The sequence below is a fragment of the Colwellia sp. KS18-150 genome (assembly GCF_057551365.1).
In genome coordinates, this window is the sequence record NZ_BAAJMC010000024.1 from 1 (window position 1) to 57,671 (window position 57,671).

Genomic DNA, 57,671 nt, shown 5'->3' on the forward strand with positions numbered 1-57,671 from the left:
CGCTTACATTTTTGTGAGAGAATTAAAAAACACCATGTTTATACATGCTATATTGCAGCGTTATAATCATTTAAATAGAAATATAAATAACAATGAAATTAACAAGAATAATCATATTCATAAGGCGTTTATTGTGAACAGTAAACTATCACTAAAAGAAAAAGTAGCTTATGCCAGTGGCGATGTGGCATCAAACTTCTATTGGCGCGTCATTGACGTATTTCTATTTATTTTCTATACCGATGTTTTTGGTATTTCTGCAGCAGCAGTAGGTACTTTGATGCTGGTCACTCGCTTAATTGATGCCTTTTCTGACCCTTTAATGGGGGCGTTAGCTGATAGAACGACAACACGCTTTGGTAAATTCAGACCGTATTTATTATGGGGAATTATTCCTATCGCTGCTGCGGGTGTCTTAACCTTTACGGTGCCAGATGTTAGTGAAGGCGGAAAACTAGTATGGGCCTACTGTACCTATATATTCATGATGCTAGCGTACACCTTTATCAATGTCCCTTATGGCGCATTATTGGGGGTTATTACTGGCGATACACAGCAAAGAACAAGTCTTACTAGCTTTCGATTCATCGGTGCTTTTTCTGGCGGTAGTTTAGTAGCATACCTGACACCAGAGCTAGTGGTACTTTTAGGGCAAGGTAATGAAGCACTAGGATGGCAGCTCACCATGGCGTTATATGGCTGTATTGCTGGTGGACTATTTGCAATTACATTTTTTGCCACAAAAGAACGTATTGCCCCACCACCAGAACAAAAAACACCGATATGGCAGGACATAAAAGACCTAGGCCAAAACAAACCTTGGTTAGTACTGTTCGCTTTAGCGTTAATCATTATGGTTACTATCTCGTTACGAGCAAGCTCAGGGACGTTTTATTTTAAGTATTATGCCCAGCGACCGGATTTAATTGGCAGTTTTGCCATGGTGTATATGATTGCTTTAGCGATAGGTGCAGCCTCCACGCCGATTTTAACCCGTTTTGTTGATAAGCGTTCGTTGTTAATGATACTCATGAGCATAGTAACTGTGTTGTCGATACTTTTTTATTTTATTCCACATGACAATATAACCATGATGTTTGCGCTGCAAATCATGATCGGCTTAGCATTAGGGCCAAAATCACCTTTGGTATTTTCTATGTACGCTGATACTGCAGATTTTTCTCAGTGGCAAACGGGTAGGCGAGCAACAGCAATGATATTTTCAGCCGCTGCTTTTGCTCAAAAATTAGGTGGCGCATTAGCGGGGGCGATGATCGGATGGCTACTTGCTTCAATGGGCTATGTTGCTAATGCTGTGCAATCAGGTGCGTCTGAGCAAGGCATTGTATTATTAATCAGTCTTATTCCAGCTATTTTTGCAGGCTTAGCCGTTCCTCTGATCTGGTTTTACCCCTTAGATGATAATAAGTTAAAAAGTGTTCAAGATGATTTAAAACAAAGGCACAAAGAGCAAATAGTAAGTACTCCACAGGGGGCTTCGCTCAATGGTTAAGCAATTTAGTGTCAATGAACAAGAGCGTATAACAGCAAAGTTAAACAGCCCGTTAAGTATGCCAAATGCGAATGGTTTTCTTTGGAACCCCAAAATGGTGGTGCAAGTTAATTGCCGAGGATATGTCAATGGTCAATACATGCATCCAGAGCCAAGTAAATACTCTTATGCGCCTAATATAGAGGCAAAAACTTTTATTCAACCAGAGCATAGTTATTTTACTCATCATCCGGGACGCTTTTTTTATATTAAAGATGAAGATAATAAGCAGTGTTTTTCTGTACCTTATGAGCCCATGCGTGTTGAGTTAGATAGTTTTAATTTTGAACATGGCGCCAGTGATATTTGTTGGCAGATTAAACATTTGGATCTTGAAATCAAGATTAAAGTTAGTTTGAGTCATAATGATGTCGTTGAACGTTGGTCATTAGTGGTGAAGAACTTATCTGATAGTGCTCGGAACATCAGTATCTATCCTTATTTTTCTATTGGTTATATGTCATGGATGCACCAAAATGCTCAATATGATGAACAGCTGAATGCTATTGTTGCTAGTTCGGTAACTCCGTATCAAAAAGTTGAACAATATTTCCAACATCAAGACTTAAAAGAGAAAACTTTTTTTGTCGCCGATAAAAAACCACTCGCTTGGCAGGCTAAGCAATCATCATTTGAAGGGGAAGGTGGTCTACATAATCCTGATGCTTTAAAGACAACGCCCTTAGCTAATGAAGATGCTCGCTATGAAACTCCTGTAGCAGTTTTTCAATACCGAGAGACATTGTTAGCTGAAGAAACAGTCGATTATCAATTTTTATTTGGCCCAGCAAAAGATGAGAAAGAAATCGCTCAATTAAGCGAGCGCTACTTAGGTCAAACGCAAGTACAAAAGGCACAAGAAGAGTACGATGCATATATTGCTCAAAGCCAAGCGTGTTTAACGATTAATTCTGACAATAAAGATTTTGATGATTTTGTCAATCAATGGCTACCAAGACAAATGTTTTACCATGGTGATGTCAACCGCCTAAGTACAGACCCACAAACCAGAAATTATATTCAAGACAATATGGGTATGTGCTATATCAAACCAAGTGTCGCGCGTCAGGCATTTATTTTAGCCTTGTCACAGCAGCAAAGTAATGGTGCTATGCCAGATGGTATTTTATTGCATGAAGAGGCCGAGCTTAAATATATCAATCAAGTGCCCCATGCAGATCATTGTGTTTGGCTGCCGATCTGTATCGCAGTATATTTAAATGAAACCGGCGATGTAGGCTTACTTTCCGAAAAAATCTGCTTTGCTGATACTAGTGAAACAAAAACATTCGCGCAGCATATCGAATTAGCTTTAGAGTGGTTATTAAATGCAACAGATCATCGCGGCTTAAGCTTAATTGAGCAAGGTGATTGGTGTGACCCAATGAATATGGTTGGCTATAAGGGGAAAGGTGTTTCAAGTTGGCTATCCCTAGCAACGGCATATGCGTTAAACACTTGGTGTGATATATCTGAAGAGCACGGCATTCAGGTGACGGTAAATAAACTCAATGAATACCGCTTCGCAGCTACCGCAATAAATGATGCGGTAAATAAACACCTTTGGCACAACAAGTGGTTTGCCCGCGGAATTACTGATGACAATAGAGTTTTCGGTACAGAAATGGATGACGAAGGACAAATATACTTAAATCCGCAAAGCTGGGCCATGTTAAGCGGCGCTGCAACGCCTGAACAACAGCATTCGATGATAGCCGCTATTTCAGAGCAGTTAATGACACCTTATGGGGTGATGATGTTAGCACCAAGTTACACCTCTATGGTGGAAGATATTGGCCGATTGACGCAAAAGCATCCTGGGGTATCTGAAAATGGCTCAGTTTATAATCATGCCGCTATTTTTTATGTTTATAGTTTATATCAAGTCGGTGAGCACAACTTGGCGTATGAAGTTTTGAATAAAATTTTACCTATGGCAGATAGAGCAGATAAAACAGGGCAGCTGGCTGTCTTTGTTCCTAACTATTATCGAGGAGCTTACCATCAATTTCCAGAGCAAGCGGGGCGTTCTAGTCAATTATTTAATACTGGTACCTTAGCTTGGCTTTATCGCTGTTTAGTCGAGGAATTATGTGGTTTAAAGGGGGGCAATGGTGTTTTACATATTAACCCTAAGTTACCAAAACATTTGCATAAAATATCAGGACAAAGAATGTTTCGCGGTGCCATTATTGATTTTGTTATTCAAAAGTCTCCTGCGGTAATGAATGTGCAAACCTTTGTTAACTCTGAGCGAGTAGTGAATAATCAATTAGACAATTTAGTTGCAGATAAAAACTATCAAGTGCATGTGTTGGTACCTAATAATGAGTGAGCAAACAGAAAATAGTAGGTTACAACTATTTATTGTTATGGGTGTGAGTGGCTCAGGGAAAAGCGCAATTGGTCATCAATTAGCGAGCGAATTAAGCCATGAGGCTCGTATTGAATATCTTGATGCCGATGATTTTCATACGACTGAAGCTAAACAACGCATGGCAGCTAATTTACCTCTTGATGACACCATGAGAAAACCTTGGATTGCAGCAATAGTAAATAAGCTGAATGAACTGAGCGATCAAAAAACCAATGTGGTTTTAGCATACTCAGGTTTAAAGCAGCAACATAGAAAGTGTTTTACCGTGCTTGATTATCAATGCAATTTTTATTATTTAGCGGCATCTATTGATGTTATTCGCCAACGCTTGGAACAAAGGAAAGAGCATTTCTTTAATGTCAACTTACTGGAAAGTCAGTTTACTGCCATGGAGGAAATTACTGCAGAAGAGCAAGCTTATGTGACTAAGGTAGATGCCAGTACTTCATTTGAAGAGGTTTATCAAAGTGTTTTAGTGCTGGCCAAGGCATCATTTGGACAGGAATTATTATCATGAAAAAAGCGCTTTGTGTACTTATATTGGCTATTTTAGCTTCGGCGGTCAGTGCAGAGAACTCGTTAATTGCTCACCAAGCGACAGGTAAAATTACTATTGATGGCAGTATGGATGAACAAGATTGGCAAAAAGCCTCTTGGCAACCTTTAGACAAACTCATTTTAGGTGCTATGCCTTCAAAGGAAGATTTTAATGGTCAATTTAAGCTATTGTGGGATGAAGGGCGGATATATCTTTTAGTAGAAATTACCGATGATGTTTTATTCGACCAACATGCCAATCCATTACATTTTTATTGGGATGATGATTGTTTAGAGATCTTCATCGATGAGGATGCATCAGGTGGCAATCATCAATTTAGTTTTAATGCTTTTGCGTATCATATTGCCTTGGACAATCAGGCAGTAGATATTGGTCCGAACAATAAAGATGGCTCAACCAATTTTGTTTTACTCAATGACCACCTTGATAGTGTTTGGCAGCGCAGTGAAAATGAACCACACAAGATTATTTGGGAGGTTGCCTTAGCGGTTTATGACGATACATTTTCATTAGACAAAACTAATCAGCAACCGGTTAGATTACATCTAGATAAAACACTGGGTTTTATGTTGGCCTATTGTGATAACGATGGCTCAAAAGAGCGAGAGCATTTTATTGGCTCGACAGATATCAAAGCCGTTAATGGTAATAAAAACTTAGGCTACATTACTGCTGATGTTTTTCAGTCTTTACTGTTGATTCAATAGCGAGTCTTTTTCAAAAAAATAATATCAAGTAATACAATCTGTTGACTGCTTAACTGGGTTCAAATACCTGTTCAATTAAAGTTGAACGTTCAAATAGTAGCTATTTTGTATGCAAAGGCGAACCATTTAAGTGCTATTGCTAATGTAAAGCTAGTACTTTAAAGATAAATTGAAAGGTTAATTAATGAAAACACTATTTATAACAAGTAAATTAAACACCACTGTTCGAACTCTTGCGACATTAGTGTTATTAACGAGTATGAGTGCCTGTAATAATGATAAAACAGCCACAACAGCTAAAGTAGAAAACTCCTCAACAAAAGATCGCTTAGCAACTGTTGAACAGGATGTAGAGGCTTTGTTATCAAAAATGACTTTACCAGAGAAGGTGTCTTTGGCACATGCTAGCGGTAAGTTTCATATCAATGCTATTGAACGTTTAGGGATACCTGAGATGTGGCTTTCTGATGGTCCACACGGTGTTCGTCATCAGATAGAGAAGCACAGTTGGGCATCTGCCGGTTGGACAGATGATCATGCTACGTATTTGCCACACCTCACCTCGGTTGCGGCAAGCTGGGATGTTGAAATGGCGCGTTTACATGGCCAAGTACTTGGAGCGGAAGCAAGAGATCGTAAAAAAGATTTTATTCTTGGCCCAGGTGTTAATTTAGCCCGCTTGCCACTTTATGGTCGTAACTTTGAATATATGGGGGAAGACCCTATTCTTGCGGCTAAACTTGTGGTGCCACAAATAATAGCCATTCAAAAACATGATGTTGCGGCAACGGTTAAACATTATGCGCTTAATACCCAAGAGCTTAATCGTACCGGGGTAAATGCAAAGCCAACAGAGCGGACTTTAAGAGAAGTATATTTACCGGCTTTTGAAGCTTCGGTGAAAGAAGCTGGTGTGTTAGGAATCATGGGTGCATACAATGAGTATTACGGTACCAATGCGAACCAAAGCAAGCATTTAGTTATGGATATCCTAAAAGGAGAGTGGGGATTTCAAGGAGTATTATTAACCGATTGGAATGTTGATATTAATACCTATGATGCCGCAATGAATGGCTTAGATTTAGAAATGGGCACTAAAGTTGACTCGTATCAAGACTACTTTTTAGCTAAACCATTTCTTACTATGATTGAGGAAGGGAAGATACCTGAATCTGTTGCCGATGATAAAGCTCGTCGCATCTTAAGAGTACAACATGCTATTGGTATGTACGATGAAAATAGAAAGCCTGGTTCAAGAAATACTGCTGAACATCAAGCTGCAGCTCGTAAAATAGCGGCGGAAGGTGTGGTTTTATTAAAAAATGACGTGGTAGGTACAAAATCAGTTTTACCTCTTGAGCAAGCAAAAATTAAAAATATATTGGTGTTGGGTCCTAATGCGGATAAGAAACACGGCACAGGTGGTGGCTCTTCAGAAGTTAAATCACTTTATGAAATAACCCCATTAGAGGGCCTTAAAGCTAAATTTGGTGATGAAGTTAATATTACGGTAATGCGTGCTCGTAGTAGTAAGTTATCTCCTATTGCTAGTGACTATGTTTCGAGCCGTCATTGGACGGGCACACCAGCATGGAATATTTCATATTTTTCAGAGCAAGAGCGCAAAACATTACTTGAAGAATCTTGGATTGTTGACTCGCAATTTAATTCAACAAAACCGGCGATACAGCACATTACTATGACGGCCAAAATTAAACCGTTAACCTCTGGTGAACATTTATTTAAAGTTGAAACAAATGGCGGGTTTCAATTAAAAATTAATGATGAAGTGGTGATTTCTCATCAAGGAGACAAAGAAAGTCAAGCACAAGAAGTAGGGTTGAATTACAGCATTGGTTTAACAGAAAACCAAGAGTATGATTTTGAGATTCAGTATGATGGTCAAAACAACTTTACTTTAGGTTGGGATGCCCCAGGTGAGCTGTTCGCTAGTGAAAGCGAGTATATTGAAGCAGCTAAAAAAGCCGATGCGGTTATTTATTTTGGTGGTTTGAGTCATGGCGATGATAGAGAGTCGATAGATCGCCCAAATATGAAGTTACCAAACTCTCAAGATGAAATTATCTCAAAGCTGATTAAGGCTAATAATAAAACTATCGTTTTTCTAGTGGCAGGATCTGCGGTTGAGATGCCATGGGTAGAACAAGCTAATGCCATTGTTTGGGGATGGTATGGTGGTATGGAAGCAGGCCATGCTTTTGCCGATATATTAACTGGCGAGGTAAACCCAAGTGGTAAAATGCCAATTACTTTACCAGCTAAGCTAGAGGATACCGCACCTATAGCATTAAATGATTACAATGCAATTGAGAGCTTATATACCGAAGGAGTATTCATTGGCTATCGTTGGTTTGAGCAGCAAAATATTAAGCCACTATTTAGCTTTGGCCATGGACTTTCATACAGTCAATTTGAAATAACAGATGTTGCTTTATCTCAACAAACCATAACTCAAGGTGAGAGTATTTCGGTCACAGCCAAAGTAACAAATACGGGGCAACGAGCAGGCGCTGAAGTTGTGCAGCTGTATCTTCAAGATCTAGAAGCAAGCGTTAGTCGTCCGCAAAAAGAATTGAAAGGCTTCAGTAAAGTGATGTTACAACCAGGCGAAACAAAAACAGTCACTATTAAATTACAGCCAAGAGATTTCGCTTTTTGGGATGAAAAAACCAACGACTGGCTTGCCGAAGCTGGAGACTTTGAGGTGATGTTAGGTAATTCGTTAGATAAAATCAGTCAAACAGCAACCTTAACATTAGCAGCAGAAAGTAAATAATCTAGATAAAAGCGATTATCAAGCTGAGTGGTTAAGCTGAGCTCAGTTTGATTAATCAGCGGGCAAAAAATAAGGCGCAATCTTGCGCCTTATTCATTTAATTCTTGAGATTAGTCTTACTCTCTAATTTGACCGTCACCATAAACAATAAACTTCTCGGTAGTTAATGCTTCTAATCCCATTGGACCGTAGGCATGCAATTTACTGGTAGAAATGCCAATTTCTGAGCCTAAACCTAACTGATTGCCATCAGAGAAGCGCGACGAGGCGTTGATCATCACCACAGATGAGTTAATTTGACGGATAAAAGCTTGGCTTCGCGAGATATCTTGGCTGATGATCACTTCAGTATGATCTGAGGTGAAGTTGTTAATATGCGCTACAGCCCCATCAAAACTAGGCACTACTTTCACTGCAATTTCTTGTGCTAAATATTCAGCATGGTAATCGTCTGCGGTCGCTAACTGACCATCTTCAAAATAATTCAAGCTTTGTTCACAGGCATGAACAGATACTTGAGCTGCCTCTTTAAGCGCTTTTGCTGCTAATGGTAAAAATTCTTCAGCGATGTCTTGGTGAACTAAAAAGGTTTCAAAAGCATTACAAGCACTAGGTTTTTGTGTTTTGCCATTAATCAGAATGCGCACTGCTTTGGTTAAATCAGCATATTTATCAACATACAGATGACAAACCCCTTTAAAGTGTTGAATAACGGGAATGCGGCTATTTTCACTGACATAGCGAATAAGCCCTTCACCACCACGAGGTATTACTAGATCTATAGTCTCACTTTGTTTTAATAACTCTTCGATAACACTACGGCTGGTATCAGGAATCACACTGACAACGTTCTTATCACAACCATGCGCGGTTAGGACTTCATGCAAACAGTTGGCGATAGCAAGATTAGAATGAATGGCTTCAGAGCCACCACGTAAAATAACCGCATTACCTGATTTGATGCATAAAGCTGCAGCTTCAGCAGTAACATTAGGGCGAGCCTCGTATATCATGGCGATGACACCCAGAGGTATGCGCATTTTACCGACTTGCAATCCATTAGGGCGTAAAGCTAGGTTGCTAACATCACCAACAGGGTCAGTTAAAGCAACTATTTCTCGAATGGCAGAGCTAATATCCTTAACTCCTTGCTCAGTCAATACTAATCTATCAAGCATAGCCTGGCTTAAGCCTTTAGCTCGGCCAGCATCGATATCTTTATCATTTTCACTAATAATATTTTCACTATTAGCTTCAATCGCATCGGCAATGGCGTTTAATAATGTGTTTTTTTCTGTACTACTCAGTTGAGCAGCAATTCGACTAGCAATTTTGGCATCACTAGCCATCTCTTGCATATTGAAGGTATGTGAACTATTCATACTAAACTTTTAACCTTATAATTATCGCTTCTCGGATATTTTATCAACTAAACTATAAACTGACTTTATAAAATAACCATATCATCACGATGGACCACAACATTACTTTGGTTGTGTCCTAAAATACTATTAATATCATCGCTATGTTTACCCATAATCCTTGTTAAGTCAGAATGGCTATAAAGGGTAATGCCTTTAGCAATGATGTTGTTGTTTTGGTGATCGATTAAATCTACTGCATCACCTGCTTTAAATTTTCTATCGATACATTTTATACCTGCAGGTAATAATGAAGCACCTTTATTCACTAGTGCATTAACAGCACCGGAGTCTAGTGTAATTTTACCTTGGCTTTTCAAGGTATGTTTTAACCAATGCTTCTTGGCAGTAATAATATCAGTATCGGCAGCAAAACGTGTTCCAGGATTGTGATGAGCTAATAATGAAGCAAATACTTCACTTTTTGTGCCGTTAAGAATATAAGTGTTAATACCGTGTTCAACTGCTTTTTCTGCTGCTTGAATCTTGGTTTTCATACCGCCAGTGGCTAGATGATTACGACTTGTTCCAGCCATGGCGTAAATTTCATCTGTTATATGTTCAATATTGGGCACCAAGACGGCATCTTTATGAACTTTCGGATCTTTGGTAAATACGCCATCGATATCACTTAAAATAAACAAACTATCGGCTTCACAAACTTGAGCGACAAGGGCAGCAAGGTTGTCATTGTCTCCTACAGTCAGATCTTTAGAAGTCAATGTGTCATTTTCATTAACGATAGGCAAAATCCCATTTTCTAATTGGATTTGTATGGTTTCTTTAATTGAAATAAAGCGAGCTCTATTTTCAAGATCACTTTGATTGATCAGTATTTGGCTACACGGTACATCAAAAAAACGTTGCCAATTAGTCATCATTTTCATTTGGCCAACGCTAGACATAGCTTTTTTAACTGAGACAGATAATTTGGGACTACCATGTTGAATAATGCTTCGCCCAGCGGCGACGCCTCCAGATGACACCAAAATGATCTCTTTGCCTTGCTGTTGACACTTGGTAATAAACTGCGCTATTGCTAATGTGTACTGACCACTGCAACCTTCTTTCGTAGGCGCTACTAAGGCACTACCCACTTTGATTACAGCTCTATTAAAATCCATTATTACTCCTATAGTTGATTCCTTTTTCAGTATGCTAAATCCTAGGTAGGCATTCAATAGTAACAGCCGATAATCGCGCTTAGTTACTAGAGTATATTATGCACATTAATAGCTTTTAGGAATACATAGAAGCTTAGATCAACAATAACAATATAAATTAAGGGAAAATCATGATTAAATAGCACTAATTTTCTTTTTGTTTAATTACTTAGTTAACTCTTTATAACATGTTAAATTTTCTACCTGCTCCGCTTATTGCGACTCTCGCTTTTAGTTTTTACGCAATCAATACCATAATATGGCTAATGCCTATTTTAGTCTTCTCTTTACTTAAAGCATTAATACCTTTAAGTTTTTCTCAGAAAATATTTAGCTACTTGCTTGATTTAATGGCAAGTAATTGGGTGGCAGTGAATACTTTTAACCAAAAGTTATTTACTAATATGGAACTGAAAATTACCGGGTTAGAGGAATTAAATGCTAAAGATTGGTATTTGGTTTTAGCGAACCATCAAAGTTGGGTAGATATTGTTGTTTTACAGCGTGCTTTACATGGTGAAATTCCATTTTTAAAGTTTTTCTTAAAAAAAGAATTACTGTATGTACCTATTTTAGGTCTGGCATGGTGGGCACTGGACTTTCCTTTTATGCAACGGTATACGCAAGCTTTTTTGAAAAAAAATCCTCACTTACGTGGTAAAGACTTAGAGACCACTCGTAAAGCATGTGCCAAGTTTAAGCATAAACCCGTTAGTGTCATGAGCTTCATTGAAGGAACTCGCTATACGCAAGCTAAGCACGATAAGCAGAACTCACCCTTTAATAATCTCCTTAAACCTAAAGCGGGAGGAATAGCTTTTGTGCTTGATGCTATGGGAGAGCATTTAACGACCTTGGTGGACGTTACTATTTATTATCCAGACGGAATCCCTTCCTTTTCGGACTTTCTTTGCGGCCGAGTTAAGTCAGTACATATTGAAATTCATAGTCAGAAAATTTCAAATGAGTTAAGTGGTGACTACAGTAGTGACCGCAATCATAAAATTGCTTTTCAAAAATGGTTAACACAATTTTGGCATGAAAAAGATGCTAGATTAGATAAAATGAAACAAGATGCACTAAATGATAAGAGTGACTCTTAAATATATTCAAGAGGATGTGTAATGAATGAACTGATCACTACCTGGTTATTAGAACAAGGTGTTAGTCATCAACATCTTGAAATAACAGCAACGGCTGTAGGTTTATTGATTATTATCTTGGTTTCAATGGTCAGTTATTATGTTGCAAAAAATCAAATCCTTGCGATTGCCCATAAAATAATTGTAAAAACTAAAAACACCTGGGATGACGCTTTAATTGAGCACAATGTCTTAACTCGTTTAACGTTATTGCTACCGTTTATTGTTATTTTGTTTTTAACGCCGCTGGTTTTCTCTGAAGAACTGTTGTTAGCTGAATTGTTAATTTTATTTGCCAAAGTAGCTTTAGCTTTTCAAGTTGCCCGTAGCTTAAGTGCTATTTTGAATGTCAGTAAAAGCTTATATCGTGAAACCGCAAAGCAAAAATATCTACCATTAAACGCTATTATTCAAGTGATTAAATTAGCCATTTATTTGGTTACTATTATTGTTATTGTTTCATTATTGTTAGATCGCTCTCCTATATATTTACTGAGTGGTTTAGGAGCATTAACCGCTGTGTTGATATTGGTATTTCAAGATACCATTAAAGGTTTGGTCGCTAGTATTCAAATATCAGCCAATAAAATGGTTGTTGCAGGTGACTGGATAGAATTACCTAAATATGGCGCTGATGGTGATGTGATTGAGATAGGGTTAAATACTGTTAAGGTTGAAAACTTCGACAAAACAATAACTACAGTGCCGACTTATGCGTTGATTAGTGATTCATTTAAAAACTGGCGTAATATGTACCATACTGGCGCAAGACGGATTAAGCGTACCTTGATTATCGATATTGCCAGTATTGATTTTTATTCGTTAGAGAAAGTAAATTTTTTAGCAAATACACAATTATTAAAAGATTACTTAACAGATAAAAAACAGCAACTAGAACTAGATAATACTTCAATAAATCAAGAAGATGCTTCTAGTCACATTGATACCCGTCAGTTAACAAATGTTGGTACTTTTCGTGCCTATATTGAAATGTATTTACATCAACATCAAAAAATTCGAGATGATTTAACTTGTATGGTTAGGCAGCTACCTGCTACAGCCAGTGGACTGCCACTAGAACTTTATTGTTTTGCCAACACAACTGATTGGGGTAAGTATGAAGCCATCCAAGCAGATATATTCGATCACCTCTTTGCAATTGCTCCACAGTTTGATTTGAGAGTGTTTCAACACCCAACAGGTTTTGATTGGCAAAAATAAGCAGTTAATCTTAGTTAGACAAAGGCACTTATCTTTGTCTGATGACACCTTCTTGCATTGTTGACGCGACTAACTCACCTTGGCGGTTATAAATCTGCCCACGAACTAAACCTCGTCCATTACTCGCCGAAGGGCTATCCATCGCATATAACAACCAGTCATCAAATCGGAATGGTCTATGGAACCACATGGCATGATCAACGGTAGCTATTTGAAAGTTTGGTTGCCAATGACTAACGCCATGAGGCATGATGGCTGTTGGTAAAAAGTGAAAATCAGAGGCATAGGCAAGCATGCAACTATGAATGCGTAAATCATCAGGTAAATTACCACTGGTTTTCAGCCACATTTGGTTGTTAGAATTCGTTTTTTCAGGATTTAGCCAATGATATTGTTGGATCGGGCGAATTTCAATTGGTTTCTCTGCTAGAAATTTTCCTCGCATGCTTTTAGGGACTGCTTTTTGGTGCTTAATGATAAAATCACCATAAGAAAGGATTCCTTCTGGGCCGGGTACATTTGGCATAGTATCTTGGTGCTCAAACCCTTCTTCCATTTCCTGAAAAGAGGCGGTCATATAAAAGATGGCCTTACCATTTTGGATAGCTTTTATCCTACGAGTACTAAAACTATTGCCATCGCGAATATTTTCAACTTCATAAACAACGGGTTTTGAAGCATCGCCAGCACGTAAAAAATAAGAATGTAAAGAGTGAACAAAGCGATCGCTAACCACTGTTTCTTGAGCCGCAGATAAGGCTTGCCCCATTACTTGGCCACCAAATAATGCTCTAAAGCCTAGGTCTTGACTTTGTCCTCTATAAATACCTTGTTCGATAGTTTCTAATCTTAGTAATGCTAATAATTCATCTAAAACTACGCTCATAATTTCACTCAAATTCTTTACAGTTTTATAGCCTAACTCTAAAAACAATTAGGCTTTCAGGTATTATCGGTAATGATAACAGTTTTTGAGCAATTTAAGTGTTGATGTATAAAACAAATTAAGTTATTTTATGGAAATATATACTTAGGCTCCATGTTAATTGTCTAACTAAAAAGAGTTAGAGTAAATGGATTTACCAGAACATTCATAGAGGTATGGCATGCAAGCTACAGCAGAAAGAGAAGCATTATTAGAAAGGCGTCAGCGCAGTATTTCGCCTGAAAGCTTATGGAACAAGTTGTCTTTAGCACAAAAGTTTGCGGCTAGTAGTCTTACCCAGTTTGGTTACGATTTGACTTATATTCGAAATAACAATGCCGGCGGTATAGCCATATTACTATGTAATGATAATGCTGCAACAATTTCGAATGAAGGTGAAATTGATACATCACCTGATATTGTTATCAGAAGCTAGTTTACTTAAGTTTTAAAATGCACTTGAAAGCGGTATTGGTTTAACGTTATTTACTTCTATCTTCCTCGTATTTTATTAACAGTGCTTCGACCATTGAAATAAAACCAGCTATATTATTATTGCCCCATAAACGCTGCAGTTTTTTGTCTGCCTTAATGAACTTGCTGCTAAACTCTTTAAATACTTCATTATCTTGATTATTAAAGCATTTTTTAATAATACTCTGCATTTTCCCTTTACTAGTTAAGCATTCACGGAAAATCACAGCATAATTGTTAATAAGTGGTTTAAGTAAATCGAGATCTGTTTCTTTTGATATTTGCTCTTTATTTGCGATTAGCATGTTCAGTCGTGTTTTGGTGAAGTCTTCGTGACTGTTGGCTATTAGCGCCATAGATTTAGATAGGCTAGCATTTTCTTTTTGGGTATTCGCAACTTCACGTTTTAGTAACAGTAATTCACGTTGCAATTTTTCAGCCCGAAAATAAAAATATACACATAGCACAACAAACAAAACAGTAATGAGTAATACAGCTAACATTTTTCACCTACAAATTTAGATATTGACCTAATCTATCACTCATTGAATCATACATATAGAAATGATGACGGTAAACATGCTTTTGCTTATAATGATTTAGCAGCAGTGCTTAATTGCGATAGAAAAATATATGGATCAATATCTTGGAAGTCAGGGCTTTCAATCGAGTAAGACAGTGTAACTGAAAACTCTCCTAAATTGGCAAAAAAGCGTAACTGTAAAGCTTTTAATATTTTATCCAAAGTAACACTGACTTCTTCTTTAGTTTGGTGAGGAAAAAACAGTAAATATTCACCATCGTTAATTAAACCGGCATTTTCGAATTCATTTAAGTGTTCATTAATTAAAGTCGCGATACCATCATTAACTTCAGCAACTATTTTCTTATTAAATTTGAACACTAATTCTTGCCAGTTGCTTATAGATATATAACCTAATGTTAAAGTATAAGAATATTTTTTTGCAGTATTAAAGCTTGTTTGATAAAGCTGCTTAGTTTGAATAGGGTTGGCTAAAGTGTCGTTGTTTTTATCTTGTTCATCATAGGCTTTTCTTGAACGATTATCTCTGCGAATAAGCCAAATAATTAGCTGACTAAACATTAGCGCGATAATAATTAAAGATAGAATGACAATGATAAGTTGTTGCTGCTGAAATTTGCTAGTGAACTGACTGGTTAGCTCACTTTGTTCGGCTAATTTTAAAGATAACTGCCTGGTTTTTGAACTATCTAGCAAACCTTGAGTTTGTGAGTTTTCAGCGCTGATAATTGAGACTTTAGCAGTGTTTTTTAACAAAGATTGACTATATTTCTGCTGCCAAAAGTAAGCCTCTTCTAACGCCCCTTTTTTTGAATACATTTGAGCAAGCATTTGATAAAAATCGATATAATCTTTACCTAAAGTAACATTACCTGCTATTTCTTGGGCTTTTTCTAAATATGTTTCACTATCAGCATACTGCATTAAATCATGATTTATTTGAGCCAATGTGATCAGTGTTTCAAGGTAGGCGGTGGTTAAATGATGTTGATAAAAAATTGACTGGGCCTGTAATAATTCAACTTTAGCTTGTTGGTAATGACGTTGACTTTTAAGGGTTAATGCTAACCCTTGCCCTGCGTAGGCAGCATAAATTGGAGCATTCCTCTTTTCCGCATATTGTTTAGCTTCCCAAAAGGCGTTATAAGCATCGTTAAAACGTTGTAAATTTAAGTAAGAATTACCTAACTGGTAATAAGTTTGTCCAACATTATCTAGCTTGTTGAGATTAAACCGTAATTTTAATATTTTTAACTGAATCGTGAGTGCAGTTTGGAAGTCACCTAAATGAAAGTAAGCATTTGCTAAAATAGATAACAATGAGATACGTTCGCCAAAAGCTGGGTTTTTGTGAATTACGCTATGGACTTGTTGAAGGTCTTTTAAAGCCTTGTTGTGCTGAGCTAACATAGCATAAGCAACACTTCGGTAACTTAAGGCGAGTAATAAATATTTAGGTTTATCTTTTATCGCTGGTGATATTACAGCTTGCTCAACGACAATAAGCAATTTTTCATATTGCTTCTTTTCTGCTAAAACCTGAGCTAATTTTACTTGTAGACAAGGGTAAACGTCTTGGCTAGGGTTGGTTAATGTAAGACCGTCTTGGGCGAATTGAAAGGCAGTTTCGAGTTCACCTTTATTGAGGGCTATACTAGTAAGTAATAGGTAAGTTTTAGCAATAGTTTCGCTTGGGAATTGGATTCGTTGATGAATAATTTTATTACTGAGTGTCATCACATCATCGTAATGTAAGCCTTCTGACGATTGAAGAAATAAATAATCAACTTGGTGTATAAGCCGCTCTTCAGCACTTAGAGTTCGTTCACTTGCTAGCGTATTAAAAACACCACAACTAAGTAAGATAGTCATCAAAAAGTTAAATAAAAAAAATATTTTTTTTATATCGAACATCAATAAAATCACGGTGTTAGCTAGAGTATGGTTTATATTTTAGCGTGAATATTCACGACTTGTTAGTTTTTTTTGTTTACAATTGAAAACCATGACTTATAATGACCTTGAGCTTCTAAAGCTCGACAAGGGCAAATCTAACGAAAGTTAGAGACGCAAAGTTACCGGTCTAACGGGAAACCTATGACAGCGGGACTGCCAAATTTAGATGTAGTGGGGGCTCTTCTATTTTAACAGCTTTCTGTCTGTTTCCTCGGTATACTTTGCGTGGCTTCCTTGCCTAAATATCAATTATTCTTTGATATCAATAACTAAGCGTTATTTTGTGCTTTTTCTTTCAATCGTTTACTATCAATCTTCATTTTTTCATCAGCAATATATTTATCAATGATCTTTTCAAGCATGCTTAAAGGCATGGAGCCATTTTTCAGAATTTGATCATGAAAGTCGCGTAAATCAAAATTTTCTGCCAATTCACTTTCAGCTTTTGCTCTTAAACGCTTAATCGTTAGTTCGCCTATTTTGTATGACAAGGCTTGTCCTGGCCATGAAATATAGCGATCAATTTCAGTTTGTACATTATGTAGAGATAAAGCGGTATTATCAGCAAGATAATCAATAGCTTGTTGTCTAGTCCAAGATTTTTCATGCATTCCTGTATCCACTACAAGTCGACATGCTCGCCACATTTCATAAGTTAAACGACCAAAGTTGTGATACGGATTTTGGTACATACCGGCTTCAATACCTAAATATTCTGAATATAAGCCCCATCCTTCACCAAATGCAGAAATATAAGTACGGTTTCTAAATTTAGGTACATTTTTCATTTCTTTAGCGATAGAACCTTGTAAATGATGCCCTGGTACTGCTTCATGCAAGGTGAGAGCAGTTAATACATATAAAGGGCGTCTATCAAGTCGATAGGTATTCACCCAGTAGCTTCCCGATTGATCATCGCGTCCAGGACCGGAATAACGTCCTGTAGTATATTTAGGAGCAATGCTTGCCGGAACTTCAATCACACCATAAGGTGTTCTAGGTAAGGTTTTAAATAAAGATGGCAGTTTTGCATCCATCTGTTTGGCAATATATGACGCTTCTTTTAATAATGCGGTTGGCGTTTTAGCATAAAACTGTTCGTCATTACGTAAGAATTTAACAAACGCAGCAAAGTCACCTTTGAATTCTACTTCTTTAATTAAGGCATCCATTTCTGCACGAATACGTTTAACTTCTGCTAAACCTTGCTGATGAACTTCGTCAGAGCTCATGTTTAAAGTGGTGTAATGTTGCACTCTATTTTGATAATACGCTTTGCCATTAGGCAAGGATGTGGCGGCAATATTATCACGCGCGTTGGGTTTATATCTGTTTACCATAAAATGGTAATACTTTTGATACGCCGGAATGACTTTTTCGCTAAGTATTAGTTGTGCTTCTTGTTGAAACCTAGCCTGAGCCTCAAGAGGAACTTGTTCAGACATCTTTGTGAAAGGTTGATAATATTCGCTTTTAGTCACATCTTTAACGATATAAGCTTCAATCGATTGCTCAAATCCTTCTAATACAACTTTAGGTTGAGTAATGCCTTCCTTTATCCCTAATTCCATCCAAGCAGTTTGCTGTGCAAAATATCTAGGGATTGCCTGTAGTTTTGATAAATAATCTTGATAATCCTGAGCACTTTTAAAGTTAACTTGTTGAATAATATTTGTAATCCAAACATGAAAGCCTGACTCAGCTGTTAATGGCATGTAGTGTTCTTTGTTTTGATAGCTATCTAATTGGTTCTTAATTGAATAAATTAACACGGCGCTATTTATTTGATTATCTTCACTCAACTCTTCGCTATCAATAGCGATAAGTGACTGATAAATTTTATTAAGGCTTTTATTATTATTGGCTAATTTTTGTGGTGATAAATCTGGAAGTTTGCCATTATTTCCACCTACTTGCGGATCATTAAAGGGACTGGATTGCTGATAATATTGCTGATGCGTATGTATTAACTGTTGTAACTGTTGATCACTTTTACTAGGTGAATCTATTTTTTGGCTAGTGGCTTTTACTGCATTATGACTGCAGCTAATGATAAAAAAGACAAAAATAACAGTGAAGATAGATCTCATGGAGAATAACTCAATTATGAAGGAGCTATTACTTTAACAGACTTATAAACTAAGGTAACAGAGATATAACATAAATTTTGTAGATATTTGTACTAAGATACTAGAGAATATACCTAATAGGTACCAAAGAGTACTGTGAAGGCAGCGAAGTTTGCCATAACGCAAGAGGAGAATCGGTGAAATATCACGATTCGATAAAACAAGCAAATAAAACAATGACACTGGCAGTTAATCAACTGAAACAGTGGCATCTTGCTGTTAATCCTATTAATTATTCAGTTAGCTATGAATACTGTAAGAATAATAATCCAATACTGGTCGCGAGTATTAAACGGATATTATTATCAGGAAAAGAATTAGATGGCTTCTTTATGGAGCAATTGTACAAAGAGCATTTTCTTGACCAAAGTAAGTTTCGTCACGAAATTGTTTCTGATCTTGCACAATTATTTGAGCAAGTTCAACAAAGCTGTCAATTATCGTCAACAAGTGCGCAAGGTTTAATTGAAGAGCTAGACGATAATATTCCCGCCTTAATGTCTCTTGATAGATCAGAAGTTAAAAGCGCCATTGCTAAATTACATAAAGCATCGATGTCGTTCAAAAAACAACAGCAACAATTAACAGAGCAATTACAGAAGTCTCAACAACATACCAAAGCACTAGAAGATGAGTTAGAAGAAGTTCGACAAGAAGTGTACTTAGATCCCGTCACTGGTTTATATAATCGTAAGGCCATGTCAAAACATGTTGATACTTGGTTAACCGAAGATGAAAACAGATCGGTAGCAGCGATTATTGTTAGCGTGGATCATTTTTCAAAATTCAGTGAAAAATTTGGTGGTTTAATTGGCGATGTCATTTTATCTAAAATAGCTAAAAAAGTAGCCAGTTATGTTGATGACAGCGGGCTACCAGTTCGCTCTGCTAATGATGAGTTTATTGTATTATTACCTGACGTTAAAGGTGGTATTGCGACTGAAATAGCTGAAAAAATTAAACAAGGTGTTGAAAAATTACGCTTTGTTAGCGTGCAGTCTGGAATTCGCTTACCTAAAATGAGTGTTTCACTTGGGGTGGGAGAAAAGCAACCAAAAGAAGGATTGAATCAATTTATAAGTCGTAGTCGAAAAACTACTATCATTAGTGAAAATAGAAAATAGTTTCTATTTATCTAATAGCTCTACCAATTCTTCTATATTATCTTCAGAAAAAACTTTTATACCCGCTTGAGTTAGTAATTGGCTGGTGACACCTTGTCCCGGAATTTTCTTGTTAGAAAAAGAACCATCATAAATCATCGAACTGCCACAAGAAGGGCTAGATTCCTTTAACAATGCAAATTTAATGTTATGTTTAAGGCATAAGGATAAACTTAACTGTGCACCCTGATTAAATTGCGCTGTTACATCGTCACCTGCTTGAGTTAATACTTGATTACTTATTAAATTTTGCTCTGCGGCAGCTCTAGGGACGGGTAAGCCTCCTGCTACTTCAGGACAAATACTAATGAATCTGTTCTGTTCTTTCCAAAGTGATATTAATGGATGTTGTAAATATTTTTGCTCGCCATTATAACGAACCTTATCCCCTAAGAAGCATTGGCTAATTAATATTTTATCAAACATTATTGTCGATCACCCTGGCTTATGGCTAATAGCTCTTTAAGTTTAGGGATAGCGATTTTACTGGGTTCATCATTTGCATAAATCCAGCATGATTGACTGTAATAATCAAAATTAAGCAAAAATTCGTTCCCTTGCCAGGCAAAGCGTAAGTTTTCTCTATCAGCGCCAATAATTTTCTCTCTTAAGGTATGCTCAGGAATTTTTGACAATATTAATTGGTTAAGCTCAGCAATATCTTCCTGATACCATTCACCTATAAAAGTAATGGTGATTTGTTTTTCAAATAGGTCAACCGTACCTATAATCGGTGCTTTCGAGGGCATTGTTTCTCCAATAAACTATTACTTGATGTTAATCATACTATTAAAGAAAAAAAGCACGACAGCATAATATATTTTACATATACTGATTGTAACAATATAGTTCTGATTCAAAAAAGAGAGACGACAATATGAAAAAACTTACTCTTGCACTTGCTGCAACCGTAGTCATGGCTGGTCCTGCTTTAGCTGGGGATGTTGAAGCTGGTAAAGGTAAATCTGTTATGTGTGCTGCCTGTCATGGCGCTGCTGGAATTTCTGCTGTTCCAATGTACCCTAACCTAGCGGGCCAAAAACAAGCTTACCTAGTTAAGCAATTAAAAGATTTTAAATCAGGTAAGCGCAATGATCCTACGATGAAAGGTATGGTTATGGCGTTAACTGATGCAGATATGGAAAACTTATCTGCTTACTATGCTAGCCTTAAATAACTAGTTAAAATCTACGAGTAGTAAGTAGTACTTTAAAAGCGCCAATTGGCGCTTTTTTTGATCTTAACAGCGAGTATTAGTTATTGATTGTGCTCTTTAATCAAGGATAAAAATGCTTGGCCATAACGGGCTAATTTAACATCACCAATACCACTAATAGCCAACATTTGTTGAGTGTTTATGGGTTGAATATGCGCCAGCTCTGATAAAGTAGCGTCATTAAAGACAATAAAGGGTGCAATGTCTTCGCTATCAGCAATGCTTTTACGTAAATCACGCATTTTAGAGAATAGCTTTCTATCATAGGACTTTTGTTGGCTTTTATGCTGCCAATAACTGGCTTTTTGTAAACGAGGACTCGCTAACATTAATGGCTCACAGGCTTTCAAAACTGTACCTGAGGCTTGCGTTAAACATAAGTTAGATTGTTGTTCTATGTCTTGCTGTAAATAGCCTAAATGAATAAGTTGAGCAATTAAGGCAAACCAATAGCCAGGAGTTTTACCTTGTCCTATGGCAAAAGTTGAGACTTGAGCGTGGTCGAGCTCTTTAACTTTATCGGTATTTTCTCCGCGCAGAACATCGATCACATGATTTATATCGCCTTGCTCTTTTATGCGAAACACACATGAAAGTACTTTTTGCGCCGGAATTGTGGCATCAAATTGGCTAGGAGGGTCTAAGCAAATATCGCAGTTTCCACAACCCTGTTCAGTATATTCGGCAAAATAGTTAAGTACCACTTGTCGGCGACATGTTTGAGCATCAACAAATGAGCTCATGGCAGCAAAACGTTGTAATTCAACATCAACTCTAGCTTGATTATCACCTTCACTAATACGCTTTTTGATGCGTGAAATATCTTTCTCCGCCACCAAAAATAGAGCTTCAGCGGGTAAACCATCACGACCTGCACGGCCAATCTCTTGATAGTAGGATTCCAAAGTACGTGGCGGCTCAAAATGAATAACATAGCGAACGTTGGGTTTATTTATACCTAATCCAAAAGCAACAGTCGCGACTACGATTTGAATGTTGTCTTTGGTAAACCCTTCTTGCACCATAGCGCGAATTTCATTTTCTAAACCGGCATGATAAGCAGCACAATTGATACCACAAGCGGCTAAGTATTTGCTGAGTTTTTCCACCTGCCAACGGCTATTACAATAAATAATGCCGCTATCATCAGCCTGTTTTCGGATATACCCTAATACTTGTTTTTCACCATCATATTTTTGCGCTAAGGTAAAACGAATATTAGGCCTGTCGAAACTATCTAATTGAATATAGGGATTATTTAATGCAAGTTGCGCTAAAATATCTTTACGGGTGGTTACATCTGCAGTGGCGGTTAGTGCCATAACAGGTACGGATGGGAAGTACTGCTTTAAACATTGTAATTGCGTATAAGCAGGTCGGAAATCATGACCCCATTGAGATATACAGTGAGCTTCATCGATCGCAAATAAACTTAACGGTAGCTCGTTTAGTCTTTGCAAAAAGTAATGATTGGTTAAACGCTCTGGTGCCACGTAGAGCAACTTTATTTCTCCGTTGTTTAAACGGATGAAAATATCATTAATGGTTTGCTGATCTAGAGATGAATTGATGAATGCGGCACAAATACCTTGTCTAGTTAAGTTATCAACTTGATCTTTCATTAAGGCGATGAGTGGAGAGACTACTATGGTAACTCCAGGTAACAAAACTGCCGGTAATTGATAGCATAACGATTTTCCTCCCCCAGTTGGCATTAGTACCAAAGAGTCTCTACCTTGCATAACATTATCAATGATATCTGCTTGTCCTGGGCGAAAGCTGTCATAGCCAAAGTGATGCTTTAATGTCTCGAGCAGTAAGGCTTGATTTTTTTCAGAGGCTGAAGGGGTAATATTCGTGTTCAACAAGATTTTCTTAAAGAGAAATAAGTAAGTACTATTTTACCCTAGAGTTGTCAGAGAGTGATGATTATTTTCACGCTATTTTATTAAAAGAGTGTTAATCTAAAGTTAAAGATATCTGACCAGATGGAATGTTTTGATGGAACGTGATGAAGTAATTAAACAATTAATCGCACATATGGATAATAATATGCCGTTTAATAAGTTATTAGGCCTAAAGATAAACCGTTTTGATGCAGAAATATCGGAAGTTAGCTTTATTTGGCAAGACAAACTTATTGGCAATCCTGTACAAAAGATATTGCACGGCGGTGTCACGGCTACCGCGTTAGATTTTGCGGGTGCTACTGTCGTAGCCGCTAATGTATTTAAGCAAATGCCAAAGCTCACTTTAGCTACGGTTGAGCAAAGTATGAGTAGAATAGGCACGATAGACTTACGTACAGATTTTCTCCGTCCAGGTCGCGGAGAAGAATTTGTTGTTACTGCACATATTATTCGTAGCGGTAGTAAGGTAGCTGTGGCTCGTATGGAAATGCACAATGAATTAGGAGAGCATATCGCCTTTGGTACAGGCACATACATGGTAGGCTAATTGTTAATGGTTTTTTACATAGATTAAATAGACTCGTTTGAGCTGTTCATCAGCATAGGTAAAGTAATAAGACAAGTGACTCCTTGCCCCACGGAACTCTCTATATCAATATGGCCAACAAGTTTTTGCTCAATAATGTTGTACACGATATTCATGCCTAAACCCGTACCACCCCGGTTACGTTTGGTTGTAAAGAAAGGATCGAAAACTTGCTCTAAAGTACTTTCATCCATACCTTTGCCGTTGTCTTTATAAATCAGGCGTATTTCGTCGTGACTATTTTGCTCTATGTGGATGGAAATACAATTGTGTTTGTTATTTTGCATTTCGTTAGCCTCGCCATCAAAGCCATGGCGAATTGAATTATTCACTAAATTTGTTATTACTTGGGCTAATGCACCAGGAATAGTTTTTATACTAATATCTGTTTCGCCACTATATTGGTATTGCACATTATTTCTTTTCAGCTCATTCGCAAGCGTGGTCATAATTTCATCAATATAATCAGATAAATTGATTTTTCTCATTCTTTCAATAATTTGATCTGCGGCAACCTCTTTAAAATTCTGCATTAAGAGAATGACACGTTCTAAACCTCTATTGGAAATCACTGACGATTCACTAATAATCTCAATATAATTTGTTAATTTATTTTGACTTAAGGTCTTGTTTTTAAGTGCTTTGGCAATGCTCTCGGTATTTTCTTGTATAAGGCTAGTGGAGGTTACTGCAATGCCAAGTGGTGTATTTATTTCATGGGCTACGCCGGCAATAAGCTTACCAAGTGAAGCCATTTTTTCCGATTGAATCAATTGTTGTTGTGTCTCTTCTAAGTGAGCTAATGTGACACTTAGCTTGTGAGTAGTTTTCTTATTCTTCCAAAATAACCCGACAACCAAGATCAAGGCTAATGCGGTTAGAATAATTAAGATACTGGTAATGGTAATCGTTGTTTTTTGCTTAACTATGGTTTGTTGTTGCTCGGCTATGGCATCATCTTGCACGTTTAGAGCTTGTTGTTGGCTGGTGATGCTTAGCTGCTGTTGTTCTAATATTTGTTTATTTTTTTTAATTAAACTGGCCATTTGCTGATTTTCTAACACTTTTTCAGCTACTTCCTGCTTCTTCTCTGAAATTGCTTTAGTTTGTTCACTATAATTTTGATTGGCTTTGCTTAGCTGTAAAAGAATGTGTGTAAGTTCTTGCTCTTTTTTCTGTAGCGCTAATCTATGCTCTTGCTCTTTGGTAATCAGATCTGTCATTGCTTGCTGGTGTTGGTTAATTTCTTCAATACTATTTTGTAAATCATCATTAAGCTTAGTGAGTTGTCGATTACTTGCTTCGATTTTAGCTTGTTGAATCGCGAGTTCGGCATTGAGATTTGATTCTCTTTCTCTTGTTAATTGCATTGCCTGTTCAGTTTCACGATAAAGTGATGCGATATCTAATTCTGTACCACCGAGTAATAATAATTGGGCAGATATTTGAAGTTTCTCGTAGACAATATTGGATTTATTGATTTCAAATGAAATGGCGTTAGCATTTTCACTGTCGATAAGGTTGATCATAGCATTGTGTTTATCAGCGCTATTGTCGGTCACGAGTAAGGTATTAGAGCCGCGAACTTGAGATGCTAATTGATTAAGGTTTTGGTTAAAGTTACTAGGAATGTAGAGTAAGTCAGCTGCTTTGCCTTGAAATAAATTGCTAATCAATATGACTTTAATGTCTTTACCTTTAACTTGTTTGTTATTTAATGATCGTACTAATAAGGCATTGAAGGCCGTATCTTGATATATGGCGACAACAAATTGATTCTTTTTATTTTCCTCTGGCCAGGTAATGTGTTTTAAAAAATTATATAAATAAGCCGCTTTAATTTGTGATTTGCTTAATTGTTGGCTGGAGGCGGTATGAGTGAATAATAATGCGATCGACACGCAAAGTATTAGTAATGACGATTGCAACCATACCTTTATCATTAACAAAAACCCTACGCACTTAAATTAACTTATATTTTAGTCTATAAAACATCAAAAGGTTTAATAGTCAATATATATCAAAAAATTAACTGAAAAGGCTGAGAGCATATTGCCGACTATGGTATAAACTCTATATCATTGGACTTACTGAGTTTTTAACCTAAGAGTTACTTTATGAATCCTGCTGGCACCTCTGTGCAACATCCACAATTATGTTCAGTAACCTTGCTTGGTAACTTAGTTGCTAAGCCAGATATTCGTTATCGTGCCAACCCAGTGTCAGCAATTACCGAAATAACATTAGCAACGACAAGTAAGTGGCTCGATAAAAAGAGCAATCAATATAAGGAATGGACAAGCTTTCATCATATAAAAGTAGAAGGGGTACTTGTTGAACAAGCGCTTATGCAGGCAGAAAAAGGAGATGTTATTTTAGTTCAAGGATATTTGAGTCATATTAAATCAAATAGCGCTAACAAAGATAATCATCCAGCGATCGTTCATGCGAATTTTATTCAGAAGTTTTCTAAAGGCTACACACAAAGTATTAATCAAATTCATTGTAGTGGTCATGTATTGTCTAAGCCGCAACTTATCACTACTGCAAATAATAAAAAAATGGTGCAGATGAATATTGCTATTAATCAACATATTTATGTCATTGAAAAGCAGAGTTGGCAAACTATTGCTCTAGAGCGTGAACTACATGTATGGGGGAAGCAAGCACAAGCACTAGAAGAAAAGGTTAGCGTAGGTGATAACGTGGTTGTAGAGGGGAAGTTAAGCTATTTAGCCACCGCGGATAAAGCTCAGTTTATTGAAGCTAAGTCTGTGCATTTGCTAAATAATTAATAATTCATTATAAGTAAATGAGCTAATAAAGTCTTTATTACCTGAATAAGCGGTTTAAAGTCACTTGAGTATATTTATAGATAAAGTATTATTTGTTTTATAAACTAGGGTGTTAGGTATATTTCATGGACAAAATATCTCGTTATGGCAATAAATTTTAGAAACCAATATGTAAAGCAGAAGCTGTCATTAGTTACTTATTGGTTAGTAGCTTTATTTACGCTTGCCTCTGGAACGCTGCAAGCAAATAGTAACAGTTATCAAATTGAAGAAATCTCTCAATTAGGCCATCATCAAATTAGTGATAAAGATTGGCAGCAAATTATTGCCAACCCAAGTAATAAAGAGCAGTTTTTTGTTATTAACAGCTCAGGCCAACTCTATTTATTAGAAGATATTATTGCTGAAACCCCTTTATTAGACATTAATAGCACACGAAAAGAAAATAATGGGCAAGAAGAACCGGCTCCTATCTATAAATTAACAGCTATCGCACTTCATCCTAATTTTTCATTACGTGATCAAAAAGGATACAGTACTTTTTATACTGCGCACCTTGAAACCACTAACAAGAAAAGTCGCACTAAACGTATTCAAGAGCGCTCTAGTGATTTGACGTTGACACTTGATGCCGTGATCACCGAATGGAAGTTTACTTCAGCTGCTCATAAAAAAGTGGATATTAGCAGTGCCCGAGAAGTATTAAGAATAGGGGTACCTGACGAGAGCTTTGTGATTGAGCAAATGTCTTTTAATCCAGCAACAAAATCATGGAATGACGATTTTGGTCTACTGTATATCAGCTTAACTGGTGATAAAAAATGGCAAAAGCCGTTATATTCTGGAGTTATTTTACGGATTAACCCAAATAAATTTGGCTTACGTAGTTTTACGGTTCCCAATAGCAATCCTTTTTTAAAAGATAGCCAAATTAAAGACTCAATATATTTATTAGGTGGACAAAGTATTCAGCAATTTATCTGGCCAGATAAAAACAGCGAAAAGCTACTTATTGTTCACAGATACAATCAACAAACATTGTTGTCCTTAACCACAGGGCGTGATGATTGGCGAGTAATGGCTCCTAAAAAGATATTGCACCAAAGTAAAGGCGCTATCAATGATGTGGTTATGTACAGAGGTCGTAATTTACCTTATTTAAGAAATAAGTTATTGCTACTTAGTTTTAAAGAGCAAAATTGGCAAATTGAATCTTTAATGTTTAATCGCTCAGTGATTCTTAGTGAAAATAAAGTCCATACCCCACGATTAGAATGGCAGTTTACCCATCGTTTATCGACGAATAGTACGCCTAGCTTGGCAGTTAACTTTTATGATGAAATTATTGTGCTAGAAAACAATGAAAACCTTCTTTTTCGTTTGTCACAAGATAATGTCGAAGTCACAGAAAATGTAGCTCCAGAAATCGATGAAAACTCTCAAGCAGGTATTAGTTTTATTGTGTTGTTGTTTTCTGGTGTTGCCGCTGCTGCTATATATTACCTTTTTAAAGTGAATAAGTTTTCAGCAAAAAAATTAGTAAGACAACAATATGCTCATCTTGAAATAAGCGAGTCGGAGCAGCAAATCGGTTTATATTACCGTCATGAGCGTAGCGCTGATACCATTCTTGATATCGTAGATATAGCCAGTAGTGAAGTATTGCTTAATGAACACGCAATTAATTGCATTAATGACGGTGAGGGACATGGATTTAGTAATGATAAAGAGCAGGATATGCGTGATCTTTTTCATAAAGAACATATAGATAAAATGGTTGATGGTAAAATAAGACAAATTACTTTGAGGCTAACAACCAAGGAAGATAAATCTTATCTTGTTTGCTTGTATATGCGCAAGGGCAGTAATCGTATCACTAAGAAAAGCTACTTTAATGTTGTTGATGAGCTTATTAACTGGTGCTGGTTAATTGCCCATAACATCAATATAAATGAAACTGGTGAGCGAAAAGCCAAGCCAATTATTAAGGCGGCAACAGTAGAAGAGCAAATGTTAGAGAAAGAGAAAAATGCTACGCCACTGCATAATCAAGCTGCCGCTATACGCCCAGTCAAAAATACCACTATAAGCCCAAAACCTAAAACAGTTATCGCTGAAAACCCAACCACAGAAGTTACAACTGAAGAGCCTTCTAAAGTCATACCGGCAACTAAAAATGAGGTTAGTGAGAACAAAAGCACTAATAGCACCATAGATACAGAATTGGTGAATGCCTTGGAAAAATTGGTGAACTTAAAGCAGCAAGGTTTTTTATCAGCGGATGAATTTGCTAAGGCAAAAGAAAAGTTATTACAAAATTTGTTTGATAAGCAATAAATCAGATTTTAAAACAAATAAAAAGCCGTCAATAATGTTGACGGCTTTTTAATGATATTATCTCAACAAGGTTGAGTAACGGTTATTTCAACGTTAACAAATAAGCCACTAAATCTTGATAATCTTGTTCAAAATTATCTTTATCTAATTCCTGAGTGTTAATGCGGTATTTACCATTAACAATCACTGCTGGAACACCTGTAATTGCACGTTTTTGAGACATTGTTACTTGATGCTTTTTCATTGATTTAGCTTTACTATTAACACTAAAGCTTTTCATTAATTTATCAAATTTCTCACCGTCTGCACCGTTAAGCACGAAAATATTACGAATATCTTTTTCAGAAGTAATCGCAGCACGTTGTACGTGGATATATTTAAAAACCGCGTTAATTAACTGCTTATCCATACCTAGTTGCTCAGCAACTACTACTGATTTAGTTAGCATACCTTGAATTTCAGGTGAAGCTGCGCGAAGAAAATCGACATGGTTACGTTCGAAGCTAACACCTTCTGGAAGGTTCTTTTTGACACTTTCCATAAAAGGTTCAAAGCGGAAACAATGAGGGCAATAAAATGAGAAATACTCACGCACTTCCGCTTTATTTGAGGCAGTTTCACTGACTTGTGTGTATTGCTTACCTTCGGTGTATTTTGCTGCATAAGCACTGGTTGAAAATGCCGTCAAAATTAAAAATAACACCATAAAGTGTTGCTGTACTGTTCTCATTATAATTTCCTATATTTACTAAAATATTCATTATACCGGTAATAAACTTAACGGTGGCTGTTGTAAAGCTGACATCTGCTCTTTGAGCATTAAAATTTGCTGTTCCCAATATTTTTCGGTATTAAACCACGGAAAATTTTGTGGAAATGCTGGATCTTGCCAGCGTTTACATAACCAAGCCATATAGTTAACTACGCGCATGGTTCTTAATGATTCTATCAAAACTAACTGGCTAGATTCAAATGAAAAGAACTCTTCATAACCCATTAGTAAGGTATCAATTTGTAACAATTGTTGTTGTCTATCACCAGAGAGCATCATCCATAAATCTTGAATGGCAGGGCCGGTACGACAATCATCAAGATCGACAAAATGAGGTCCTTCATCACGCCATAAGATATTACCTGCATGACAGTCACCATGTAGGCGGATTTGCTGTGTAGGTTGGTATTGTTTAGCCGCAACGTCAATCACTTGCTCTAGAATGGTAAAAAAGGGTTTGTGTAATACTTGCGGGACAAAATTACTGCTAGCAATAGTGTCTTGAGCTTGATACAGCAATTCATCAACATTAAAGCTAGGTCTGTGTTGAAAGGATTTTTGCGCAGAAACTGCGTGAATCCGCCCGACAAATCGCCCCATCCACTCAAGTTGGTCTAAATTATCTACCTCAAATATTCGACCACCACGACAAGGAAATACCGCAAAATGATAACCTTTATGTTCAAACAGGCTTTGACCATTTCTTTTTAGCGGCGCAACAATAGGGAGTTCTCTTTCATCTAATTCAAAGGAAAACTCATGTTCTTCAATTATTTGTTTTAATTGCCATCGTTGTGGTCGATAAAATTTAGTGACATATTTTATTAAATTCTCGTCATGGAATTGATATACACGATTCTCATAACTATTAAGCGGTAAAAGCCCGCTATCGACAGTAAAACCGGCACTTTCTAAGCCATCAATGATGGTATCGGGTGAAAGTGCTTTAAAATCAAAATTTGCCATTAATTACTACTTTTATCATCTTGATTATCGCTTATTAAAGAAGCGACTTTCATGCTCAATTTTAACATCATCTTTTGGTGAAACTTGTTCAACGGTAAAGGTAATGTCTGTCATATAGCCTTGAAGTTCATACGGGTCTACTGAAATACTAATAGGTAGAGTATAGACAGTCGCCGCTTCAACAAATACTTCTTGCTTACCATGCCATTTAGTATTCTCAATGCCCCTTACTGATAACTTATAGGTGTTATCGGTTTGTGACATATTAAGAATTTTTAAAGTGAAAACATTTTCTATTTCACCATTGAAATTCTCTTTTGCTAGCTCAGTTCTATCACGAATGATGTCTAATGATAAAGGTATACGATTCACTACCTCTAAAATGAGTAACGAACTCATAATGACGAGTACCACAGCGTAGCCAATTAACTTGGAACGAATTAAATGTACTTTTTTACCTTCAAGATCATGCTCTGTGGTGTAGCTTATTAAACCTTGATCGTATTTCATTTTTGACATAACGCTTGAGCAAGCATCAACACACGAACCACAATTAATACACTCGTACTGTAAACCATTACGAATATCTATGCCTGTCGGACACACTTCAACACATAAATTGCAATCTATGCAGTCGCCTAATCCTAACTCTTTAGGATCTTGTTTTCGACCTCGAGCACCTCGGCTTTCACCTCGCTCATTATTATAGGCAACAGTCAAAGTATCTTTATCAAACATTGCCGACTGAAATCGTGCATAGGGGCACATATGTAAACAAACAGTTTCACGCATCCAACCGGCATTGCCGTATGTCGCAAAGGTAAAAAACGCTAAAATAATGGCCATGGTTATCGTCGTATTAAAAGTAAATACATTGACGAAAAGCTCACTCATTGGCGAAAAATAACCGGCGAAAGTCATGGCAGTAAAGAGAGAAAAGAGTAACCAACTCGTATGTTTAAGCGTTTTCTTCCACAGCTTTTTGCCATTCATTTTTTGTTGGTCTAACTTTCTACGTTGATTGGCCGTCCCTTCAATTTTTTCTTCAAACCAGATGAATATAAAGGTCCAAACTGTTTGTGGGCACATGTAGCCGCACCATACTCGGCCTAAGAAGGTGGTGACGAAAAAGAGTAAAAAGGCACCAAAAATAAAAATCCAAGCGAGTAAGGTGAGATCTTGCGGCCATAAAGTCAGGCTCCATAACGTAAAACGTTGCTCACTAATATCAAATAACACCGCTTGATGACCGTTATATTGCAGCCAAGGCAATAAGGCAAAAAAAGCGAAGTAAACCAAGTTCATACGTTGTCTTAGTTTTTGGAAAAAACCTGAGTTTTTACGAACATATATTTGATCACCCGGTTTATAACGCTCATGTTTGTTTTTAGCAGGATGAATCTTGACGTTTTTAATAGGAATTTTGTTCTTTGTTGCTAAGGGGGCTTTTTCTTCGGGTCTCACGAGAAATCCTTGTAGACAAAATTGGTACTAGTATAAGAAATAGTATAAGAAAATGGTTTATGCTATTGTATCCAATAATAATAATAACATAGATTAGCGCATATAATTATACGGCATAATATGAAAAATTTATTGATCTTAATCGTTGCTGCTGCAGTATTTTTACATTTCTATCCCCAGCCTGAAGTTACTAAATTTTATAATGAACAAAAACAAGCATTGTTAGATGGCTTTAGTGAATTTAGCGATACGAAAGTGCGTTTAAAAGCAGATAAAATCTTTATTGATTTACAGTCTGAATTATCTAACTTTTCTACAGAAGAAATTACATCTTTAAAAGAAATCACTTCTTCTAGAACGAATGTTAAAGAGTTTTATCAAAGTTATTGTAAAGAAAAAGCATCTAGTATCACTTTCCACCCAACGAACCAAGCAAGTGTCTGTAAAACAATTAGCCAATATGAAAATATGCTTTAGCGAGACAGCTTAACTAGTAATTTTGCAAATTGATTAGCACTTGTCTGCTCATGTTTATGCTTACCATTTACCACTACCCAACTGCCATTAACCATCACATCTCGGATGGTATTCTCACGGCTAGCAAAAATCACACTGTCTAGTAAATGTTGGTTATTATTAGCATACAAGCTAGTTTGTTGAGAGTTTAAAACAATAAAATCAGCTTGTTTCCCCACGGCTAAATAACCTGTGTTTGAGCTGGTACTTTGTGCGCCACCCATCGCTGCTTTTTGCCAGAGGTTTTGTCCCACTGAAGGAGTATCTGCAGACGCTAATATCGCTCTTTGTTGCTTAGTCAAGCGTTGAGCATATTCTAACCAGCGCAATTCCTCTATGGGATTAACAGAGATATGACTATCAGAGCCAATAGCGAAATTACCATTTAATGATAAAAACTCTGTGGTAGGAAAAACTCCATCACCTAAATTAGCTTCTGTAGTCGGGCATATGCCAGCGATTGCTTGCGTATCAATTATCGCTTGTTGCTCTTGCTCGTTAATATGGGTTGCGTGAATTAAACACCAGTGTTTATCTATAGTAATATTATCGGTAAGCCATTGAACCGGACGTTTGCCATAATGCTTAAGACAATCATCTACTTCTTGCTGCTGTTCACTAATATGTATATGAATTGGCGCTTTATCATCGAGTGAGCGCAAATGACTAGCAGCCTGCTCAATTGCATCTTTGTCTACCGCACGTAAAGAATGTGGAGCTATACCAACATTGCTATTGGAAAATTGACTTGATAATTCAAAACAGTCACTGACTAGTTGGTTAAACTGTGTGGTTGAGTTGATAAAGCGTTGTTGACCTTCATTAGGCGGTAACTTACCAAAACCAGAGTATTGATATAATACAGGTAACAAAGTTAAACCAATACCAGACTCTTTTGCCGCAGAGAAAACTGCCTGTGCCATAGTGGCTAAAGGCTTTGTTCCTTGCTCGGGAGATTGTGAATTATTTGAGTAAAGCTTGCCACCAATATCATGATGTAAATAATGAAATTCGGCGACTCTTGTGTAGCCCATTTTGAGCATCTCTATATACAAATATTTAGCAATAACTTGCGCATCACTAGCCGTTAATTGCGCTAAAAATTTGTACATTACTTTGCGCCAAGTCCAGAAGCTATCCTGTCCTTCACTGCCTTGTTCGCTAAACCCTGCAAAGGCACGTTGAAATGCATGTGAATGGCAATTTACCATGCCTGGTATAACGGTGCCTGAAATAACTTCAGCGTTATTTTCTTTGCCATCAGTAATATTGGTAATAATACCGCGGGTAACTGTTAAAGTTTTATCAGTTTCCCAGCCACTTTCTAATAATATGTTTTCAACGTAATATTTCATTTTTATCAACTTATTCTGTTTCGGTGAAATCAATTAAACATTGAACGAAGCTTTGTAATTGTATTTTTACTTTTGCGGCTTTTTGCTCATTATATTGGTTACTTGATTCATCCATATAGGTTTGTTGAGATAGCTCAAGTTGTATAGCATGAATATTATTTTCTGGGTTACCATATGCACGTGTGATATAGCCTCCCTTAAATCTACCGTTAAAAACACTTGTATAAGGTTTAAGGTTTATGGCTTTAATGCTTGTTAGTAATTGCTCGTCACAACTGACACCATCGGCACTACCAAAATTGAAATCAGGCAAAGTGCCAGAAAAAAAACGGGGTACTTGAGATAAAATTGAGTGGGCATCCAATAGAACAACTTTGCTATATTGGCGCTTTAATTGCGCTAATGTTGATGCGATAACTTGATGATAGGGTTGCCAATATTTTTCAATTCTATCTTGTATTTCTTGATCATTGGGAAGTTGCCCAGCTTGATAAAGGGGCTGTGAGCTAAAAGTACTTGTGGGGCAAAGTTCAGTGTTGTCTGCTCCAGTATACAAAGACTTACCCGTTGGGTTTCTATTTAAATCAATAACATAACGGCTGTACTTGGGAGTTAAAATGTATGCTCCTAAGGTATTGGCAAAATCATACAGTCTGTCCATATACCAGTCAGTATCGGCAACATCCAATGCGCAATCTGTCATGGTATTGGCTATGGCTTTTGGTATTAATTGGCCGTTATGAGGCATGCTGATTAACACACCAACTCTACCTGTAGTTAACTGATAACTCGAATCCATCATTAGCTCTTTATTGATTAATTAGTATGACGCTCAACTTGTATTTAGTTGTATATACAAGTTGAGCGCTTAATTTATCACGCCAAGCTATCGATAAGCAAATCTTTTAGTTTTAACTATTTCACTAACTGTGCAGCTTTTAAAAGCAAGTCTTCATGCAAACGAACTTTATAATTAGTATTAACGTAATTAAACTGAACCAATCCTTGATCATCAATAACATAAATTGCTGGAACAGGTAGCACTAATCTCTCTTCCCCTGCCGCATTAGGCTGTAAAGGGTTATTAAGACTCATTGCTGCTAGATATCTCTCAGTAACCTGTTGGCTAGTAAAAAAAGCTAAACCAAATGCTTGGCTAGTGACTGAATTAAAATCAGCCAGCAATTGATAGTTTAGCTCATGTTTACCAATACTTTTTTGTAGGTCTTGTGCACTGTCGGTTGAAATTCCGATAAGTTGGAAGCCAAGCGCTTTTAATTTAGGTTCAATTTTTTTCAGCTGTCCCATTTGTGTATTACAAAAAGGGCACCAACCACCGCGATAAAAAAATAGAATTGTTTTCTTATTATCTAGTACTGTTTGCAATGAGGTAGTTTTACCTGCCAAGGTTGTTACCTCGACAGTAGGAACATATTGACCATTAAGTAGTGGAGATACTTGCTCTGCTGATTCAGCAATGGTTTTAGTTGCTTCTGACATATTTTCTGCTAATACTTCAATGTTAGTAAACAAACAGATTATGGTTATTAATAAGCTTTTCTTGGTAAAGAGCACGACAATTCCTCATGTGAATTTAATTAAAAGTGTTAAGCGATAAAATGCTTCCCAAGTAAAGACCCGATAAAGTAAAAACAATTTCAATTTATGTAGTATTCAATACATTGATTAGTTTTTTAGATTAAGACGTACTATTTAAATCATTTTAATTGTTTGCATATTTATTTAATAATGGCTTTACTAGTTTGAAGAACTGAATTTAACCTTAAAAAGGAATCGCTATGTCTATTAAATTTGAGAATAAAGAAGGTCAACAAGTACCTGCAACTACTTTTCCAATTCGTGTGAATGATGAATGGGCCAAACGTGATACACGGGAGATCTTTGCAGGAAAAACTGTTGTGGTTTTTTCTTTACCTGGTGCGTTTACACCGACTTGCTCTTCATCACATTTACCACGATATAACGAATTAGCAGCTAAGCTTGCTGAAAATGGCGTTGATGAAATACTTTGTGTATCAGTCAATGATACCTTTGTGATGAACGCATGGGCTGCCGATCAAAATGCTGAAAATATAAGCTTTATTCCTGACGGTAATGGTGATTTCACTGAAGGTATGGGCTTATTGGTTGATAAGTCAGAAATAGGTTTTGGCAAGAGAAGCTGGCGTTATTCTATGCTAGTTAAAGATGGCGTTATTGAAAAAATGTTCATTGAGCCAGATTTAACAGGCGACCCATTTGAGGTGTCGGATGCTGATACCATGCTTGCTTATATTAACCCAGAGGCAGTTCAATCAGCGGTAGTTACAGTATTTACTAAACCGGGCTGTCCACATTGTGCTCGTGCAAAAGCCTTACTTGCAAAACAAGGGCTGCAATATGAAGAGTTAACCTTAGGTGAGGAAATCAGTATTTCAGCAATGCGCGCCATTACCAGTGCTGATACCGTACCGCAGATCTTTATTAATGGTAAGCATATTGGTGGTGCTGATGATCTAGAGCAACACTTTGCCTAGTATTGTAAAGTAAGCCACTACTCAGTAATTGTTAGAATGAAATGGGCGGTCACCTTTAAAGTTTTGAAGGTAGGCTGCCTTTTTTGTTATAATCAAGCAATCGCACTTTCATTGATCAAATTTCATGGATAATCAGCCTTATAACCCATTACATGGTGTAACGTTAAAGACTATCGTAACCGAATTGGAAGCATATTTTGGTTTTGAATACTTAGGTGGGCAAATTAATATTAACTGTTTCACTAAAGACCCGAGTATTAAGTCCAGCTTAAAATTTCTTAGAAAAACCCCATGGGCTAGAGAGAAAGTTGAGCAGTTATATATTAAAAACAAGCACCGCTTATCTAATCAATAGAGCGAAACTCATAGCATTATAGCCAGATAAGCTATTAAACTGCTGGCGTTTTAGTTCAATATCACCAATGATGATACTTCAAATTTACCGGAATACATTTCATGACTACACCTAACCACTATATACTCACTTGGCAGTGTCCAGATAACACTGGCGTTTTAGCAAAAGTATCGCAAAGCTTATTTGAGCATGGCGCATTTATTACTGAAACATCACAATATAGTGACCCTTACAGCGAAACATTTTTCTCACGTATTGCTTTTGATGATCGCAATTTAACGGTATCAGCTAGTGAATTTGTTGATGCTTTAAATGAATTAGCTACTCCTCTACATATGAAATACCAGCTACGTAATAAAGAAGACGTACCTAATGTGGTTATTGCTGTCTCTAAAGATGATCACTGCTTAGTGTCATTACTGACAAAGTGGAAGTCAGGTGTACTGCCAATTAATGTTGTTGCCGTTATCTCAAACCACCAAGATTGCAAATCATTAACTGACTGGCATGGTGTACCATTTAAGCATTTACCGATAACCGCAGACACTAAACCACAACAAGAAGCACAAATACTGGCATTAATGGATGATGTTGATGCTGATTTACTTGTACTGGCTAGGTACATGCAAATTTTGTCAGATGATATGTGTCAAAAACTTGCAGGGCGAGCAATCAATATTCATCATTCTTTTTTACCTAGCTTTAAAGGTGCAAAACCTTACCACCAAGCTCATGCACGTGGTGTTAAAGTTATTGGCGCAACAGCACATTATGTTACGGCGAACCTTGATGAAGGGCCGATTATCGTGCAAGAAGTTAAGCCAATTAATCATACATACACTATCGAAAAAATGGTACATGCTGGTCATGATTTAGAAGCGACAGCTTTAAGTCATGCGGTACGCTTTCACGCAGAACAACGAGTTTGCTTGAATGGTGACAAAACGGTTATTTTGGCGTAAACACTCTTAAAGCTTAAGTATTTTTAATGTTTGTAAATATAGCTATACATTCAGCTGTAGTGATTTACTGACGTTATTAGCTGGGTTAAATGCAGGCAAAATTAGTGAACTTTGCTAAGGTATGATTACAATTAGCTCATACCTTAAAAGCATGAGATGTACTAACCATGATCACGATTGAAAAAATTCACCACGTTGCCTATCGATGTATAGATGCAAAAGAAACCACTGATTGGTACAAAGATAAGCTAAATATGGATTTGGTATTGGCTATTGCTGAAGATGAAGTTCCTTCGACTAAAGCCCCTGATCCTTATATGCATATTTTTCTTGATGCCGGTAACGAAAATGTTTTAGCTTTTTTTGAAATTCCAAATTCACCGGATATGGGGCGAGATGAGAATACTCCTGCGTGGGTGCAACATCTCGCGATGCGAGTCGCTAATGTTGAGGCATTAGTTTCGGCAAAAGATGAGCTGCAAAGTAAGGGCGTTGAAGTGTTGGGCCCGGTTAATCATGGAGTCTTCAAATCTATTTACTTCTTTGATCCTAATGGACATCGTCTAGAGCTTGCCGCGAATACTGGCACTGCTGCACAATATAAAGAACTCAATGACGTTGGTTATGCCATGGTGGAAGAGTGGTCAAAGACTAAACGTGCACCACGACATGCAGCATGGTTACACGAACAAGATTAGCGCTTGTCGACAATTTAATTACTTTTTAGTGCTTAATGGCGTAAAATAACGCTATTAGTCGCTAAAAAGTATCAAACACATGTCTCGTACAAAAAAATCTAGAAAACCAGCCACAGCTCCAAAAGCTAAACCAAAGTTAAGTAAAGAAGCTTTAGCGAATGTTGAAAAACGAATCCGTAAAAAAACTGGGAAAAAGCCTGGAAACCGTCAACAGGAAGCACAGCCTATTCAAGATAATGCTTCTGCAAACCAGCCAAAAAAAGACCCTCGTATAGGTAGCAAGAAGCCTATAGCGTTAGGTGGTTCTGCGAGTAAAATCGAAACTAAAACAACTAAGACTAAAGCAAAACATACTGCTGAAGAAAAAAATATCGCAGCAATACGATATGTTGAGTCAGAGTCAATTGATACGGAAGATTATGCTCAAGAGCTCGAAGCCATTGAAGCGGATGAAAAGTTACAAGCTATTTTAATTAAGCAAGATGATGACGTTGAATTATCAGAGCAAGAAGTTAATTACTTTAATACCATGATGGAGAGACATCAGCAGTTAACTGAGCAGTTGGGGTTTGATGAAGAAGATAGCGACGAAACAGTAACAAGTAAAAGCTCAGAAGAAGATTTATGGGATAAACTTGATAACGCTAGCGATGACTTTTCGGAATTTGAATAAGGCTGAGAAATGAGTGATTTTTGGCTTTATGCGCTAGTGTTGGCGGTATTAATTATCGCAGCCTTAGCTTTTTATGCTGGCAAGTTGTTGCGTCAACTTGCACAGCAAAAGCAAAAACAGCAGCAAGATGAAGCGGCAAAACAAAAAGCATTGGCAGGTCATGACCATAAAGTACTAGCCAGTGTTTTATTAATAACGCGAGCGATGAAAGAAGAGCAGTGTGATTTTAGTGAGGGGTGCTGGCGCTTATCGGTGTTGCTTGATTCATTAAAAACTAGCAGTGAGCTAGAATCGCAATTCCCTGCTATATTTAAGTTATACAACGAGATAAAACATCTTACTATTCTTGATGAGCGTAAAGAGTTGTCTAAACAGCAACGCATGAAGGAAGATATGCAGCGCATGAAGGTAGAATCTGAGCTTCATGAACAAATCGTGAAAGATCTTGATCTACTTCAACAATATACTACTGAAAGAATGGCTATACTAAGTACATCTTCGTAATGCATCTCTAAGTCACTTTCTCGAGATGCTATTTTGTTTTGAGGTAATGACTATGACCGAGCAATTAAAATCACAATTTACACAACGTATTATTGAGCTTCAACATCGTATTAGCTCTATTCATAAAGACTTTGCCGGTGGTCGTGATTCTGATTGGGCAGAGCAGGCGGGAGAGCGTGAAAATGATGAAGTACTCAACGCTTTAGAGTCAGAAGCCAAAATTGAAATTCAACATTTAGCCAATGCCATTACCCGCATGGAAAATGGTAATTATGGTGTTTGTCAGGCTTGTGGCGATGAAATAAGCCAACAACGTTTACAGGTTCAGCCAGCTGCTGATAGATGCATACAATGTGCTGAATAGCATAGAAATGATTGTTTAGCTTGGTGTAATGAACGACTCGCCAAACGGAATTGTTTGTCACGATTGAAGTATTAGCGCAATTTACGTGCAGAGCTTGAGCTTGATCAATAATTGCTGGCGATAATTACGTATAATCTCCGCTAATAGTTAAATTAGTGGTAATAATCATGCAAGCTAGTCAATTTTTCGATCCTCAGTTACTCAGTAAATATAATACTAGTGGCCCTCGATACACTTCGTATCCTACCGCGTTAGAGTTCCATGATGATTTTAACCATGATGATTTAATTCAGGCAGTAAGTGATTCCCCTAATCGTGAATTATCTTTATATGTCCACATTCCTTTTTGTCATACGCTTTGTTACTACTGTGGTTGTAATAAGGTTGTTACTCGCCACAGAGATAAAGCCGATATTTACCTTGAATACTTAGCACAAGAAATTGCTTCTCAAGCACCATTGTTTACCGATTATAAAGTGAAGCAATTACATTGGGGCGGAGGCACGCCGAGTTTTTTAACACATAAACAAATCACGACTTTAGTGGCTCTATTAAAAGAGAAATTTGATTTTTCTGATGATTTGGAAATGAGCATTGAAATTGATCCAAGAGAAATTGAGTTGGATTTAGCCGAGCATTTATTTTCTTTAGGCTTTAATCGCTTAAGTCTCGGGGTACAAGACTTAGATTTAAAAGTACAAGAAGCAATAAACCGTGTGCAATCAACTCAATTTATTGGCGACTTTATTGGCCATGCCAAGCAAGTTGGCTTCAAGTCTATTAATATTGATTTAATTTATGGATTACCACATCAAACCATTGAAACCTTTACTAAAACATTAGATAAAGCCCATGAATGGGATGTTGATCGTATTTCGTTATTTAGTTATGCACATTTACCAAGTCGTTTTGCTGCGCAGCGTAAGTTGCGTGATGAATGGTTGCCTAATGTAAAGCAAAAGTTCGCCTTGATGAAGCTAGCGATTGAAACCCTATGTAATTATGGCTATGACTTTATCGGTATGGATCACTTTGCCAAGCCTAATGATGAACTGGCACTGGCTCAAGGCAATGGCTCGTTACATAGAAACTTTCAAGGCTACACTACTAAAGGTGGTTGTGACTTGCTTGGTTTAGGGGTGTCTTCTATTAGCGCTATCGGCAATAATTTTAGTCAAAATATTAAAGATTTGAAAGCGTACTATCAAAGTATTGATAACCAACAACATGCACAAGAACGTGGCGTGAGTTTGTCACAAGACGATATAATTCGTGGTGACGTTATTCAAGAGTTAATGTGCAATTTATATCTGGATAAAAATGCCATCAACGAAAAGTACGCTATCAATTTTGATGAATATTTTAGTGAAGATTTACCCTTGCTAGATGGCTTTATTGGTGATGGTTTAGTCATAAATACTGCTGATAGCATTGAGGTTAATCAGAAAGCCCGATTACTTATTCGTATTATTTGCATGAGCTTTGATGCGTACATGAAAAAGCACATAAACCAGCAAAGGTTTTCACGAGTCATCTAATTTTTAATCAAGAACACCAAGGCTGAATTGACACCCAGCACTAGAAAATATCAATTCAGTTCCTTTATCAGTGCTAATTTCTTTGGCGAGATCTATCCACTGATAATAAACATTACGATGAACTTTAGCGACTAAATTTCGGCGCACGGTAATATAGAGTTCACCTTGCTCACTAATATGCAATTGATGATCATTATCGAGTACAAACTCATCTTCTAAGTTGGTGCTTACTATCATTGTTGACATTTCTTCACTTGACCAATGCCATTGGGTAAGTACAAAAGGAGCATCCTCAACCCTAATTTTTATTTTCTCTACTGGGGTGACTAAGAAATACTCATCAGACTCTTTTTTAAGGACAGATGCGAGTAGTTGTACTAAGGAGGGACGTTTGAAGATACTGCCATCATAAAACCAATCACCGTTTGCTTTAATGACTAGATCCATTTCACCACAATAATCAGGATCCCATAGCTCTACCGGTGGAATTTTTTTGCCCTGTTTTTTGATTTCTGCAGAAATTTTTTCTAAGGACATAATTTAACCTATTGGTAATTAAATGAAATATTGATAAAAGTATAACCAGACTAGTATTATATAGCTTTTGGTTATTATGCCAATGAAATAGTGTTTACCCTTATTCATTAGTATAGACAAAGGACACCATGCAATGGAAGTTGCTAACTTAACATTTGAATTACTCGCATTTTTATTCATTATTGCTATTGTCGCGGGTCTAATTGATACGCTTGCCGGAGGTGGTGGTTTACTTTCATTACCAGCTTTAATAGTTGCTGGCATACCACCGCTTGCTGCATTAGGAACTAATAAGCTACAAGGTAGTATGGGTACTGCCACCGCCACATTTTTAATGTTTAAAAATAGGCGTATTAGTAGTAAAGAATGCAAACCATTAATGAAAGCTGCATTTATTGGAGCCGTGTTGGGAGCAATCGGTGTGCAGTTTATCAATATCGATATCCTCTCATTTGTTATCCCAATGGTTTTATTATTTATTATTATCTATTTTGTTGCCTCACCATTGATGAAAAAACGTCCAAACAATCAAGGGTTTTTTAGTCGTCAATATAAAAAGATAACCGTTCCTGTGATAGGTATTTACGATGGTATGTTCGGCCCTGGAACAGGCTCGTTTTTTGCGCTTGCAGGGGTTTCGTGTCAAGGGCATGATCTGATTAAATCGACAGCTATCGCTAAATCATTAAATTTCTCCACTAATATTGCTTCATTAATTATTTTTATTGCAGCAGGGCATATTGCTTGGGTAATAGGCCTAATCATGATGTTAGGACAAGCAATTGGTGCCTATTTTGGCTCACATTTTCTTTATAAAATTAAGCCTGTGTATCTACGCATTATTGTGGTGGTTATGAGTACTAGTATGCTTGTTAAGTATAGTTATTCTATGGGATGGTTTACTTAGTGCGAAAGGGAAGTGAGAAGGGGAGCAACTTAGAGCTGTTAACAGGGTTTTATTACTATTTTCTGACTATAATCATAGCTAATAAGCTTGTATTAATATGTGTATTTTTTATATAGAATGAATTTAGAATTAACTATTGAAACCTACTTTAAAGGATTATGCTGTGTTTAGTTTCAAAAAAGTAATCTCGTTGTGCTTTCTGTGTGTCCCCGCAGCTATTTTTGCTGCGGATTTTGAAAAGCTTAATAATAAAAATGTCAGCATGTTCAATAGGGTTTTGACTGTTGAAAAAGCAAATAAAAATAGTGTAAGCCTAAACCAGCAAGCGGAAGCAGATCCTTTAGCATTAGTGGATACTAGCTTACGTAGCATGATTAACCTCAATAACGCCTACCAGTTTAAAACGGCGAAAGTTATTTCACCTTTAGCTGATGAAAAACATGTCCGTTATCAGCAATACTTTAATGATATTCCTATTTGGGGGAAACAAGTTATTGTGCATCTAAATAAGCAAAGCCGGGTGGCTAAGCTTAACGGTGTTGCTGTTAAAAATATTGAAAAAGACTTACCAACAACTCATGAATTAACTGCAGACTTTACTGCGGAGCAAGCATTAAAAAAAGCTAAACAGTACTTTGTTGAAACAAATAAATCCTTAGTTGGTAATAATAAATTTAGCCAAGAGCAAGTGGATGAAACAATCTATATTGACTCAAAAAATTCTGCAATTCTGGCATATTATGTAAATTATTTTGTTGAGTCGTCTGATGGCTTGCCCTTCAAACCTGCTTATATTATTAATGCAAAAGATGGCAGTATACTTAAACATTGGAATAGTCTAAATCATGCTGAAGCTACGGGCCCTGGAGGGAATACTAAAACAGGTCTTTATGAATATGGTACAGACTACGGTTCATTAGACGTCGTCCAAACAGGCGATACTTGCACCATGGAAAATAGCAATGTTAAAACCATTGACTTAGACCATGGTACGAGTGGTGATACAGCATTTTCTTTTCCTTGTTCTCGTAATAGCCATAAGAGCATTAATGGTGCTGCATCACCATTGAATGATGCTCATTTTTTTGGCGATGCCATATATGACCTATATAACTCTTGGTATGGCACTGATCCGTTATCTTTCCAATTAGTCATGCGCGTGCATTACAGTACAAACTATGAAAATGCCTTTTGGAATGGAAGAGAGATGACTTTCGGCGACGGTCAATCTACTTTTCACCCTTTAGTTTCACTAGACGTTTCAGCACACGAAGTGGCTCACGGTATAACAGAGCAAAACTCAGGCCTGATTTACAGTGAACAATCAGGCGGCATCAATGAAGCATTTTCAGATATGTCAGGTGAAGTAGCAGAGTTATTTGTTCGTGGCTCTAATGATTGGTTTGTGGGTGCTGATATTTTTAAAAGTGACGGTGCCCTTAGATTTTTTGAAGATCCAACCCTTGATGGCCGTTCTATTGGTCATGCCGATGACTATTATAACGGTATTGATGTTCATCATAGCAGTGGTGTCTTTAACCGTGCTTTTTACTTACTCGCTAATATGGAAGGTTGGGGGGTACGTAAAGCTTATGATGTTATGTTTGATGCAAACCGCAATTATTGGACACCTTCAACCGATTTCGTCGATGGCGCCTGTGGTGTCATTAATGCTGCAGATGATTTAGCTTATGCTGTGGCTGATGTTATCGATGCCTTCAACCAAGTCGGTGTATCGTGTGATAATTTACCTTTTCAAGATAATGATAATGATGGCATGTCAGATTTTTGGGAACAAATCTATGGTCTGAATGATAATGACCCTGCTGATGCGGCTACCGATTTAGATAGTGATGAATTAACTAATTTACAAGAATATCAGCTAGGGACTTTGCCAAATAATAGTGATAGTGATGGTGATGGGTTAACTGATGGCGATGAGGTTAATACTCACACAACAGATCCTAGCCTTAGCGATACTGATGCAGATGAGCTCGATGATAATCTCGAAATTAATACTTACAATACTAATCCTAATTTAAGCGATACTGAGTCTGATGGCATGCCAGATGGATGGGAAGTGATATATTCATTGAATCCATTACTTGATGATAGCGCTTTAGATCCTGATAGCGACTTACGTAATAATCTAACTGAATATAACGAAGGCACTAACCCCAATATTGCTGAGTTGACAGATGTCGAGCCAAATAATGATATCGAAAATGCACAAAATATTGATCAACATTTTAATTTAAGTTATTCCGCCAATATTGGCGACGATAGTGTAAATACATCAGAAACAGTACCTCATGTAACAATCATGGGTAGTGGTGATGACAGTTATGACTTTTTTGAGTTCACTGTATTGAGCGCACCCGCTTTAGCGATTTTCGATATTGACCAGGAAGGGAATGAGTCAGGTTTCTTCGATAGTTATTTAAGGCTTTATGATGAGAATGGTGTGTTTATCGCCAGCAACGATGATAACAACACATCTTACGGGCAAGGTGGCAGTACCAATGCTCTTGATTCATTTTTAATACATAGCTTTGAGGCGGTTGGTACCTATTATATTAAGGTGTCTCGCTATTCTGATAGCATTATTAGCACAGGTCAAAGCTACACTTTACATATCTCTGTGGAGAATGCTGATGGCGATGCCGATGGTGACGGTATGCCAGATAGTTGGGAAATACAATATGGTTTGGATAAAGACAATCCAGCTGATGCTGCACTAGATAATGATAGTGACAACTTAACTAATTTAGCAGAGTTCACACTAGGCACAAATCCAATAAATAATGATACCGACAATGACACTTTACTTGATGGTGAGGAAGTCAATACCCATAACACTTCACCTTTAGATGCAGATTCTGATAATGACGGCTTAGATGATAACGTTGAAATTAATATTCATTTTTCTAATCCTAATGCTAGTGATACAGATAGCGACGGCTTAAATGATGCTCAAGAAGTTAATGTTTATGGGACTAATATCTTAAATAGTGACAGTGATAGTGACGGCTTGGGTGATGGCTTTGAAGTTCAGTATGACTTTGATCCAAATATTGATGAAGGGGAAGCGGCATTAGACCCAGATATTGATGGCTTAACTACGCTGCAAGAATTTACGTTAGCAACAAACCCTTTGATAACCGATACCGATGGTGACAGTTTATCGGATGGCGATGAATACTTTACCCATAATACCAACCCATTGCTTGAAGATACTGATGGCGATGGTATGAGGGATGATTGGGAAATTTTATATGCCTTAAATCCATTAGTCGATGATAGTAATAGTGATGGTGATAATGATAACTGGAGTAACCTAAAAGAGTTTCAATATGGCACAGATCCCACAGATGCTAATTCATTTCCTAATGTCATTGAAGCATACGCAATTAATAGCGATAGTCAGCTTTACGTAATTGAGTTACTCACCGGAAATTATACCTTAATAGGCACAACGACAGCGACCAACATAGCAGGCTTAACTTTTGGCGCTAATCATGTTTTATACGCAGTTGATGAAGTCAATAACAGCTTATATACCATTAATACTGAAACAGCCGAGGCAACCTTAGTTGGCGAGCTAGGTGTAGATATAACGCAACCTGGCTTAACGTTTGGCTCAGACAATACTTTATATATGGCAGAAGGTGGTACCACTGGCAAGCTCTATACATTAGATTCGGAAACTGGAGCGGCAAGTTTAGTAGGGGCATTTGAAGCTGATAATATTGATGCTATTTCTTGGAATGGCATTCAGTTATGGGGCATCAGTTCAAATTACAGTAATAAGCTTTATCAATTAGATCAAAACTTAGCAACATCGACATTGATTCATGATTTAACTGGCATTGATTTAACCAAGCAAGCGGGGTTAACCACTGATATTAATGGCAATCTATGGGGCATTGATGAAGATGGGATTTTATTTGGTATTGACACTGAAACGGGCCAAACAACAACTCAATACCAAATCAGTAATGGTTTTCAATCGATAGCTGTTGATTGGTTGGTTGATGATGACAACGATGGCTTACCTAATTTTTGGGAAGATTTACATAGTTTAAATAAAGACGATGCCAATGATGCAAACTCAGACAATGATAATGATGGTTTAAATAATCTCAGTGAATACCGAAGTCGAACCCTGCCATTAACACCTGATACCGATGGTGATGGCCTTAGTGATGGAGAAGAGGTTAATACTTATATTACTAACCCACTGGTCACTGATACTGACAATGATAGCTTGGATGATTATGCTGAGGTGACAGAACACAATACTAGCCCAGTATTAGCGGATACAGATGGTGACCAGTTAAACGATGGTTTAGAAATAAATATTTATCAAACCAATGCAATGTTGGCGGATAGTGAAGATGATGGTATGCCAGATGGTTGGGAAGTTTTGTATGGGTTAAACCCGCTATTAGATGATAGTTTGTTGGATGCTGATAATGACAGTGTAAATAATCTGAGCGAATATTTAGCTGGGACAAACCCAAACCCTAGCTTTCAAGTTATTCAAGAGCAAGAAGATAATGGCAGCATACTGACAGCACAAAATATTGATTTAGGATTTAACCTACGTTATTCAGAAAATATAGGTGATAGTAACACTAATACCTCAACAAGCATGCCGCACATAAGTGTATTAGGAACGGGAGATAACAGTTACGATTATTATACTTTTACAGTTTCAAGTGTTCCTGCTCAAGCCGTGTTTGATATAGATAATGGTGCAACGAATGATGATGGCTCATTTGATAGCTATTTATATTTATTAAATGGCGATGGTAATCAAATTAGCAGGAATGATGATAGTAATACCAGTTCGGGTCAAGGCGGGAGTATTAGCGGGCTTGATTCCTATTTAGCTTACACATTTACTCAAGTCGGTACTTACTATATTCAAGTGGCGAAATATCCAGGTCAAGAAATTCCTAGTAATGCAACCTATGACTTGCATATTTCGTTAGAACACACACTCGCTGATAACGATAATGATGGTATTCCAAATAACTGGGAAAATTACTATGGCTTAAATAGTAACGATGGTAATGATGCAGATACAGACATTGATGATGATGGCTTGTCTAATTTATATGAGTACATACGCAATTTAATTCCAACGAATAGTGATTCAGATGGTGATGGTCTACCAGATGGCTGGGAAGTGACTCAAGGCTTGAATCCTACGTCTGACGATGAAAGTGAGTTAGACCGAGATCAAGATGGTTTAACTGAGCTACAAGAATATCTTTTAGGGGCGGATCCACTACTAAACGATACTGATGGTGATGGTATCTTTGATAGTGAAGACAGCGAACCGTTAAATGCTAATGTTGGCACAAACTCAGCACCAGAATTTGCCGTGTTAGAGCCCTTAGTATTAGAAGCAACAGCTATGCTCAGCACACTTGAATTACCTACTCCTGTTGTGTTTGATAACAATACAAATGCCCCTGTCATTACGCAATTAACTTCAGGGCCATTTGCTTTAGGTGAACACACGCTTGAATGGCTTGCGACAGACTTTGTTGGCAACACAACACGTCAGTCACAAACCTTAACGGTTGTTGATACTAGTGCACCAACATTTGATATTCAGCCAGAGCAAATTATTGAAGCTAGAGGGCACCTTACCGATGTAGGTCACATAATAGCTCTTATGGCTTATGATCTAGTTGATGGCGAAATACCATTTTCAATTGTCAGTGAAACTCAACTTACTGCGGGTCAGCATACAGTGATAATAACAGCTATAGATAGCTCTCAAAATGAGCTAGTTAGTTATCTTGACATTCTAATTATTCCGCAAGTACTTATTTCACAATCTAATACCGTGTTATTGGGGCAGCAAGCGATAGTTAATATATCTTTGTCTGGAGAGACTCTTGGTCCTGTTGTTATCAGTTATGAAATTTCAGGTGCGGGTGCGCAAAACGGCTACTATGATTTGATCTTAGATACTGCTGAAGGGACGGATTTAATTATCGATTTACTTGATTCATCAAAAGCAGGTGATCAATTTCAATTAACGCTTATTGAATCTGAACAAGCAGTGATTACAAATAATAATGTAAGCATTATTGATATTATTGATCGTAATATTGAGCCTAAAGGTAGCTTCACAGTAAGCCAACAAGGTTTATTAAGTCATGTAATAAGTAAAGAAGCAGGAACGGCATTAATTGAGCTTAATGCTTTTGATGCTAATGCAGACCAACTGAGTATTGATTGGCAATTACCTGATACTTTGGTTAATAACGATATAGTTGATAATCGTTTACTGCTAGATCCATCGACGTTATTAGCTGGAACGTATCGTATAATTGCGGTGTTAAGTGAGCAAGAAACTACTGAACTATATAGTAGCTCTATAGCCGTTGATATAAACGTTATCGACAGCTTTCCAGTCTTAGGGGAAGGAGATAGCGACAGCGATGGCATTAGCGATATTGTTGAAGGTGTATCTGACTCTGATGGTGATGGTATTGCCGATTACCTTGACACGGATACAAATACTAGCCGTTTACCGTTACTGAACCAAAGTGGTGGTATTCAAACTCCTGTCGGGGTTAAATTGTCTTTAGGTAGCGTAGTACGTGCTTCACAAGGGCTGAGCGCTCAACATGCGGTAATTACCATGGCAGATATTACCGCACATGGTGATCAAGGTAATAGCGCCCAAAATACAGCCGATGTTCATTACACCGGCCTAACTTCGATTACCAACTTTACAGTTAGCTCTGATGACGCTAATTTCAATCAAGCTATAGTGGTCATCCCATTAATAGATGAACAATTTATACCTACAAATGCTTCATATCGTAAGTTTATAGCAAGTAAAGGGTGGTTTGATTTTGTTATTGATGAAAGCAACATCATTAGCTCTGCACGTATGGATGAAAATGGTAACTGTCCATTACCAGAATCGGTAATCTTTACGGTAGGATTAACCGAAGGCGACCAATGTATTCAGTTAGTGATTGAAGATGGCGGGCCTAATGATGCCGACGGATTTAAAAATGGTCATGTTGAAGATCCAGGCCTATTAACTAGTTTTGTAAACCAAGTCCCTGTGGCTAGCCTAAGTGGTAACTTGCAAGCAGATGAGAGCACACTGGTTAACCTTGATGCCAGTAGTTCAAATGATGCAGATAACGACACCTTAACATACACATGGGTGCAATTGAGTGGTCCAAATGTTGAGTTTACTGGCCAAGGAAGTTCTATTATCCAATTTAATGCCCCTGCGGTGACGAGTGAACAAGTGATTGTATTTGAGGTTGAGGTTAGTGATAGCTATTCAAGCAGCTTTGCTAATAGCAATATTACTGTTAATAATGTTCCTGAGCCGTTACCAACAAACAACAATAATAATAGTGACTCAAGTAGCGGGGGCGGTAGTTTTCCATTATCGCTTTGGTTATTGTCAATGCTTATATTGCTAGTACGTTTTCACCATGTTCGTCTATCATTTAAATAAGTAGCGATGTCATTAATTGCTTACCTAATCCAAGCGATTAATGGCATCATCGAAAATGTTGTTAATGTCGTTCTTTAAATAATACAAGAAATTTAAAAAATCCCTTGTCAAGATAAGAAGAATTGATATAGAATCCGCGCACTATCTCATTCGAGCTAGTTTCAGTGGTGGCTATAGCTCAGTTGGTAGAGCCCCGGATTGTGATTCCGGTTGTCGTGGGTTCAAGTCCCATTAGCCACCCCATCTTTTTTCTTTTAGAACCTAAACTATTTAAACTTCGAATCGCAATCACTGATGATTCTGCTATTTATGATAGGCGTGGATTCAAATCCAATTAGCTACTCGATCTTTTTTAAAATTCAGTATTTCAATCGACGATATCAGCGTATTCATACGACCGAAATCACGGGTGATTCCGCTATTTCAAGTTTAGCGTGGGTTCAAGTCCCATTAGCCACCCTATCTTTTTTCTTTTAGAACCTAAACTATTTAAACTTCGAATCGCAATCATTGATGATTCCGCTATTTCAAATTAAGCGTGGGTTCAAATCTAATTACCCATCCTATCTTTTTATTTTCTAGATAAATACTCTACTCTCGCTTGCTCCATTTTGGTGATCGTTTTATTGATATTTGGTTCGTTAAGAAAATTTAGCCAAACTTTTAAATTGTCTTCACCAAATGTTTTTTCTACTTCACGATCATAAAAATAAGTACGGGCTTCTGCTTGGTCTAATGTGAGCTTAACTGTTTGCAATAATTTACTATCAGACATGACGGAGTATTTATTAACAGGAAATTGATTCAGCATTTTATTCATTAAATTCTGCGCATCTTTGCTTGCTGCGTAAATAAGGAATTTTTTTGCGGCTTCTTGCAGCAAAGAGGATTTAGCAATAAACATAACATCAACGGGGGTTACTTGAACGTTGGCAACATCTTTCTTTATGTTAGGGAAGGTAAAATAGCCCATCGCATCGAGTACCTCTTCAGACATATGAGCTTTGAACATGTGTCCTGATAACATCATAGACACTTGTTCTCGGTATAGTAATGGCATACCGTCAGCGAGATCTTTGCCCTGGTGTTGCTCAAAAAAGTAACCACTATGAATGAGTTGTTGCCAATGTTCTAATACGTCTTTTATCCCTTCGTCGTGGGCAGAAATCTCGCCTCTAACAAAGGCGTTGTGGTATTCCAGTCCATTTAGTCTCAAGTTTAAATACTCGAACCAGCAGCCTACGGGCCAAGGGTTTTTGGAACCAATGTATATAGGCGTTATATTTTGTTGTTTTACTTTATTTAACACCTGAATAAATTGTTGCCAATTCTTGGGAGGAGTTATTTCTAATCGTTTAAATAATTTTTTATTATAATAGAAACCCCACGGATAATAAGAGATTGGAATGGCCCAGTTTTGTTTTTCAAACGTTACTATACGTTTATTTATCGGTGTAAATAGTCCATCTAGTTTTTCTTCGTTCCATAGGTTGGTGATATTTAAGACGAGCCCCTGTTCAATATAATTATTAAGTCTTTCGCCGGAATGCCAAATAACAATATCAACGGCATCGTTCTTTTTTAATAACTGGGTTAAGCCACTTTTAAATTTAGTATCAGACTGAATGATAAATTGAAGTTCAACTTCAGGGTGATGTTTTTCAAATTTCTGCGCTATCAGGTATAAGGAGTTACGAACAGAAGCGTCGTGACCTATGGTTATAATTTTGAGAGTGCTTTTGGCGTACGCAATACCATGACAACAAAATATCAATGCCAGAATTAACGCCATAAAATGTGAATAAAAAGCATTGAGAAAATTTTTTCTGAGATTGTTTAACATAAATTCTCTGCTTAAGTTCAGCTTTTAAATCAAGATTTACAGCTTAGATCTTAACGTTTAAGTAACATAAGTATAGTTGACTTTATTTAAGTTTTTAGATTTTAAGTCATGCATCACAGCGGCGATTGATCTTCTACCCAATTTTTAGTCTCTAAGGTTGTGAGATAAAATTGTCTTTTTAATCATCAATATACTATTTTTAATGATGTAAATGGGATCTTTGAAAAATTGAACCTTAATGGAAGGTTAAGACAAAGGTTCAAGGATGTTTATTATTAAGCCAATTATATAGGACTATAGCATGCAGCGATTTTCTGAATTTGTTTTAGTTCTCATCATTGTGGTTGGTTTTATATTGTCTTCATTACTTGGTTTTGGTGCCTATCACTATGAAACAAAATCGATTCATCTAAAGTTTAAAAGTGATGTCATTGAGAAGATAGCGTCTATAGAGAGAGAATTGCTTGTAAATTTGGAAGTTTTGTACGCTTTAAAAGGTTTTTGGGATAATACTGATGCTATATCACTCCCGGAGTTTACTCGATATTCTCAAGCTTTATTAAATAGACATAGTGGTATACAGGCACTTGAGTGGGCTCCTAAAATTGTACATGCCAACCGAGATACTTTCTCTACTGAGCGGCCGTTAGAAGAAGGGCGATTTGAGATAACTGAACGACATAGCCAGGGGGGGATGATCCGTGCTGAAGATCGAGATGTATATTTTCCTGTCTATTATGTCGAACCGCTAATAGGTAATGAGCTAGCTTTAGGCTTTGACTTAGCGTCAAATGCATCTAGAAAAAAAACACTGACTCAGGCTTTAAATACAGGTGAGCCATTAGCTACCTCAAGTATTACACTTGTACAGGAGCCTAATAATGAAAAAGGGTTTCTTATACTCATTCCTATTTATAATGGGTTACCAACAACAGTAACCAGCCGTCAAAAAAATATTAAAGGTTTTATCGTTGGTGTTTATCGTATTGGGGATATTTTCAGAACGGCATTTAAGTGGTCACCAACTTCTGGCATTAATGCAAAACTTATCGATGTCACTAATAACAGTAATGAATTGCTCTATGAAAAGAATACAAATTCAGTTGTTGATCAAGATTATTTAGATAAATTATCTTATAGCAGAAACCTCAAACAGTTTAACGGTAGAGATTGGAAAGTGATTGCCACACCAACACTTGAATATATTAAAAGTAGACACAGCCATCTACCTCATCTTTTAGCTGCTTCAAGTATGTTGTTAGTATTATTAATTGCATATTACACATATCACATATCAATTCGAAACAAAGCGCTTAATGAAGCTCAAAATAACCTTGAGGAACTTATAGAAACTGATGCCTTAACTGCTATACCTAATAGACGCTGCTTCGATAAACAAATTCAAATTGAATGGAACCGAGCGATTCGTGAAAAATCCATGCTGTCCTTATTAATGATTGATGTTGATGATTTTAAATCGTTTAATGATTTATATGGTCATGTTCATGGGGATATATGTTTGAAAGAAGTTGCTGCGGCAATGAAAAAAGTAATAAATCGCTCTTCTGATCTTATCGCAAGGTATGGTGGTGAAGAGTTTGTAGTCATTTTACCTTCGACAGAGCATGCCGCGAGTATAGGAGAGCTTTGTCGAAAAGCTGTTGAAGCTTTGAGAATACCTCATCAAGGCTCACCCACATCCGAGTATATTACTATTAGTGTGGGCGTTACTTCTATACAGCCAAAAATAAAAAGCGAGGTAATTGAGTTGATTTCTATAGCAGATAAAGCGCTTTATCAAGCTAAAGAGTCAGGTCGAAATAAAGTCATTGTATTATCGTAAATATGTTAATTAATATTGATAACTATTTTTTAAATAACTTGAGTAGCGATGAAGTAATGCTAATGCAGTCATTTATAGTGTTATGATGTAACAATAGGCTCAGTGACTAATTAATGATTGTTTGTTTAAGTTGCCCTTCCCAGATATCATCAATAGTATCGGAAATTATCTCAATACTGCTTTCACTACTTTCACTTAATTCAATTTCGTTTAGGCCGTCAATGGTATTGTTATAACCAAAAATTCCATTTGAGGTAATGAACACGGCTTTTACTCTAGTCGCTTCAATACCAAGTAAAAATGGAATAAGTTTGGCTCGATCAAATATTTTATCGGCAGCAAAACGCCAACCGATGCTTTGATAGCCCTCACCTTGGTTTATGGCTTTAATGAAACCTGATTCAGGAATATCTTGATTAAGTTTACGGGTGTTTTTATTTGGACTGTGGTGGTGATGAGCAGCTTTGTTTGCTTGCTTGTTATGATAAAGCGTTTTACCTGATAACCAGGCAAGCTTTAAGGCGCCATACTCTGAGAAGTAGAGATTATCCGGTGTTAATTTCTTATTGTTTAGGTAGTCGCTTAAGGCTGTTTTATCTTGTCTTTGGTATAAATCCGCTTTATTACCCACAATGATATCGCCAACTTCTAGTTGTTGGTTAAAGGTCTCATGCTCAGTATAACGCTTATCTGATAAATTTCGGGCATCAACTAAAGTAGCTGTTTTCTCTAAACTCAATATTTCTTGATAATACTGATTCGTCAATAACTGTAGTACCTCATGCGGATGGCCTAAACCGGTTGGTTCAATCAGCAAGCGATCAGGTCTAGCTTCAGAGAGTAGTTGGTTAAGGGCAATTTGCATAGGTAATCCTGATGTACAGCACATGCAACCACCAGGGACTTCTTTAATAAATATATTCTTGTCTGTCTGTGATTGTCCTGCAATTAGATTACCATCAACGCCAATTTCACCAAATTCATTAACCAGTATCGCCCAACGTTCATTGGCTGGTTTTTGTTTAAGTAAGTGCAAAATTACCGAAGTTTTTCCAACACCAAGAAAGCCGGTAATCACATTAGTTGGTACGGCTAAGATTTTTTTGTCACTCATGTAAAACTCTGTACTTGTGGTTAAGCTTTATCGCTAATTTTTGTCGAAACTAGATTGAAATGACAGAATTTATACGTCAAAACCGTCATTAAAATATAGATGTTAGTATATTAACACGAACAACTTTCAGACTGTTGGCAGAGCTTATAATTTCTTATGTGAGCAATAGCAATTATCACTGCGCCAATGGTTGTTAGTAGTTTTTCACCTATTTCTCCTAAGTGACTTTCACCGAACACCACTGCAGCAACTAAAGCTGTTAATCCTAGAGCTGCGGTAAAGGCAATAGACAATTTTTTATGTTTTTTACAGCCCATAGTAATGGCATAAATACTGGTGGGGAGTACACAAGCCACCATAGCTAGATGAAATAGCTCTTGATCAAAAGGGAGTATCGCTAGTGTTGGCAATAATACCGTTAATAAAGGTAATGCTAAGCAATGCAACACACAAAGAAATGAAAAGGAAATCGCTGTTTTATCAAGAGAAAATGTTAATAATTTCATTTATATAGTCCGTAAGGTGAATGTTTTCGTTTTAATGCATTTCAATGCTGCAAGGCAGGCATTACATACGCAGGTTAACTCGATTTGAGGGGAGGCTAATTGATAACCGGTTTGAGCAACTTTGTTGTTTATGTCATGTAAGCTTTGATGCGTATGGTTTTGTACTTCATCTACACGTAGGCATTGCTTGCATATTAAAAAATGCGGTAATTCATGAGAAAAATCACAGCCAATATGAGCACAAGCTACATATTTATTCGCAGTATTTAATCGATGTGCTAGTTGCATATTTTCAAGGAATTCAAGCGATCGATATGCAGTCATTGGCGATAATATTATGTTGAAATGTACTGTAAACTGATCAATTAACTCATAAGCGGAGATAGCTTTATCTGCCTGTAGTAATACCGATAATACTTGTCGTCTTTTTTTTGTCAGTCGAGAATTATTCTCTTTGCATACCTGCTCAGCTAGCTGCAGAGAATGTTGCAATTTAATGTCGGTACTCATTGTAACGTTATCACTGTATTGCGTTTGATGGGCGAAGCGCTAAATTCATTACTTACTCATCCATAAAATCGAAAGTTAGTAATAATCGCTTATTATTGTCTTTTATTGCCGGTGAGCGATGTATCGCGCCGCCATTGTCATTGTTATACCAGCCTTCACCTTTTAATAAGGCGACATCACCAACAGCTAAATGCTGTATATCATGTTGACTGTTCATCAAACCGGATTCTTCATCAGGCATACCCTGACTACCAGCGCCTAATTTAGTGCGATCAGCTTTATAATCAGGTAGCCACTCAGTAGCAATGCCTGAAAAAGTAGTCACTAAACGACACAGAACTTTATCAACGTGAAACTTAGGGCACATTGCATGGTTCAACGTAGCCAAGCGTAAACCTACATGTTTCAATTCAAACAATGTACAGAACATATCAGCCAACAGAGCTACATATTCACATAAAGCATTTTTATCACGCAATACAGGGGATGATTCAGCTAAGTGCTCGGAAATTCGCTCGGGGGCAGTATTGATAACCACGCCAATACGGGTCGAATCAGACATTATGTCGTTAATATTTTCTATGATCTCATCTGAAAATTTATTTTGCCAAACGGCAATATTGACTCCCTCTTGATAAATATCAGTTAATACCGATATATCTTCGGCTATCGAAGCCGTTCGAGGACTCTGAACCAACGTCTCGACATCGAAAGGAGTTATTAAGTTTTGCATTTTTCATTTACCTAAAGAATATAGAATAACCAAGTTATTGTTATGTTATAACATAACAATAACTATTGGAATATCTATGTATATTTTAAATTAACTATGTTGTTAGGTAACAGGTCAGTTTGACTGGGAATAATCCTAAGTTAGACGACAAAATGAAGGTGAGCCAAAATAAAGCGCGTGATCATATTGATAAAGCCGATGCTTAATTTAACGCATTCTCCTAAGGTCGGACGGTTCAAGATTAAGTTGCTCGAATAAATGAAATTAAACTTGCTGAATTTCAACAAGCACAAGCTGAAGTGAAAGCCATTTCTCATACTAGTGACAAGACTCCTGCTTTTGCTATGTTACTAAATGAGGCTGCGCCAATAGCAGCCGAAGTACTATAGCTGTAACCGCTTTTTGGTATATAAAGCACCCTAAATAATTAGGATTTCATCCTTTATAAAAGTTCCAAATACCATTAAACCAGCACATACAGCCTAGCAAA

46 protein-coding genes, 1 tRNA gene, 1 pseudogene and 1 riboswitch are annotated in these 57,671 nt (G+C 37.1%); of the genes and pseudogenes, 26 read left to right on the forward strand and 22 right to left on the reverse strand.

Translation table 11 applies throughout. From position 1 onward, the window contains the following. Positions 1 to 133 precede the first annotated feature (133 nt). From AC27IF_RS17985 to AC27IF_RS18005, 5 genes are all read left to right on the forward strand, one after another. Positions 134 to 1,513 (forward strand): MFS transporter, encoded by a 1,380-nt coding sequence (locus AC27IF_RS17985; protein WP_487055730.1) that lies wholly within the window; start codon positions 134 to 136, stop codon positions 1,511 to 1,513. Further along, positions 1,506 to 3,887 (forward strand): GH36-type glycosyl hydrolase domain-containing protein, encoded by a 2,382-nt coding sequence (locus AC27IF_RS17990; RefSeq protein WP_487055731.1) that lies wholly within the window; start codon positions 1,506 to 1,508, stop codon positions 3,885 to 3,887. Before AC27IF_RS17985 ends, AC27IF_RS17990 begins: the two co-directional genes overlap by 8 nt. Next, the gene (locus AC27IF_RS17995; RefSeq protein WP_487055732.1) at positions 3,880 to 4,446 is read left to right on the forward strand and encodes a gluconokinase; all 567 of its coding nucleotides are present in this window, start codon (positions 3,880 to 3,882) and stop codon (positions 4,444 to 4,446) included. The genes AC27IF_RS17990 and AC27IF_RS17995 overlap by 8 nt, the downstream gene beginning before the upstream one ends. Then, complete coding sequence (locus AC27IF_RS18000) at positions 4,443 to 5,195, forward strand: sugar-binding protein (protein ID WP_487055733.1); 753 nt, start codon at positions 4,443 to 4,445, stop codon at positions 5,193 to 5,195. Before AC27IF_RS17995 ends, AC27IF_RS18000 begins: the two co-directional genes overlap by 4 nt. Before the next feature lie 184 nt (positions 5,196 to 5,379). Continuing rightward, entirely contained in the window at positions 5,380 to 7,992 is a 2,613-nt protein-coding gene (locus tag AC27IF_RS18005; RefSeq protein WP_487055734.1) for a glycoside hydrolase family 3 C-terminal domain-containing protein, read from the forward strand. Positions 7,993 to 8,108: 116 nt separating this feature from the next. On the opposite strand, the gene AC27IF_RS18010 is transcribed toward AC27IF_RS18005, so the two are convergent. Then, entirely contained in the window at positions 8,109 to 9,374 is a 1,266-nt protein-coding gene (locus tag AC27IF_RS18010) for a glutamate-5-semialdehyde dehydrogenase (protein ID WP_487055735.1), read from the reverse strand. 65 nt (positions 9,375 to 9,439) lie between these two features. Further along, positions 9,440 to 10,537, reverse strand: a complete 1,098-nt coding sequence (gene proB / locus AC27IF_RS18015) for a glutamate 5-kinase (protein WP_487055736.1) — start codon at positions 10,535 to 10,537, stop codon at positions 9,440 to 9,442. Between the two features lie 227 nt (positions 10,538 to 10,764). Between proB and AC27IF_RS18020 the strand changes: the two genes are divergently transcribed. Then, positions 10,765 to 11,679 (forward strand): acyltransferase, encoded by a 915-nt coding sequence (locus tag AC27IF_RS18020; protein ID WP_487055737.1) that lies wholly within the window; start codon positions 10,765 to 10,767, stop codon positions 11,677 to 11,679. Positions 11,680 to 11,700: 21 nt separating this feature from the next. Then, on the forward strand, positions 11,701 to 12,939 hold the full coding sequence (locus tag AC27IF_RS18025) for a mechanosensitive ion channel family protein (RefSeq protein WP_487055738.1): 1,239 nt from the start codon (positions 11,701 to 11,703) through the stop codon (positions 12,937 to 12,939). A gap of 28 nt (positions 12,940 to 12,967) precedes the next feature. Here AC27IF_RS18025 and tesB read toward each other — a convergent pair whose 3' ends face one another. Then, positions 12,968 to 13,825 (reverse strand): acyl-CoA thioesterase II, encoded by an 858-nt coding sequence (tesB, locus tag AC27IF_RS18030; RefSeq protein WP_487055739.1) that lies wholly within the window; start codon positions 13,823 to 13,825, stop codon positions 12,968 to 12,970. Positions 13,826 to 14,045: 220 nt separating this feature from the next. Here tesB and AC27IF_RS18035 point away from each other — a divergent pair, with 220 nt between their 5' ends. Further along, entirely contained in the window at positions 14,046 to 14,300 is a 255-nt protein-coding gene (locus AC27IF_RS18035; protein WP_487055740.1) for a hypothetical protein, read from the forward strand. A gap of 46 nt (positions 14,301 to 14,346) precedes the next feature. Here AC27IF_RS18035 and AC27IF_RS18040 read toward each other — a convergent pair whose 3' ends face one another. The 3 genes from AC27IF_RS18040 to AC27IF_RS18050 form a co-directional block, all read right to left on the reverse strand. Then, the gene (locus tag AC27IF_RS18040) at positions 14,347 to 14,841 is read right to left on the reverse strand and encodes a hypothetical protein (protein ID WP_487055741.1); all 495 of its coding nucleotides are present in this window, start codon (positions 14,839 to 14,841) and stop codon (positions 14,347 to 14,349) included. A gap of 86 nt (positions 14,842 to 14,927) precedes the next feature. After that, entirely contained in the window at positions 14,928 to 16,754 is a 1,827-nt protein-coding gene (locus AC27IF_RS18045) for a tetratricopeptide repeat protein (protein ID WP_487055742.1), read from the reverse strand. A gap of 162 nt (positions 16,755 to 16,916) precedes the next feature. Continuing rightward, positions 16,917 to 16,999: riboswitch (cyclic di-GMP riboswitch) on the forward strand. A 108-nt stretch (positions 17,000 to 17,107) separates the two neighbouring features. Beyond that, positions 17,108 to 18,928, reverse strand: a complete 1,821-nt coding sequence (locus tag AC27IF_RS18050) for a DUF885 domain-containing protein (protein ID WP_487055743.1) — start codon at positions 18,926 to 18,928, stop codon at positions 17,108 to 17,110. 176 nt (positions 18,929 to 19,104) lie between these two features. On the opposite strand from AC27IF_RS18050, the gene AC27IF_RS18055 reads away from it, so the two are divergent. Further along, positions 19,105 to 20,091, forward strand: a complete 987-nt coding sequence (locus tag AC27IF_RS18055) for a GGDEF domain-containing protein (protein WP_487055744.1) — start codon at positions 19,105 to 19,107, stop codon at positions 20,089 to 20,091. A 3-nt stretch (positions 20,092 to 20,094) separates the two neighbouring features. Here the strand turns inward: AC27IF_RS18055 and AC27IF_RS18060 are convergent, their stop codons facing one another. Next, positions 20,095 to 20,556 carry a 2-thiouracil desulfurase family protein gene (locus tag AC27IF_RS18060; protein WP_487055745.1) on the reverse strand — a complete coding sequence of 154 codons (462 nt, stop codon included), beginning with the start codon at positions 20,554 to 20,556 and terminating at the stop codon, positions 20,095 to 20,097. After that, positions 20,556 to 20,879, reverse strand: coding sequence for a DUF3630 family protein (locus AC27IF_RS18065; protein WP_487055746.1), 324 nt, complete (start codon positions 20,877 to 20,879; stop codon positions 20,556 to 20,558). The genes AC27IF_RS18060 and AC27IF_RS18065 overlap by 1 nt, the downstream gene beginning before the upstream one ends. Positions 20,880 to 21,007: 128 nt before the next feature. On the opposite strand from AC27IF_RS18065, the gene AC27IF_RS18070 reads away from it, so the two are divergent. Next, a complete protein-coding gene (locus AC27IF_RS18070) occupies positions 21,008 to 21,307 on the forward strand; it encodes a c-type cytochrome (RefSeq protein ID WP_487055747.1) in 300 nt (99 codons plus the stop codon). A gap of 80 nt (positions 21,308 to 21,387) precedes the next feature. Here AC27IF_RS18070 and recQ read toward each other — a convergent pair whose 3' ends face one another. Continuing rightward, on the reverse strand, positions 21,388 to 23,211 hold the full coding sequence (gene recQ / locus AC27IF_RS18075; RefSeq protein ID WP_487055748.1) for a DNA helicase RecQ: 1,824 nt from the start codon (positions 23,209 to 23,211) through the stop codon (positions 21,388 to 21,390). A 136-nt stretch (positions 23,212 to 23,347) separates the two neighbouring features. On the opposite strand from recQ, the gene AC27IF_RS18080 reads away from it, so the two are divergent. Beyond that, positions 23,348 to 23,803, forward strand: coding sequence for a thioesterase family protein (locus AC27IF_RS18080; RefSeq protein WP_487055749.1), 456 nt, complete (start codon positions 23,348 to 23,350; stop codon positions 23,801 to 23,803). Between the two features lie 23 nt (positions 23,804 to 23,826). On the opposite strand, the gene AC27IF_RS18085 is transcribed toward AC27IF_RS18080, so the two are convergent. Beyond that, positions 23,827 to 25,785: a YfiR/HmsC family protein gene (locus tag AC27IF_RS18085; protein WP_487055750.1), complete on the reverse strand. Its 1,959-nt coding sequence runs from the start codon at positions 25,783 to 25,785 to the stop codon at positions 23,827 to 23,829. 174 nt (positions 25,786 to 25,959) lie between these two features. Between AC27IF_RS18085 and AC27IF_RS18090 the strand changes: the two genes are divergently transcribed. After that, on the forward strand, positions 25,960 to 26,637 hold the full coding sequence (locus AC27IF_RS18090; RefSeq protein WP_487055751.1) for a single-stranded DNA-binding protein: 678 nt from the start codon (positions 25,960 to 25,962) through the stop codon (positions 26,635 to 26,637). A gap of 144 nt (positions 26,638 to 26,781) precedes the next feature. After that, on the forward strand, positions 26,782 to 28,974 hold the full coding sequence (locus AC27IF_RS18095) for an SHOCT domain-containing protein (protein WP_487055752.1): 2,193 nt from the start codon (positions 26,782 to 26,784) through the stop codon (positions 28,972 to 28,974). An 82-nt stretch (positions 28,975 to 29,056) separates the two neighbouring features. Here the strand turns inward: AC27IF_RS18095 and AC27IF_RS18100 are convergent, their stop codons facing one another. Genes AC27IF_RS18100 through ccoG form a run of 3 tightly spaced genes read right to left on the reverse strand, consistent with a single transcriptional unit; the run spans position 29,057 to position 32,176 of the window. Next, positions 29,057 to 29,704 (reverse strand): thiol:disulfide interchange protein DsbA/DsbL, encoded by a 648-nt coding sequence (locus AC27IF_RS18100; protein WP_487055753.1) that lies wholly within the window; start codon positions 29,702 to 29,704, stop codon positions 29,057 to 29,059. A gap of 30 nt (positions 29,705 to 29,734) precedes the next feature. Then, positions 29,735 to 30,712, reverse strand: coding sequence for a serine/threonine protein kinase (locus AC27IF_RS18105; RefSeq protein WP_487055754.1), 978 nt, complete (start codon positions 30,710 to 30,712; stop codon positions 29,735 to 29,737). Positions 30,713 to 30,736: 24 nt separating this feature from the next. Then, positions 30,737 to 32,176, reverse strand: coding sequence for a cytochrome c oxidase accessory protein CcoG (gene ccoG, locus AC27IF_RS18110; protein WP_487055755.1), 1,440 nt, complete (start codon positions 32,174 to 32,176; stop codon positions 30,737 to 30,739). Between the two features lie 120 nt (positions 32,177 to 32,296). On the opposite strand from ccoG, the gene AC27IF_RS18115 reads away from it, so the two are divergent. Further along, complete coding sequence (locus AC27IF_RS18115; protein ID WP_487055756.1) at positions 32,297 to 32,653, forward strand: hypothetical protein; 357 nt, start codon at positions 32,297 to 32,299, stop codon at positions 32,651 to 32,653. On the opposite strand, the gene AC27IF_RS18120 is transcribed toward AC27IF_RS18115, so the two are convergent. The 3 genes from AC27IF_RS18120 to AC27IF_RS18130 all read right to left on the reverse strand — a co-directional run bounded on the left by AC27IF_RS18120 (position 32,650) and on the right by AC27IF_RS18130 (position 35,547). Further along, entirely contained in the window at positions 32,650 to 34,047 is a 1,398-nt protein-coding gene (locus AC27IF_RS18120) for a formimidoylglutamate deiminase (RefSeq protein ID WP_487055757.1), read from the reverse strand. The two genes, AC27IF_RS18115 and AC27IF_RS18120, sit on opposite strands and share 4 nt — an antisense overlap. Before the next feature lie 10 nt (positions 34,048 to 34,057). After that, positions 34,058 to 34,849, reverse strand: coding sequence for an N-formylglutamate deformylase (gene hutG / locus AC27IF_RS18125; protein WP_487055758.1), 792 nt, complete (start codon positions 34,847 to 34,849; stop codon positions 34,058 to 34,060). Positions 34,850 to 34,962: 113 nt separating this feature from the next. Beyond that, a complete protein-coding gene (locus tag AC27IF_RS18130; RefSeq protein ID WP_487055759.1) occupies positions 34,963 to 35,547 on the reverse strand; it encodes a peroxiredoxin-like family protein in 585 nt (194 codons plus the stop codon). A gap of 299 nt (positions 35,548 to 35,846) precedes the next feature. On the opposite strand from AC27IF_RS18130, the gene AC27IF_RS18135 reads away from it, so the two are divergent. The 8 genes and pseudogenes from AC27IF_RS18135 (at position 35,847) to hemN (ending at position 41,678) form a co-directional block, all read left to right on the forward strand. Next, positions 35,847 to 36,584 (forward strand): glutathione peroxidase, encoded by a 738-nt coding sequence (locus tag AC27IF_RS18135; protein ID WP_487055760.1) that lies wholly within the window; start codon positions 35,847 to 35,849, stop codon positions 36,582 to 36,584. A gap of 124 nt (positions 36,585 to 36,708) precedes the next feature. Continuing rightward, positions 36,709 to 36,936, forward strand: a pseudogene (locus AC27IF_RS18140) (VF530 family protein); the annotation flags it as partial. A gap of 104 nt (positions 36,937 to 37,040) precedes the next feature. Beyond that, positions 37,041 to 37,901: a formyltetrahydrofolate deformylase gene (gene purU, locus AC27IF_RS18145; RefSeq protein WP_487055761.1), complete on the forward strand. Its 861-nt coding sequence runs from the start codon at positions 37,041 to 37,043 to the stop codon at positions 37,899 to 37,901. 167 nt (positions 37,902 to 38,068) lie between these two features. Further along, the gene (locus AC27IF_RS18150; RefSeq protein ID WP_487055762.1) at positions 38,069 to 38,599 is read left to right on the forward strand and encodes a VOC family protein; all 531 of its coding nucleotides are present in this window, start codon (positions 38,069 to 38,071) and stop codon (positions 38,597 to 38,599) included. 79 nt (positions 38,600 to 38,678) lie between these two features. Further along, complete coding sequence (gene yihI, locus AC27IF_RS18155; RefSeq protein ID WP_487055763.1) at positions 38,679 to 39,272, forward strand: Der GTPase-activating protein YihI; 594 nt, start codon at positions 38,679 to 38,681, stop codon at positions 39,270 to 39,272. A 9-nt stretch (positions 39,273 to 39,281) separates the two neighbouring features. After that, on the forward strand, positions 39,282 to 39,776 hold the full coding sequence (locus AC27IF_RS18160; protein ID WP_487055764.1) for a DUF2489 domain-containing protein: 495 nt from the start codon (positions 39,282 to 39,284) through the stop codon (positions 39,774 to 39,776). Between the two features lie 52 nt (positions 39,777 to 39,828). After that, complete coding sequence (locus tag AC27IF_RS18165; protein ID WP_487055765.1) at positions 39,829 to 40,140, forward strand: TraR/DksA family transcriptional regulator; 312 nt, start codon at positions 39,829 to 39,831, stop codon at positions 40,138 to 40,140. A 167-nt stretch (positions 40,141 to 40,307) separates the two neighbouring features. Then, complete coding sequence (gene hemN / locus AC27IF_RS18170) at positions 40,308 to 41,678, forward strand: oxygen-independent coproporphyrinogen III oxidase (protein WP_487055766.1); 1,371 nt, start codon at positions 40,308 to 40,310, stop codon at positions 41,676 to 41,678. 3 nt (positions 41,679 to 41,681) lie between these two features. On the opposite strand, the gene AC27IF_RS18175 is transcribed toward hemN, so the two are convergent. Next, positions 41,682 to 42,215 (reverse strand): DUF1285 domain-containing protein, encoded by a 534-nt coding sequence (locus AC27IF_RS18175; RefSeq protein WP_487055767.1) that lies wholly within the window; start codon positions 42,213 to 42,215, stop codon positions 41,682 to 41,684. 133 nt (positions 42,216 to 42,348) lie between these two features. On the opposite strand from AC27IF_RS18175, the gene AC27IF_RS18180 reads away from it, so the two are divergent. The 3 genes from AC27IF_RS18180 (at position 42,349) to AC27IF_RS18190 (ending at position 50,875) form a co-directional block, all read left to right on the forward strand. Next, positions 42,349 to 43,122, forward strand: coding sequence for a TSUP family transporter (locus AC27IF_RS18180; RefSeq protein WP_487055768.1), 774 nt, complete (start codon positions 42,349 to 42,351; stop codon positions 43,120 to 43,122). Between the two features lie 163 nt (positions 43,123 to 43,285). Next, complete coding sequence (locus AC27IF_RS18185) at positions 43,286 to 50,632, forward strand: M4 family metallopeptidase (protein WP_487055769.1); 7,347 nt, start codon at positions 43,286 to 43,288, stop codon at positions 50,630 to 50,632. Between the two features lie 167 nt (positions 50,633 to 50,799). After that, positions 50,800 to 50,875, forward strand: a tRNA-His gene (locus AC27IF_RS18190). 328 nt (positions 50,876 to 51,203) lie between these two features. Here AC27IF_RS18190 and AC27IF_RS18195 read toward each other — a convergent pair. Further along, positions 51,204 to 52,475 carry an ABC transporter substrate-binding protein gene (locus AC27IF_RS18195; RefSeq protein WP_487055770.1) on the reverse strand — a complete coding sequence of 424 codons (1,272 nt, stop codon included), beginning with the start codon at positions 52,473 to 52,475 and terminating at the stop codon, positions 51,204 to 51,206. Between the two features lie 301 nt (positions 52,476 to 52,776). Between AC27IF_RS18195 and AC27IF_RS18200 the strand changes: the two genes are divergently transcribed. Continuing rightward, positions 52,777 to 54,318 carry a diguanylate cyclase domain-containing protein gene (locus AC27IF_RS18200; protein WP_487055771.1) on the forward strand — a complete coding sequence of 514 codons (1,542 nt, stop codon included), beginning with the start codon at positions 52,777 to 52,779 and terminating at the stop codon, positions 54,316 to 54,318. Positions 54,319 to 54,424: 106 nt separating this feature from the next. Here the strand turns inward: AC27IF_RS18200 and AC27IF_RS18205 are convergent, their stop codons facing one another. The 4 genes from AC27IF_RS18205 to AC27IF_RS18220 all read right to left on the reverse strand — a co-directional run bounded on the left by AC27IF_RS18205 (position 54,425) and on the right by AC27IF_RS18220 (position 57,181). Then, the gene (locus AC27IF_RS18205; protein WP_487055772.1) at positions 54,425 to 55,432 is read right to left on the reverse strand and encodes a CobW family GTP-binding protein; all 1,008 of its coding nucleotides are present in this window, start codon (positions 55,430 to 55,432) and stop codon (positions 54,425 to 54,427) included. 110 nt (positions 55,433 to 55,542) lie between these two features. After that, entirely contained in the window at positions 55,543 to 55,938 is a 396-nt protein-coding gene (locus tag AC27IF_RS18210) for a MerC domain-containing protein (RefSeq protein WP_487055773.1), read from the reverse strand. Beyond that, positions 55,939 to 56,448 carry a Fur family transcriptional regulator gene (locus tag AC27IF_RS18215; RefSeq protein ID WP_487055774.1) on the reverse strand — a complete coding sequence of 170 codons (510 nt, stop codon included), beginning with the start codon at positions 56,446 to 56,448 and terminating at the stop codon, positions 55,939 to 55,941. It lies immediately after the preceding gene. A 52-nt stretch (positions 56,449 to 56,500) separates the two neighbouring features. Continuing rightward, positions 56,501 to 57,181: a DUF1826 domain-containing protein gene (locus AC27IF_RS18220; RefSeq protein WP_487055775.1), complete on the reverse strand. Its 681-nt coding sequence runs from the start codon at positions 57,179 to 57,181 to the stop codon at positions 56,501 to 56,503. Positions 57,182 to 57,671 lie beyond the last annotated feature (490 nt).

Bases quoted from the DNA above. Each gene is read 5' to 3' on its own strand.
- AC27IF_RS18000 (WP_487055733.1), top strand. From the start codon at position 4,443: ATGAAAAAAGCGCTTTGTGTACTTATATTGGCTATTTTAGCTTCGGCG.
- AC27IF_RS18010 (WP_487055735.1), bottom strand. From the start codon at position 9,374: ATGAATAGTTCACATACCTTCAATATGCAAGAGATGGCTAGTGATGCC.
- AC27IF_RS18165 (WP_487055765.1), top strand. From the start codon at position 39,829: ATGACCGAGCAATTAAAATCACAATTTACACAACGTATTATTGAGCTT.
- AC27IF_RS18135 (WP_487055760.1), top strand. From the start codon at position 35,847: ATGTCTATTAAATTTGAGAATAAAGAAGGTCAACAAGTACCTGCAACT.
- AC27IF_RS18045 (WP_487055742.1), bottom strand. From the start codon at position 16,754: ATGACTATCTTACTTAGTTGTGGTGTTTTTAATACGCTAGCAAGTGAA.
- AC27IF_RS18120 (WP_487055757.1), bottom strand. From the start codon at position 34,047: ATGAAATATTACGTTGAAAACATATTATTAGAAAGTGGCTGGGAAACT.
- AC27IF_RS18040 (WP_487055741.1), bottom strand. From the start codon at position 14,841: ATGTTAGCTGTATTACTCATTACTGTTTTGTTTGTTGTGCTATGTGTA.
- AC27IF_RS18005 (WP_487055734.1), top strand. From the start codon at position 5,380: ATGAAAACACTATTTATAACAAGTAAATTAAACACCACTGTTCGAACT.
- purU (WP_487055761.1), top strand. From the start codon at position 37,041: ATGACTACACCTAACCACTATATACTCACTTGGCAGTGTCCAGATAAC.
- AC27IF_RS18035 (WP_487055740.1), top strand. From the start codon at position 14,046: ATGCAAGCTACAGCAGAAAGAGAAGCATTATTAGAAAGGCGTCAGCGC.
- AC27IF_RS18220 (WP_487055775.1), bottom strand. From the start codon at position 57,181: ATGCAAAACTTAATAACTCCTTTCGATGTCGAGACGTTGGTTCAGAGT.
- AC27IF_RS18095 (WP_487055752.1), top strand. From the start codon at position 26,782: ATGGCAATAAATTTTAGAAACCAATATGTAAAGCAGAAGCTGTCATTA.
- proB (WP_487055736.1), bottom strand. From the start codon at position 10,537: ATGGATTTTAATAGAGCTGTAATCAAAGTGGGTAGTGCCTTAGTAGCG.
- AC27IF_RS18090 (WP_487055751.1), top strand. From the start codon at position 25,960: ATGAATCCTGCTGGCACCTCTGTGCAACATCCACAATTATGTTCAGTA.
- AC27IF_RS18105 (WP_487055754.1), bottom strand. From the start codon at position 30,712: ATGGCAAATTTTGATTTTAAAGCACTTTCACCCGATACCATCATTGAT.
- hutG (WP_487055758.1), bottom strand. From the start codon at position 34,849: ATGATGGATTCGAGTTATCAGTTAACTACAGGTAGAGTTGGTGTGTTA.
- AC27IF_RS18130 (WP_487055759.1), bottom strand. From the start codon at position 35,547: ATGTCAGAAGCAACTAAAACCATTGCTGAATCAGCAGAGCAAGTATCT.
- AC27IF_RS18070 (WP_487055747.1), top strand. From the start codon at position 21,008: ATGAAAAAACTTACTCTTGCACTTGCTGCAACCGTAGTCATGGCTGGT.
- AC27IF_RS18175 (WP_487055767.1), bottom strand. From the start codon at position 42,215: ATGTCCTTAGAAAAAATTTCTGCAGAAATCAAAAAACAGGGCAAAAAA.
- AC27IF_RS17995 (WP_487055732.1), top strand. From the start codon at position 3,880: ATGAGTGAGCAAACAGAAAATAGTAGGTTACAACTATTTATTGTTATG.
- AC27IF_RS18210 (WP_487055773.1), bottom strand. From the start codon at position 55,938: ATGAAATTATTAACATTTTCTCTTGATAAAACAGCGATTTCCTTTTCA.
- AC27IF_RS18215 (WP_487055774.1), bottom strand. From the start codon at position 56,448: ATGAGTACCGACATTAAATTGCAACATTCTCTGCAGCTAGCTGAGCAG.
- AC27IF_RS18180 (WP_487055768.1), top strand. From the start codon at position 42,349: ATGGAAGTTGCTAACTTAACATTTGAATTACTCGCATTTTTATTCATT.
- AC27IF_RS18025 (WP_487055738.1), top strand. From the start codon at position 11,701: ATGAATGAACTGATCACTACCTGGTTATTAGAACAAGGTGTTAGTCAT.
- AC27IF_RS18150 (WP_487055762.1), top strand. From the start codon at position 38,069: ATGATCACGATTGAAAAAATTCACCACGTTGCCTATCGATGTATAGAT.
- tesB (WP_487055739.1), bottom strand. From the start codon at position 13,825: ATGAGCGTAGTTTTAGATGAATTATTAGCATTACTAAGATTAGAAACT.
- AC27IF_RS18160 (WP_487055764.1), top strand. From the start codon at position 39,282: ATGAGTGATTTTTGGCTTTATGCGCTAGTGTTGGCGGTATTAATTATC.
- AC27IF_RS18060 (WP_487055745.1), bottom strand. From the start codon at position 20,556: ATGTTTGATAAAATATTAATTAGCCAATGCTTCTTAGGGGATAAGGTT.
- AC27IF_RS18080 (WP_487055749.1), top strand. From the start codon at position 23,348: ATGGAACGTGATGAAGTAATTAAACAATTAATCGCACATATGGATAAT.
- AC27IF_RS18115 (WP_487055756.1), top strand. From the start codon at position 32,297: ATGAAAAATTTATTGATCTTAATCGTTGCTGCTGCAGTATTTTTACAT.
- AC27IF_RS18195 (WP_487055770.1), bottom strand. From the start codon at position 52,475: ATGTTAAACAATCTCAGAAAAAATTTTCTCAATGCTTTTTATTCACAT.
- AC27IF_RS18065 (WP_487055746.1), bottom strand. From the start codon at position 20,879: ATGCCCTCGAAAGCACCGATTATAGGTACGGTTGACCTATTTGAAAAA.
- yihI (WP_487055763.1), top strand. From the start codon at position 38,679: ATGTCTCGTACAAAAAAATCTAGAAAACCAGCCACAGCTCCAAAAGCT.
- AC27IF_RS18050 (WP_487055743.1), bottom strand. From the start codon at position 18,928: ATGAGATCTATCTTCACTGTTATTTTTGTCTTTTTTATCATTAGCTGC.
- AC27IF_RS18085 (WP_487055750.1), bottom strand. From the start codon at position 25,785: ATGATAAAGGTATGGTTGCAATCGTCATTACTAATACTTTGCGTGTCG.
- AC27IF_RS18020 (WP_487055737.1), top strand. From the start codon at position 10,765: ATGTTAAATTTTCTACCTGCTCCGCTTATTGCGACTCTCGCTTTTAGT.
- AC27IF_RS17990 (WP_487055731.1), top strand. From the start codon at position 1,506: ATGGTTAAGCAATTTAGTGTCAATGAACAAGAGCGTATAACAGCAAAG.
- hemN (WP_487055766.1), top strand. From the start codon at position 40,308: ATGCAAGCTAGTCAATTTTTCGATCCTCAGTTACTCAGTAAATATAAT.
- AC27IF_RS18200 (WP_487055771.1), top strand. From the start codon at position 52,777: ATGCAGCGATTTTCTGAATTTGTTTTAGTTCTCATCATTGTGGTTGGT.
- AC27IF_RS18205 (WP_487055772.1), bottom strand. From the start codon at position 55,432: ATGAGTGACAAAAAAATCTTAGCCGTACCAACTAATGTGATTACCGGC.
- AC27IF_RS18100 (WP_487055753.1), bottom strand. From the start codon at position 29,704: ATGAGAACAGTACAGCAACACTTTATGGTGTTATTTTTAATTTTGACG.